General features: G+C 66.5%; 53 protein-coding genes, 1 pseudogene and 1 riboswitch (1 of these 55 only partly in view). Of the genes and pseudogenes, 23 read left to right on the top strand and 31 right to left on the bottom strand.

Annotated features, from left to right (window positions below; translation table 11 throughout):
* A protein-coding gene (locus AC6CH3_RS02695; RefSeq protein WP_498130991.1) for a PucR family transcriptional regulator crosses the window boundary here: on the top strand, positions 1 to 41 show its 3' portion. Its footprint begins 1,591 nt before the window's first position; the window shows 41 of its 1,632 coding nt (coding positions 1,592-1,632); its start codon lies beyond the left edge, outside the window; it ends in the stop codon at positions 39 to 41.
* Between the two features lie 154 nt (positions 42 to 195).
* On the top strand, positions 196 to 1,107 hold the full coding sequence (locus tag AC6CH3_RS02690) for a glutaminase (protein WP_498130990.1): 912 nt from the start codon (positions 196 to 198) through the stop codon (positions 1,105 to 1,107).
* Between the two features lie 5 nt (positions 1,108 to 1,112).
* Here AC6CH3_RS02690 and AC6CH3_RS02685 read toward each other — a convergent pair whose 3' ends face one another.
* Positions 1,113 to 1,583, bottom strand: a complete 471-nt coding sequence (locus AC6CH3_RS02685; protein ID WP_498130989.1) for a DUF4190 domain-containing protein — start codon at positions 1,581 to 1,583, stop codon at positions 1,113 to 1,115.
* A 181-nt stretch (positions 1,584 to 1,764) separates the two neighbouring features.
* Between AC6CH3_RS02685 and pgm the strand changes: the two genes are divergently transcribed.
* A complete protein-coding gene (gene pgm / locus AC6CH3_RS02680) occupies positions 1,765 to 3,414 on the top strand; it encodes a phosphoglucomutase (alpha-D-glucose-1,6-bisphosphate-dependent) (RefSeq protein WP_498130988.1) in 1,650 nt (549 codons plus the stop codon).
* Positions 3,415 to 3,618: 204 nt separating this feature from the next.
* Here pgm and AC6CH3_RS02675 read toward each other — a convergent pair whose 3' ends face one another.
* Positions 3,619 to 4,224, bottom strand: a complete 606-nt coding sequence (locus AC6CH3_RS02675) for a malonic semialdehyde reductase (protein ID WP_498130987.1) — start codon at positions 4,222 to 4,224, stop codon at positions 3,619 to 3,621.
* 257 nt (positions 4,225 to 4,481) lie between these two features.
* Between AC6CH3_RS02675 and AC6CH3_RS02670 the strand changes: the two genes are divergently transcribed.
* Positions 4,482 to 5,843: a uracil-xanthine permease family protein gene (locus AC6CH3_RS02670; RefSeq protein ID WP_498130986.1), complete on the top strand. Its 1,362-nt coding sequence runs from the start codon at positions 4,482 to 4,484 to the stop codon at positions 5,841 to 5,843.
* Between the two features lie 78 nt (positions 5,844 to 5,921).
* Here the strand turns inward: AC6CH3_RS02670 and AC6CH3_RS02665 are convergent, their stop codons facing one another.
* Together AC6CH3_RS02665 and AC6CH3_RS02660 are read right to left on the bottom strand one after the other, a co-directional pair.
* Positions 5,922 to 6,479 carry a hypothetical protein gene (locus AC6CH3_RS02665; RefSeq protein ID WP_498130985.1) on the bottom strand — a complete coding sequence of 186 codons (558 nt, stop codon included), beginning with the start codon at positions 6,477 to 6,479 and terminating at the stop codon, positions 5,922 to 5,924.
* Between the two features lie 90 nt (positions 6,480 to 6,569).
* Entirely contained in the window at positions 6,570 to 7,469 is a 900-nt protein-coding gene (locus AC6CH3_RS02660; RefSeq protein WP_498130984.1) for an SDR family oxidoreductase, read from the bottom strand.
* 176 nt (positions 7,470 to 7,645) lie between these two features.
* Between AC6CH3_RS02660 and AC6CH3_RS02655 the strand changes: the two genes are divergently transcribed.
* Complete coding sequence (locus tag AC6CH3_RS02655) at positions 7,646 to 8,143, top strand: DUF6328 family protein (protein ID WP_498130983.1); 498 nt, start codon at positions 7,646 to 7,648, stop codon at positions 8,141 to 8,143.
* Between the two features lie 65 nt (positions 8,144 to 8,208).
* Here the strand turns inward: AC6CH3_RS02655 and AC6CH3_RS02650 are convergent, their stop codons facing one another.
* Positions 8,209 to 9,333, bottom strand: coding sequence for a glycerate kinase (locus AC6CH3_RS02650; protein WP_498130982.1), 1,125 nt, complete (start codon positions 9,331 to 9,333; stop codon positions 8,209 to 8,211).
* 124 nt (positions 9,334 to 9,457) lie between these two features.
* On the opposite strand from AC6CH3_RS02650, the gene AC6CH3_RS02645 reads away from it, so the two are divergent.
* On the top strand, positions 9,458 to 10,048 hold the full coding sequence (locus AC6CH3_RS02645; RefSeq protein WP_498130981.1) for a dihydrofolate reductase family protein: 591 nt from the start codon (positions 9,458 to 9,460) through the stop codon (positions 10,046 to 10,048).
* 48 nt (positions 10,049 to 10,096) lie between these two features.
* Here AC6CH3_RS02645 and AC6CH3_RS02640 read toward each other — a convergent pair whose 3' ends face one another.
* Complete coding sequence (locus tag AC6CH3_RS02640; protein ID WP_498130980.1) at positions 10,097 to 11,908, bottom strand: thiamine pyrophosphate-requiring protein; 1,812 nt, start codon at positions 11,906 to 11,908, stop codon at positions 10,097 to 10,099.
* A 38-nt stretch (positions 11,909 to 11,946) separates the two neighbouring features.
* Positions 11,947 to 12,171 (bottom strand): DUF6480 family protein, encoded by a 225-nt coding sequence (locus AC6CH3_RS02635; protein ID WP_498130979.1) that lies wholly within the window; start codon positions 12,169 to 12,171, stop codon positions 11,947 to 11,949.
* Between the two features lie 179 nt (positions 12,172 to 12,350).
* Here AC6CH3_RS02635 and AC6CH3_RS02630 point away from each other — a divergent pair, with 179 nt between their 5' ends.
* A complete protein-coding gene (locus tag AC6CH3_RS02630) occupies positions 12,351 to 12,809 on the top strand; it encodes a hypothetical protein (RefSeq protein ID WP_498130978.1) in 459 nt (152 codons plus the stop codon).
* A 47-nt stretch (positions 12,810 to 12,856) separates the two neighbouring features.
* Here the strand turns inward: AC6CH3_RS02630 and AC6CH3_RS02625 are convergent, their stop codons facing one another.
* Both AC6CH3_RS02625 and AC6CH3_RS02620 read right to left on the bottom strand, forming a co-directional pair.
* Entirely contained in the window at positions 12,857 to 13,663 is an 807-nt protein-coding gene (locus AC6CH3_RS02625) for a glycerophosphodiester phosphodiesterase family protein (protein ID WP_498130977.1), read from the bottom strand.
* Between the two features lie 9 nt (positions 13,664 to 13,672).
* Positions 13,673 to 14,491, bottom strand: coding sequence for an HAD family hydrolase (locus tag AC6CH3_RS02620; RefSeq protein ID WP_498130976.1), 819 nt, complete (start codon positions 14,489 to 14,491; stop codon positions 13,673 to 13,675).
* Between the two features lie 193 nt (positions 14,492 to 14,684).
* Here AC6CH3_RS02620 and AC6CH3_RS02615 point away from each other — a divergent pair, with 193 nt between their 5' ends.
* The 3 genes from AC6CH3_RS02615 to AC6CH3_RS02605 all read left to right on the top strand — a co-directional run bounded on the left by AC6CH3_RS02615 (position 14,685) and on the right by AC6CH3_RS02605 (position 19,032).
* The gene (locus AC6CH3_RS02615) at positions 14,685 to 15,728 is read left to right on the top strand and encodes an NAD(P)-dependent alcohol dehydrogenase (protein ID WP_498130975.1); all 1,044 of its coding nucleotides are present in this window, start codon (positions 14,685 to 14,687) and stop codon (positions 15,726 to 15,728) included.
* A 198-nt stretch (positions 15,729 to 15,926) separates the two neighbouring features.
* Positions 15,927 to 17,000 (top strand): LCP family protein, encoded by a 1,074-nt coding sequence (locus tag AC6CH3_RS02610; protein ID WP_498130974.1) that lies wholly within the window; start codon positions 15,927 to 15,929, stop codon positions 16,998 to 17,000.
* Between the two features lie 445 nt (positions 17,001 to 17,445).
* Entirely contained in the window at positions 17,446 to 19,032 is a 1,587-nt protein-coding gene (locus AC6CH3_RS02605) for an FG-GAP-like repeat-containing protein (protein ID WP_498130973.1), read from the top strand.
* Positions 19,033 to 19,178: 146 nt separating this feature from the next.
* On the opposite strand, the gene AC6CH3_RS02600 is transcribed toward AC6CH3_RS02605, so the two are convergent.
* The 7 genes from AC6CH3_RS02600 to AC6CH3_RS02570 form a co-directional block, all read right to left on the bottom strand.
* The gene (locus AC6CH3_RS02600; protein ID WP_498130972.1) at positions 19,179 to 20,798 is read right to left on the bottom strand and encodes an ABC transporter permease; all 1,620 of its coding nucleotides are present in this window, start codon (positions 20,796 to 20,798) and stop codon (positions 19,179 to 19,181) included.
* Complete coding sequence (locus AC6CH3_RS02595) at positions 20,798 to 21,736, bottom strand: ABC transporter ATP-binding protein (protein WP_498130971.1); 939 nt, start codon at positions 21,734 to 21,736, stop codon at positions 20,798 to 20,800. Before AC6CH3_RS02595 ends, AC6CH3_RS02600 begins: the two co-directional genes overlap by 1 nt.
* A 264-nt stretch (positions 21,737 to 22,000) precedes the next feature.
* On the bottom strand, positions 22,001 to 22,333 hold the full coding sequence (locus AC6CH3_RS02590) for a DUF3040 domain-containing protein (protein WP_498130970.1): 333 nt from the start codon (positions 22,331 to 22,333) through the stop codon (positions 22,001 to 22,003).
* A gap of 478 nt (positions 22,334 to 22,811) precedes the next feature.
* Positions 22,812 to 23,201 (bottom strand): CBS domain-containing protein, encoded by a 390-nt coding sequence (locus AC6CH3_RS02585; RefSeq protein WP_493975421.1) that lies wholly within the window; start codon positions 23,199 to 23,201, stop codon positions 22,812 to 22,814.
* A 31-nt stretch (positions 23,202 to 23,232) separates the two neighbouring features.
* Positions 23,233 to 23,583 carry a P-II family nitrogen regulator gene (locus AC6CH3_RS02580; protein WP_498130969.1) on the bottom strand — a complete coding sequence of 117 codons (351 nt, stop codon included), beginning with the start codon at positions 23,581 to 23,583 and terminating at the stop codon, positions 23,233 to 23,235.
* Positions 23,580 to 25,064, bottom strand: coding sequence for a DUF1538 domain-containing protein (locus AC6CH3_RS02575; RefSeq protein ID WP_498130968.1), 1,485 nt, complete (start codon positions 25,062 to 25,064; stop codon positions 23,580 to 23,582). Before AC6CH3_RS02575 ends, AC6CH3_RS02580 begins: the two co-directional genes overlap by 4 nt.
* 61 nt (positions 25,065 to 25,125) lie before the next feature.
* Positions 25,126 to 25,398: a cation:proton antiporter regulatory subunit gene (locus AC6CH3_RS02570; RefSeq protein ID WP_498130967.1), complete on the bottom strand. Its 273-nt coding sequence runs from the start codon at positions 25,396 to 25,398 to the stop codon at positions 25,126 to 25,128.
* A gap of 236 nt (positions 25,399 to 25,634) precedes the next feature.
* Here AC6CH3_RS02570 and AC6CH3_RS02565 point away from each other — a divergent pair, with 236 nt between their 5' ends.
* From AC6CH3_RS02565 to AC6CH3_RS02545, 5 genes are all read left to right on the top strand, one after another.
* The gene (locus AC6CH3_RS02565) at positions 25,635 to 26,588 is read left to right on the top strand and encodes a HAMP domain-containing sensor histidine kinase (RefSeq protein WP_498130966.1); all 954 of its coding nucleotides are present in this window, start codon (positions 25,635 to 25,637) and stop codon (positions 26,586 to 26,588) included.
* Positions 26,589 to 26,592: 4 nt separating this feature from the next.
* Entirely contained in the window at positions 26,593 to 27,246 is a 654-nt protein-coding gene (locus tag AC6CH3_RS02560) for a response regulator (RefSeq protein ID WP_498130965.1), read from the top strand.
* 81 nt (positions 27,247 to 27,327) lie between these two features.
* Positions 27,328 to 28,836: an MFS transporter gene (locus AC6CH3_RS02555; RefSeq protein ID WP_498130964.1), complete on the top strand. Its 1,509-nt coding sequence runs from the start codon at positions 27,328 to 27,330 to the stop codon at positions 28,834 to 28,836.
* A 332-nt stretch (positions 28,837 to 29,168) separates the two neighbouring features.
* Positions 29,169 to 29,783 (top strand): DUF6919 domain-containing protein, encoded by a 615-nt coding sequence (locus AC6CH3_RS02550; protein ID WP_498130963.1) that lies wholly within the window; start codon positions 29,169 to 29,171, stop codon positions 29,781 to 29,783.
* A gap of 147 nt (positions 29,784 to 29,930) precedes the next feature.
* On the top strand, positions 29,931 to 31,091 hold the full coding sequence (locus tag AC6CH3_RS02545) for an ABC transporter substrate-binding protein (protein ID WP_498130962.1): 1,161 nt from the start codon (positions 29,931 to 29,933) through the stop codon (positions 31,089 to 31,091).
* 69 nt (positions 31,092 to 31,160) lie between these two features.
* Here AC6CH3_RS02545 and AC6CH3_RS02540 read toward each other — a convergent pair whose 3' ends face one another.
* The 5 genes from AC6CH3_RS02540 to AC6CH3_RS02520 form a co-directional block, all read right to left on the bottom strand.
* Positions 31,161 to 31,598: a hypothetical protein gene (locus tag AC6CH3_RS02540; protein WP_498130961.1), complete on the bottom strand. Its 438-nt coding sequence runs from the start codon at positions 31,596 to 31,598 to the stop codon at positions 31,161 to 31,163.
* A gap of 176 nt (positions 31,599 to 31,774) precedes the next feature.
* Entirely contained in the window at positions 31,775 to 32,926 is a 1,152-nt protein-coding gene (locus tag AC6CH3_RS02535; protein ID WP_498130960.1) for an ROK family protein, read from the bottom strand.
* A 151-nt stretch (positions 32,927 to 33,077) separates the two neighbouring features.
* A complete protein-coding gene (locus tag AC6CH3_RS02530) occupies positions 33,078 to 34,004 on the bottom strand; it encodes an ABC transporter substrate-binding protein (protein WP_498130959.1) in 927 nt (308 codons plus the stop codon).
* A 173-nt stretch (positions 34,005 to 34,177) separates the two neighbouring features.
* On the bottom strand, positions 34,178 to 35,539 hold the full coding sequence (locus tag AC6CH3_RS02525; protein ID WP_498130958.1) for an aspartate aminotransferase family protein: 1,362 nt from the start codon (positions 35,537 to 35,539) through the stop codon (positions 34,178 to 34,180).
* Positions 35,540 to 35,569: 30 nt separating this feature from the next.
* The gene (locus AC6CH3_RS02520; RefSeq protein ID WP_498130957.1) at positions 35,570 to 36,685 is read right to left on the bottom strand and encodes a phosphotransferase; all 1,116 of its coding nucleotides are present in this window, start codon (positions 36,683 to 36,685) and stop codon (positions 35,570 to 35,572) included.
* Positions 36,686 to 37,025: 340 nt separating this feature from the next.
* Between AC6CH3_RS02520 and AC6CH3_RS02515 the strand changes: the two are divergent.
* Positions 37,026 to 37,205, top strand: a pseudogene (locus tag AC6CH3_RS02515) (transposase); the annotation flags it as partial.
* Here AC6CH3_RS02515 and AC6CH3_RS02510 read toward each other — a convergent pair.
* Positions 37,202 to 38,086 carry a GNAT family N-acetyltransferase gene (locus AC6CH3_RS02510; RefSeq protein WP_498130956.1) on the bottom strand — a complete coding sequence of 295 codons (885 nt, stop codon included), beginning with the start codon at positions 38,084 to 38,086 and terminating at the stop codon, positions 37,202 to 37,204. The pseudogene AC6CH3_RS02515 and the gene AC6CH3_RS02510 overlap by 4 nt on opposite strands.
* A gap of 285 nt (positions 38,087 to 38,371) precedes the next feature.
* Between AC6CH3_RS02510 and AC6CH3_RS02505 the strand changes: the two genes are divergently transcribed.
* The gene (locus tag AC6CH3_RS02505; protein WP_498131138.1) at positions 38,372 to 39,736 is read left to right on the top strand and encodes an HNH endonuclease; all 1,365 of its coding nucleotides are present in this window, start codon (positions 38,372 to 38,374) and stop codon (positions 39,734 to 39,736) included.
* Between the two features lie 91 nt (positions 39,737 to 39,827).
* On the opposite strand, the gene AC6CH3_RS02500 is transcribed toward AC6CH3_RS02505, so the two are convergent.
* Entirely contained in the window at positions 39,828 to 40,541 is a 714-nt protein-coding gene (locus tag AC6CH3_RS02500; protein WP_498130955.1) for a GntR family transcriptional regulator, read from the bottom strand.
* A gap of 47 nt (positions 40,542 to 40,588) precedes the next feature.
* Here AC6CH3_RS02500 and AC6CH3_RS02495 point away from each other — a divergent pair, with 47 nt between their 5' ends.
* The 4 genes from AC6CH3_RS02495 (at position 40,589) to nagA (ending at position 45,480) form a co-directional block, all read left to right on the top strand.
* Positions 40,589 to 42,073 (top strand): sugar porter family MFS transporter, encoded by a 1,485-nt coding sequence (locus AC6CH3_RS02495; RefSeq protein ID WP_498130954.1) that lies wholly within the window; start codon positions 40,589 to 40,591, stop codon positions 42,071 to 42,073.
* A gap of 29 nt (positions 42,074 to 42,102) precedes the next feature.
* The gene (locus AC6CH3_RS02490; protein WP_498130953.1) at positions 42,103 to 43,146 is read left to right on the top strand and encodes an N-acetylglucosamine kinase; all 1,044 of its coding nucleotides are present in this window, start codon (positions 42,103 to 42,105) and stop codon (positions 43,144 to 43,146) included.
* Positions 43,147 to 43,216: 70 nt separating this feature from the next.
* Complete coding sequence (locus tag AC6CH3_RS02485) at positions 43,217 to 44,317, top strand: SIS domain-containing protein (protein ID WP_498130952.1); 1,101 nt, start codon at positions 43,217 to 43,219, stop codon at positions 44,315 to 44,317.
* On the top strand, positions 44,314 to 45,480 hold the full coding sequence (gene nagA / locus AC6CH3_RS02480) for an N-acetylglucosamine-6-phosphate deacetylase (protein WP_498130951.1): 1,167 nt from the start codon (positions 44,314 to 44,316) through the stop codon (positions 45,478 to 45,480). The genes AC6CH3_RS02485 and nagA overlap by 4 nt, the downstream gene beginning before the upstream one ends.
* A 22-nt stretch (positions 45,481 to 45,502) precedes the next feature.
* Here nagA and AC6CH3_RS02475 read toward each other — a convergent pair whose 3' ends face one another.
* The 6 genes from AC6CH3_RS02475 to AC6CH3_RS02450 form a co-directional block, all read right to left on the bottom strand.
* Positions 45,503 to 46,033, bottom strand: a complete 531-nt coding sequence (locus AC6CH3_RS02475; RefSeq protein ID WP_498130950.1) for a YbhB/YbcL family Raf kinase inhibitor-like protein — start codon at positions 46,031 to 46,033, stop codon at positions 45,503 to 45,505.
* Between the two features lie 9 nt (positions 46,034 to 46,042).
* Entirely contained in the window at positions 46,043 to 47,020 is a 978-nt protein-coding gene (locus AC6CH3_RS02470) for a carbohydrate kinase family protein (protein WP_498130949.1), read from the bottom strand.
* Positions 47,021 to 47,135: 115 nt separating this feature from the next.
* Entirely contained in the window at positions 47,136 to 48,317 is a 1,182-nt protein-coding gene (locus AC6CH3_RS02465; RefSeq protein ID WP_498130948.1) for a fatty acid desaturase family protein, read from the bottom strand.
* A 13-nt stretch (positions 48,318 to 48,330) separates the two neighbouring features.
* Entirely contained in the window at positions 48,331 to 49,419 is a 1,089-nt protein-coding gene (locus tag AC6CH3_RS02460; protein WP_498131137.1) for a ferredoxin reductase, read from the bottom strand.
* 354 nt (positions 49,420 to 49,773) lie between these two features.
* A complete protein-coding gene (locus AC6CH3_RS02455; protein WP_498130947.1) occupies positions 49,774 to 50,112 on the bottom strand; it encodes a YciI family protein in 339 nt (112 codons plus the stop codon).
* 82 nt (positions 50,113 to 50,194) lie between these two features.
* A complete protein-coding gene (locus AC6CH3_RS02450; protein ID WP_498131136.1) occupies positions 50,195 to 51,025 on the bottom strand; it encodes an alpha/beta hydrolase in 831 nt (276 codons plus the stop codon).
* A 222-nt stretch (positions 51,026 to 51,247) separates the two neighbouring features.
* On the opposite strand from AC6CH3_RS02450, the gene AC6CH3_RS02445 reads away from it, so the two are divergent.
* A complete protein-coding gene (locus AC6CH3_RS02445; protein WP_498130946.1) occupies positions 51,248 to 52,354 on the top strand; it encodes a GTP pyrophosphokinase in 1,107 nt (368 codons plus the stop codon).
* A gap of 152 nt (positions 52,355 to 52,506) precedes the next feature.
* Positions 52,507 to 52,690: riboswitch (cyclic di-AMP (ydaO/yuaA leader) on the top strand.
* Between the two features lie 7 nt (positions 52,691 to 52,697).
* The gene (locus AC6CH3_RS02440; RefSeq protein ID WP_498130945.1) at positions 52,698 to 53,489 is read left to right on the top strand and encodes an NlpC/P60 family protein; all 792 of its coding nucleotides are present in this window, start codon (positions 52,698 to 52,700) and stop codon (positions 53,487 to 53,489) included.
* Between the two features lie 89 nt (positions 53,490 to 53,578).
* On the opposite strand, the gene AC6CH3_RS02435 is transcribed toward AC6CH3_RS02440, so the two are convergent.
* Together AC6CH3_RS02435 and AC6CH3_RS02430 are read right to left on the bottom strand one after the other, a co-directional pair.
* On the bottom strand, positions 53,579 to 54,718 hold the full coding sequence (locus AC6CH3_RS02435; protein ID WP_498130944.1) for a GGDEF domain-containing protein: 1,140 nt from the start codon (positions 54,716 to 54,718) through the stop codon (positions 53,579 to 53,581).
* 147 nt (positions 54,719 to 54,865) lie between these two features.
* A complete protein-coding gene (locus AC6CH3_RS02430) occupies positions 54,866 to 55,255 on the bottom strand; it encodes a hypothetical protein (RefSeq protein ID WP_498130943.1) in 390 nt (129 codons plus the stop codon).
* Positions 55,256 to 55,384 lie beyond the last annotated feature (129 nt).

Here is a 55,384-nt window from a genome sequence, read left to right as displayed (position 1 = left end):
GGACGGAAACCCAGCAGCGGCAGCAGCCCCATACCCCATAACCGCCTGAAACACCTGCAACTGCCCGAAACACAAGCATCTGGCCAAGCGCCTCCATCCAGCCAAGCACCAGCACATTCATTCGCCGACGGGCGGCACCATCGCCGTGCCCTGAAGCAGAACGTGCCCTGAAACAGAAGAAGAGAACCCTCCGCCATGGACATCCAAAACCTCCTTGACGACATCGCCGGCTCGGTCACACCCCACATTGGCCAGGGTGAAGTGGCCGGCTATATCCCCGAACTCGGAGCGGTGAGCGCCGGCCAGTTCGGAATTTCGGTGGCCACCGGTGACGGCGAGGTGTTTTCGTCAGGTGACTCGGACGTGGCGTTCTCGATCCAAAGCATCTCGAAGGTTTTTGCCCTCGCGCTGGTGCTCGCCGGCGACGGCGACAGGATCTGGAAGCGGGTCTTCCGGGAGCCGTCCGGCAATCCGTTCAACTCGCTGGTCCAGTTGGAGCATGAAGACGGAATACCGCGCAATCCGTTCATCAACGCCGGAGCACTGGTGGTCACCGACAGGCTCCTGAGCATCGCCGACAACCCCCAAACGGCTGTCCGCGATCTGCTCCGGACCGAAAGCGGCAACGGTTCCATCGGCATCGACGCGGTAGTGGCCGACTCCGAGGCCAGGAACAACAACAGGAACGCCTCGCTGGCGCACTTTCTGGCCAGTTGTGGCAACCTGGACAATCCGGTGGAAGACGTCCTCGACGCGTACGTCAGCCAGTGTTCCCTCGCCATGAGCTGCGCCGATCTGGCCGTGGCCAGCAGCTTCCTTGCACGGAACGGACTGGCCGCCGATGGCAGCGCGTTGCTCTCCCCGGCCCAGACCAAGCGCATCAATGCCGTGATGCTCACCTGCGGCACTTACGACGCAGCAGGCGAATTCGCCTACCGGGTGGGACTTCCGGGCAAGAGCGGGGTGGGCGGTGGAATCATCGCGGTGGTGCCCAACAACTGCACCATCTGTGTCTGGAGCCCTGGACTTGGCCGCTCAGGGAACTCCGTGGCAGGAGTCGCCGCCCTGGACGAGTTCACCACCCGCACCGGCTGGTCCATCTTCTAGCGCCCTCAGGCGTTGGTGTAGGAACTGGTGGCCGCCACGCTGAACAGCAGCGCCAGCCCAATGATGGCCAGCACCGTAAGGGCAAGGCCGATGTACCCCATCACCAGGCCGGCAATGGCGAGCCCGCGGCCGGAGGGTTCACGCTGCAGTGCCATGTGCCCCAGGATGACGGCTGCAACCTGCGGCAGGACGATAAAGCCGAATCCCACGAACACGGCGATGCCGCAGCAGAGGCTGGCGATGCTCAGCGTCTTCGGCTCCGCCGGCATCCCGTAGTACGGCTGGCCATAAGGACCTGCGTACTGCTGGCCGTATTGCGGGTAGTACTGCTGTCCATATTCCTGGCCCTGCCGGCCATAGGGCGTGTACTGCGGCGGTGGGGGGATGTCCGAACCCTGCGGTGGAATGTACGACGGCGGCTGGTAACCGCCCGGTGTTGGATCGCCGTCCGTTCCGTTTTGGCGCGGTTCTGTCATGGGAATCCCCTTTGCAATGTCCTAAACAAAACATTACAGCCGACCAACGGCTTCTAAACCCCGGGAGTTTATTTATCCTGCAACCGCCTGATCGGCATTGTTTTCGACATTTCAGCGTCATAGGGGCCGGATTTCGGACGTGCCGTGTTCCGCCCCCGCCGTCGTCTGGCATGCTGGTGCCATGGCTAGCCGCGCGGGCACAGTTGCCCAACCCCAAGACCTTGTTGACCTGACCGCTCTTCTGGATGCGTACTATGACGTCAAACCCGACCTGACCGATCCCGGACAGCGTGTGGCGTTCGGAACGTCCGGGCACCGCGGGTCCAGCCTGAAGGCGTCCTTCAATGAGGCGCATATCGTGGCCATCACGCAGGCGATCGTGGAATGCCGGGCAGGGCAAGGCATCACCGGCCCGCTGTTCCTGGCCAAAGACACGCACGGACTCAGTGAGCCGGCACAGAACTCCGCCCTCGAGGTCCTGGCCGCCAACGGCGTGAAAGTCCTCATCGACGCCCGCCACGGCTACACCCCCACCCCCGCCCTCAGCCACGCCATCCTGACCTATAACCGCAACGCCCCGGCCGGCGCCCCGCAGGCTGACGGCATCGTGGTCACACCCAGCCACAACCCTCCCGCCGACGGCGGCTTCAAGTACAACCCGCCGCACGGCGGACCCGCAGACACGGACGCCACCGGCTGGATCGCCAACCGCGCCAACGAACTCTTGGAAAACGGCCTCCGCGGCGTGAAGCGGATCCCGGTGGCGGAAGCCCTCGAGGCGGAGACCACGGGGAAATTCGACTACCTCAGCAGCTACGTGGACGATCTCCCCTCCGTGCTGGACCTGAATGCCATCCGCGAGGCGGGCGTCCGCATCGGCGCCGATCCCATGGGCGGCGCCTCCGTGGATTACTGGGGTGAAATAGGCGAGCGCCACCACCTGAACCTCACCGTGGTCAACCCGACCGTGGATCCGCAGTGGGCGTTCATGACCCTGGACTGGGACGAGAAGATCCGCATGGACTGCTCCTCGCCGTCCGCCATGGCGTCGCTCATCAACCGGATGTCCGATGGCGCCAGCTACGACGTCGCGACCGGAAACGACGCCGACGCTGACCGCCACGGCATTGTCACCCCGGACGGCGGGCTGATGAACCCGAACCACTACCTCGCTGTCGCGATCGATTATCTGTACCGGCACCGCACCGGCTGGAACCCGGAATCTGTTATCGGCAAAACCCTGGTTTCCTCTTCCATCATCGACCGCGTCGCCGGAAGCCTCGGCCGCAAGCTCGTGGAGGTGCCGGTCGGCTTCAAGTGGTTCGTTCCCGGGCTCCTGTCCGGCGAAGGCGCGTTCGGCGGCGAGGAATCAGCCGGCGCCTCGTTCAACAAGATGGACGGCAGCGTCTGGACCACCGACAAGGATGGCATCCTGCTGGCGCTGCTCGCCTCGGAGATCACCGCGGTCACCGGCAAGTCGCCGTCGCAGCTGTACAAGGGGCTCACGGACCAGTTCGGCGATCCGGTATATGCCCGGATCGACGCCGCCGCCACGCGCGAGCAGAAGGCGGCGCTTGGCAAGCTGTCGTCGTCGGACGTCACCGCCACCGAATTGGCCGGCGAGACGATCACCGCGAAGCTGACCGAGGCACCGGGCAACGGGGCGGCCATCGGCGGACTGAAGGTAGTTACGGAGAACGCCTGGTTCGCCGCCCGCCCCTCCGGCACCGAGGACGTCTACAAGATCTACGCCGAATCCTTCAGGGGCGCGGACCACCTGAAGCAGGTCCAGGCAGAAGCCAAGGCGCTGGTGGACGGAGTGATTTCCTAGGAGCTAACCGGGCGTAACAGGTCTAAACTTGGACTGGGCCCGGATGCATGCCTTGCAGCTTCAGCTGCAGAAATACTGCCCCGATTGCCTCCGGAATGTCCCCCATGTTGCCGGAGGCAATCGCGCGTCCGGGGCCGGATCCGTCCAGGCTAATCAGACTCCGCCACTCAGACTCCTGGCTGGTCAAACGCTGCCCGATCAAACCTAGACGGTGCGGACGACGTCCTCGTAGGCGAACTTGGGCTTGGCCTCGCCCCACGCGTCGGGTCCGGGCTGGCCGACGTTGACCACCAGGAAGCTCTTCTGGTCTCCGGACGGGAAAAACTCCTTGTCGATGGCCCCAAAGTCCGCACCGGTCATGGGGCCTGCGGCGAGCCCGAGGGAGCGCACGGCAAGGATGAAATAGCCCGCCTGCAGGTGCGCGTTGTTGTTGCCCGTCGAGGCGGCCAGGTCCGCGGAGGCGTCGTACATGGCTTTGGGTGCGTTGTAGCCGGGCAGGAAGTTATCCCACTGCTCCTGCCATGAGGTGTCGTAGCTGAGGATGGCAACGAGTGGGGCCGAGGCCGTCTTGGCGCGATTCCCGCTGGAGAGAGCGTCCACGAGCTTGGCGCGGGCGTCAGCCGAGCGCACGTATGTGACCCGCAGCGGCTGGGAGTTGAAGGCGGTGGGGCCGAACTTGGTCAGTTCATAGATGGCGCGGGCCTGCTGCTCGGTGACTTCTCCCGTGAAGGCATGGGCCGTACGGGCCTCGGCGAAGATCGCATCCACGGCGGCGGAATCGATCACGGCTTCTTCATGGGCAATGGTCATTCGTTTCCCTCTCGATTGGCCGCCGCCCCGTCCGGGCCGTGGCGGTACTGCTTTCCATGGTTGCAACCGGCGACGGAACCATGCTCTTCCCGTGACGGCCCGTTACAGGGCGTGAGCTTTGGCACACTGCTCCGTTCCCCTGGAGCGACGGCCCCGGCTCAACCGCGCAAGCCCTCTCGCCCGGAGCACCAGCGCGGTATTGTTGCACCGGAAGATCCAGCCCCTCCCTCGGGCAACCCCTCTGAAAGGCCCCGGTAATGAGCATGCTCGGAACCAAATGGAAGCTGCACGGCAACGGCAAAGCTGTCCGCCCCGGCGAAGTGGTTGCCCCCGGAGAACGGCTCACCTGGCCCATTACCATCGGCGTGGGCATGCAGCACGTCGTGGCCATGTTCGGCGCGACGTTCCTGGTGCCCATCATCACGGGGATGCCGCCGGCCACCACGCTGTTCTTCTCCGGCATCGGCACGCTCCTGTTCCTCGTGATCACCCAGGGCCGGGTGCCCAGCTACCTTGGCTCCAGTTTCGCGTTCATCGCGCCCATCATGGCCTCCCAGCAGCAGTTCGGCGTCCCCGGCGCCCTCGGCGGGGTCGTGATGGCCGGCGCCGGGCTGGCACTCATCGGCGCGATCGTGCAGAAGTTCGGCGCGGGCTGGATCAACAGGCTCATGCCGCCCATCGTCACCGGCGCAGTCGTGGCGCTGATCGGCCTCAACCTCGCGCCCGCGGCCAAGAACAATTTCGACGCCGCCCCCGTCACGGCGCTCATCACCCTCGTCACCATCATCCTGGTGAGCGTTCTGTTCCGCGGGATCATCGGCCGCCTCAGCATTCTCGTGGGCGTACTGGTCGGCTACCTCGCCGCCATGGTCCGGGGCGAGGTGAATTACGCCAAGATGGACGCCGCGGCCTGGGTCGGCCTGCCCCATTTCCAGACGCCCGAATTCCATCTGGGAGTGGTGGGCCTCTTCGTTCCCGTCGTACTGGTGCTGGTGGCGGAAAACATTGGCCATGTGAAGTCCGTATCCGCGATGACCGGCCAGAACCTGGACGGCGTTTCGGGCCGGGCCCTCGTTGCTGACGGCGCCGCCACGGTGCTGGCCGGCTTCGGCGGCGGATCGGGCACCACCACCTATGCGGAAAACATCGGCGTCATGGCCGCCACGAAGGTTTATTCCACGGCCGCGTACTGGGTGGCCGGCATCTTCGCCATCCTCCTGAGCTTCTCACCCAAGTTCGGTGAACTGATCGCCACGGTGCCGCCGGGAGTATTGGGCGGCGCCGCCACCATGCTGTATGGCATGATCGGCGTCCTCGGTGTGAAGATCTGGGTCCAGAACAGGGTCAACTTCTCCAACCCCGTGAACCTGACCACCGCCGCCGTCGCACTGATTATCGGCATTGCCGATTACACGTGGACTGTCGGGGACCTGAAGTTCACCGGCATTGCGTTGGGCTCCGCGGCTGCCCTGGCCATTTATCACGGCATGAAGGGCATCGCCAGGGCCCGGGGCACCGCGGCCGAGCCGGAAACCGAAGGACCGGCAGCACTGGGTCTTCCTCCGGCAGCCAAGGCAGCCATTAAGGCCGCGGCCAAGCGCTCACCTAAGAAGCGGTAGGCGCCGGAGGGCTCGGCCCCGCGGAGTTGATGGTCCGCGCGCAGTTGATGGGCCCAGCCCGCCGGCTGAGGAGCGGGATTATCCGGCGTCGAAGGTTTCGTCCTCGTCATTAGGGGACTTCTCCTGCGGCAAATCGTTGCCGCTTCCGTCGGGCAGGCCGGAGGCCTCCTGGGCGGGCTCCGAGGAGAACCGGTCCGAATCCTGCTCATCGGCAGTGCCCTCGCCGATTTCAGCGTCAGTGGACGGCACCGCCGTATCGGCACCCTCCTCGGCGCCACCCTCGGCAGCCGGCGCAGCAGCAGCGTCGCGGGGAATCGGGGACTCCCCCGGCGCCGGGTCGAAGCCTGCCCTGCTGATGTCGCCCTCGGCGTGCAGCTGGTCGTCAGTTCCGCCGAACCGGCCGGCACCGGGTTCGCCCGCGCTGTCCTGGTCCTCTTCAGCAAAGTGGCTGAGGTTCGGCGTGCCGGTATCGAACTTTTCGCCTTCCGGGCTGTCCTGGTTCAGGCCCGCTTCGTCGAAGTCCTCCTCTTCGCGGGGCTGGGCGAACTGCTTTCCGCCCATTTCCTGCTCCACGGTTGGGGTGCCATAACCTCCGGCTTCCTCTTCAGGGGCTGCGTGCTGGTTGTCCTGGCTCATGTGGTCCTCCTGATTGCTGGAAATTACTTGGCTGGAAATTACTGTTGGCTGGAAATCACCGGAAAGCTGGCGTACCGCATTGCCCCCTGCTCACAACCCCTTGCCGCCGGTCACGGGAAGCACCGCCCCGGAGATGTACGAGCCGGCGTCGGACGCCAACAGGACATAGGCCGCGGCGAGCTCGGCGGGCTGGCCTGCGCGCTGCAGCGGCGTGTCCTGGCCGAACTTGGGCAGCTTGTCCGGCCACTCCGTGGCAGGAATGAGCGGAGTCCAGATGGGGCCGGGCGCCACGGCGTTGACCCGGATGCCCTTGGGTCCCAGTTCCTGTGCCAGCGCCTTGGTGAAACCCACCTGCGCCGCCTTGGTCATGGCGTAGTCGATCAGTCCCGGTGACGGGTTGAATGCCTGGATGGAGGCCGTGGTGATGATGGACGCACCTGCCGTCAGGTGCGGCACGGCAGCGCGCGCCGTCCACAGCAGGGAGTAGAGGTTGGTCTGGAAGACGCGGTCGAACTCCTCGGTGGGCAGGGACTCGAAGCTGTCCCGGTTTTTCTGGTACGCGGCGTTGAGCACCACCACGTCGAGCCGCCCGAACTCCGCCACGGTGTCGTTCACGATCTTCGTGCTGAACGCTTCGCTCCGCCCGTCGCCCGCAAGGAGGAGAGCCCGCCGGCCCGTCTTGCGGATCCAGTCGGCCGTATCCCGGGCGTCCTCTTCCTCCTCCGGAAGATATGAGATGGCGACATCCGCTCCCTCTCGGGCGAAAGCAATCGCCACCGCCTTGCCGATGCCCGAGTCGCCGCCGGTGATAAGTGCGGCCTTGCCCAGAAGCTTGTCGCTGCCCTCGTAGCTCAGCTCGCCATGGTCGGGTTGCGGATCCATCGGGGCCGTGAGACCTGGCTGCTTCTGTTCCTGCTGGGGAAAAGGGCCCGCGTGGTAGGTGCCACGGGGATCCCTGGGCTGGTCAGGCTGCTTTTCTGAGTCACTCATAATCCACCTTTCCAAGGCTTTTCCGTGTCCGGCCCTTCGAACCTAACGCAGTCTCGAGGACCAAGTCCACAGCCTGACAAAAGATGGTCAGTAAACTTAGCAGTTGTTGAATTTCGGGATTTCAGAGCCTAGGTTTGGAGCACACACCAGCCGTCAGGCCAGATGGAGGAGGATGCATGACAGATCCGGATGCCTCCGCTGGCAGCGGCAGGAACGAGACCCGTGAGGAACAACTCGACCGGAACTGGATGGAGCTGATCCAGGAACTGCGCGTCCTGCAGACCGGCGTGCAGATCCTGGCGGGCTTCCTGCTGACGTTGCCGTTCCAGGACCGTTTCGAGACCCTCGATGACTTTCAGCGGAACCTGTACCTGGTGAACGTGGCGCTGGCCGCCCTGACCACCGCCTTCATCCTGCTCCCGGTGAGCGTGCACCGCCGGCTCTTCCGTAAGCGGCTCAAGGAAACCCTTGTGACCAGCGGGGATAACATCACCAAGATCGCCCTGAGTGGCGTGGGGGCGCTCAGCGTAGGGACGGCCGCCCTCGTTTTTGACGTCACGGCCGGACGCGCTGCCGGGCTCACCGCGGGAGCCACCCTGCTGCTCGTGCTCGTCGTCCTCCTGGTCTATGTACCCTTGCACCTGCAACGGAAGGCCCGGAACTCGAGCGGCTGAATGCGGTCCCCGGCTTTCTGACCCCGAACCAGAAAGCCCGGACCAGAAGAACAATCCAGAAAGGGTCAGGCCCCTTCCAGCACTTGGGTAGTGGCCCAGGCCAGGTACTTGCCCGCATTCGCAATGGCTTCTTCTGGACTGGGCGCAACGTCCAGCAACTGCGCAGCGGCAACCACGCCATGACCGGCCAGGTCCTCGGGCGTGACGAGGATCCGCCCGGCCACGACAATCACCGGAATGCCGAGCTCCCGGGCGGCGTCCGCGAGCGCAATTGGCGCCTTTCCCGTGAGTGACTGCGAGTCCATGGAACCTTCACCGGTGATGACCAGATCGGCTTCCTTGAGTTGCCCGGCCAGCCCGGTCAGCCCGGCCACGAGCGCGAAGCCACCTTCCAGCGTCGCCTGGGTAAATGCCAGGAACGACGCCGGGAAGCCGCCCGCCGCTCCGGCGCCGGGGACGTTGACGTCCCGGCCCGTCGCCTCCCGCAGGACGGACGCCCAGTTGCGCAGGCCGGCGTCGAGCTTCTCCACGGCGTCCTCGTCGGCGCCCTTCTGGGGGCCGAAAACATGGGCGGCGCCGGTGTTGCCGAAAAGTGGATTCCGGACGTCGACGGCGATCCGGAAGTTTACGGCGGCCAGCCGGGGATCCAGTGCGGAGGCGTCCACTGCCACGACGTCCGCCAGCGCTCCGCCGCCGAGCGGCACCACGTTCCCGGCAGCGTCCAGGGGTTTGAGGCCCAGTGCACGCAGGGCGCCGCTGCCGCCGTCGGTCATGGCCGAACCTCCGACGCCCAGGACGATCTCCGTGGCGCCGGCGTCCAGGGCCGCGGCAATAAGCTGGCCACAGCCGTAGCTGTGCGCACGCAGGGCGTTTTCCGGCGTCGGCTCCATGTGGGCCAGGCCGGACGCCTGGGCAGTCTCGATGACAGCCGCGGCCCGGCCGGCAGCGTCTTTCCGGAATGCCCAGGCGGCGCCGATCGGCGCCAGGATGGGTCCAACGACGGCGTTGAGCCGCTCCTCATAGCCGGCGGCAACCGCGGCTTCGAGGGTCCCTTCGCCGCCGTCGGCGACAGGGAACTGCGTGGCGACGGCATCGGGATAGACGCGGAGGGCGCCTTCGGCGATGGCGGCGGCGGCTTCAACAGCGGTGAGGGAACCCTTGAACTTGTCCGGGGCGATGAGGATGCGCATGGCTCCATCCTGCCAGCATCCCGGGGAGCACGCCTGCGGATTCCGTCATTCGGGCATCCGGCAACGGCCACGCGGCAGGACGGCCCCCCTGACCCGAACCGCCGAGGGGTGGCATCATGGGCGCATGAGCCGAGTCACGTGTGATCTGACCATCTCCCTCGACGGATTCGTCGCCGGCCCGAACCAAACCCCGGAGGACCCCCTGGGCGAGGGCGGAGAGCTCCTGCACAGGTGGATGTTCGAAGAACCCGAGTCCAACGCAGCCGAGATCGAAGGCATCCTCGAGGCCGGCGCCTACATCATGGGTCGGAACATGTTCGCAGGGCCCGGGGCGTGGGATGAGGACTGGCGGGGATGGTGGGGTGAGGAACCGCCGTATCACGCACCCGTGTTCGTTCTCACCCATCATCCCCGCAGCCCCTTGGAGATGCTGGGCGGAACCACCTTCAACTTCGTGACCGATGGGATCGAATCGGCGCTGGCACAGGCGAGGAAGGCCGCCGGCGACAAGGACGTGGCCATCGCCGGCGGAGCGCAGACCGCCCGCCAATACCTCTCGGCGGGACTGATCGACGAGCTGCGGCTCCACACGGCGCCCATGATCCTGGGAGCGGGCGAGCGGCTGCTGGACGGCGTCGGGAACCTGCAGCTTGAGCCGACGGAAGTGAGCGGTACCCGCCTCGTCACCCACGTGCGCTACCGGGTCATCCGCTGAAAAGCTGACAATCGTTGGACGTCACTGGTCGGCCGTCACTGGACGGGTTCAGCCGCGCCGTTCCTCCTGTCCGGCGTACGTGTTCAGCAGCTCTCCGGCACCGGCGCCTGAGAGGCCCTCGGCCGCGAGGGCGGAGCGCATGCCGTCCAGCTTCTCCGCGCCCGCGGGGAAGGGCGGAAGAAGCGGGACGTCAGGATCCGTCAGGACCTCGATTACCACCGGCCGGTCGGCGGCGAACGCGCGCTCCCAGGCGCCGCCCAACTGCTCCGGGGCATCCACGCGAATGCCTGTCAGGCCCAGCAGTTCTGCGTAGCCTGCATACGGAAAGTCCGGGATCTCCTGGCTGTCCGCAAACCGCGGCTCGGATTCCGTTTCCCGCTGTTCCCAGGTGACCTCTGCAAGCTCGCGGTTGTTGAAGACGCACACCACAAAGCGCGGATCGGCCCACTGCCTCCAGCGGTGCGCCACGGTCACGAGCTCGGCCACGCCCGCCATCTGCATGGCACCATCGCCGGCGAGCGCCACCACCGGCTGGTCCGGCCGGGCCAGCTTCGCCGCAATCCCGTAGGGAATGGAGCAGCCCATGCTGGCGAGCGTCCCGGACAGGTGCGCCGGCACGCCCGGCGGGAGGATCAGCTGGCGGGCGTACCAGTAGACGCAACTGCCGACGTCGACACTCACCTGGGCGTTCCCCGGGAGCCTCCCGTTGAGCTCGCGGACCACGAGTTCCGGGTTCACCGGCGTGGCCGGCACACGCGAACGCTCCTCCGACAGCGCACGCCAGCTGCGGACCTGGTCCTCCACGTCCGACCGCCACTGCTTGCGGGCATCCTCCCGCCCTGCGCCGGCCTGGCCCCCTCCCAGCCGTCCCGTGAGCTCCCGCAGGGTTTCCGCCGCGTCCCCCACGAGGCCCACCTCCACCGGGTAGCGGTTCCCCACCTTCCGCCCGTCGATGTCGATCTGCACGGCCCGGGCGGTGCCGGGCTTCGGGTAAAACTCGGTCCAGGGGTCGTTGGAGCCGACGATCAGCAGGGTGTCACAGTTGCCCAGGAGATGCGCGCTGGCCGTGGAGCCGAGGTGCCCCATGGTGCCTGCTGCAAAGGGGAGCGTTTCATCAACGAAGGGCTTGCCGAGGAGGCTGCTGGTGATTCCCGCGCCCAGCTTTTCCGCGATGGCCACCACTTCGTCCTGGGCATGCTTCGCTCCCTGGCCCACCAGGAGGGCCACCCTGCTGCCGGCGTTCAGCACGTCGGCAGCCCGTGCCAGGTCCTCACCGTGGGGAAGCACCCGCGCAGGCTGCCATTCCGGCGCCGTCACGATGATGCCGTGCTCCTGCTCCAGCTCGGGCGCCGGCGCTTTCTGGATGTCATGCGGGACGATGACCACGCACGGGGTCCGCGTCTCCAGCGCTGTCCGGACGGCGCGGTCCAGCACCATGGGGAGCTGCTCCGGTGCGCTGACCATCTGGGCGAACTGCGCGGCCACATCCTTAAAGAGGGTCAGGAGATCGATTTCCTGCATGTACGCCGACCCCAGCACGCTGCGGCTCTGCTGGCCAATGATGGCCACCACCGGGACGCCGTCCAGCTTCGCGTCGTAGAGGCCGTTCAGGAGATGCACTGCACCGGGGCCCTGGGTGGACGTCACCACCCCCACGCCGCCGGTGTACTTGGCATGCCCCACGGCCATGAACGCCGCCGTCTCCTCATGCCGGGCCTGGACGAACTGCACGCTGTCCCCGGCCCGGCGAAGGGCACCCATGAATCCGTTGATGCCGTCTCCGCTGTAGCCGAAGACCCTGTTCACTCCCCACGCTTTGAGGCGTTCCACCATTACATCGGCTACCAGCCGGTCTGCCATTGAACTCTCCCCTGCTTGCGGTCTATGGGCACCGGGCGCTATTCCTCGTGGCCCTGGTCGCCGCTCATCTGGTCCTCGGCCGGCGGCGTCTCGCCCGGGGGCACACCGCCGCCGGGCTCGAGGCCGGTGATGTTGCCGTTCAGCGGGTCGGGGTTGGGTGAGCTGGCGGAGTCTTCGCGTTCGGTTTCGCGGGGTTGTTCGCGGTCGGCGGCTCCGGGCCGGTCAGGGTTGGCGGGGTCGTTTTCGGGGTGGTAGCTGCTCATGTTTCTGCGATCCTCCGTGGTTTGGGTCGTCTGTGAATGACAACGGACTTCGACGTTCTGAGCCTGGCCCTCCGGATACCCGGTGACACTGGACTAATTGTAAGCATGCTGATAATGCTGGAACAGTCAGATGCCGCGAACTCCGGCCCGAGCCGGGAGACGACTGAAGGAGCAAGCTGATGGGAATCGGCGACAGTATTGGAAAAGCAGCGGAGAACGCCATGGAGGATCTGGCGGGAACGTCCAAGCCAACGGACGATGCGCACGTGCCGGAACCGGGTGCCAGGGACGATGACATCCAGGTCCATTCCTCCATCAGCGAAGGCTCCAACGCCATGGACGACGACGGCGATGCGTCACCGGGTGCCGGATCAGGCCGGACGACTTACACGCCCCAAGGGCCCGGTGCGGAGGCGAGCGGAGGAACCGGCACCGCTGGTACCACTGGAACCGCGGCCGGCGAAACCGGCGCAGGAAGCGGCGATTCGGATTCAGGAGGCATCGGCGCGGCGGAGGGCTCTGACGCGCCCCGGGACGTCGCCGGCTCCGCCGGGCTGCCTGACCCCGATCCGGACGAGCTCCGGGCCGACCCCTCCGAGGGCGACCAGGATCCGTCCACCGGGCTGGGCCGCAGCTAGCCGGGCAGGCCGGTCAGGCCAGCCCGGCCGGGGCCCAGGTAAGCCGGTCAGGACCAGGCGCCGCGGCTCTCCAGGACCTCCCTGAGCAAGTCGGCGCGGTCGGAAACGATGCCGTCCACGCCAAGGTCCAGGAGCCGGCGCATCTCGGCCGGCTCGTTGATGGTCCACACGTGCACGTAGAGTCCCAGTGAGTGCGCCCGGCGGACGAAGCCGTGCGTCACCACGGGAATGGCGCGGTACCGGACCGGCACCTGCAGGGCGTCCACATCGCGCAGCACGCGGCGCAGTACCGCCTGCGCCAATGAGCGCAGGCCGGGGACGGCCAGCAGGGGCGACAGCGCCACGAAGGCGGCGTTCGCCGCAGTTCCGGCGGACGACGCGGTGCGGCGGGACAGCAGACGCAGGACCGCCCGCCGTCGTCGGTCAGAAAAACTCGCGATGAGGACGCGGTCGTGGACAGCGTGCCGCTCGACGGCTTCCGCGAGGCTCCGGACGGAATGCCAGTCCTTGACGTCCAGATTGAAGCGGGTCTCGGGGAACGCCGCCACGAGTTCGTCGAAGGAGGGCACCGTTTCCCGCCCGCCGATGCGGGCCTTGGCCACCTCATCAGCGGTCAGCTCGGCGATCCGTCCAACGCGGTCCGTGATCCGGTCAAGGGCGGCGTCGTGGAAGAGGAGGACTACGCCGTCGGCGGTGGTGTGCACGTCCGTTTCGAGATAGCGGTAGCCGTGTGCGACGGCGGCGCTGAACGCTGCCATGGAGTTCTCCAGCCCATCGAGCGAAAAGCCGCGGTGGGCCATCGCCACGGGCTTGCCGGCACCCCCGGCCGGGGGCGAGAAGAAGGGCAGCGTCACGGCCGTCCCTTACGGCAGGCTGACGCCGAGCTCGGCGAGCTTTTCCTCGAGAACCTGGGCCACGCCGTCGTCGTCAAAATGCGGTGCCTGCTGGCCGGCGGCGCGGATGGCTTCCGGATGGCCGCTGGCCATCGCGTACCCGTGCCCGGCCCAGCGGAGCATTTCGATGTCGTTGGGCATGTCGCCGAAAGCCACCACGTCCGCGGCGCCGATCCCCAGCGAGGCGGCATACTCGGCCAGCGTGACGGCCTTGTTGATGCCGGGCACAGACAGCTCCAGCATGGCGACGGTGGGCGCCGAATGCGTCACGTTGGCGAGATCCCCGACGGCGGGAGCCACCGCGGCAAGGAAGTCATCCGCGGTGCCTTCGCGGACGATGGCAAGGAACTTGACGACGGCGTCATCCTCCCCGAGCGTCTCGGCGAGCGGTGCCGGGGTGTACTCGGACAGCAGCTCGCTCGTGTCGTTCTCGATGAAGCCCGGCTCAAGGTGGAAGCCGGTGAGGGTTTCGGCGGCAAAAAGGGCGGTGGGACGCAGTTTCTTGATAATCCGCCGGACCTCGAACACGTCCGGGAGGGCCATGGTCCGGGCGGAAACCAGCTGGCCGGCCTCGAGATCCCACACGACGGCGCCGTTCGAACAGATGACGGTGCCCGTGTGGCCCAGCTGCTCCTCGAGGGGGTGCAGCCAGCGCGGCGGGCGGCCGGTCACAAAGACAAGTTCGACGCCGGCCTCCCGGCAGGCGTGGAACGCGCGGACGGTGCGGTTACTGATTTTCCCGTCGTGCCCAAGGATCGTTCCGTCTATGTCACTCGCTACCAACCGCATGGTGCAAGTCTACGTGGGCGGGAAATGCCGGATGCCGCGAGGGTGGCTCTGCCAGTACCTGTATCAGCAGAGACTCCCTCAGCTGCAAAAACTCCTGTTGTATGGATGATGCCCCCTCCTCCCGCGACAGATTGCCTGGAGGCCACCCATGAAGCAGGGCGCCCCTACCGAACCATCCTTAATCAGGAGATCCATGCTTACCGCCAACGCTTACGCCGCCCCGTCCGCGACCGGGGACCTCGTCCCCACCACCATCGAACGCCGCGACGTCGGCCCGCACGACGTCCTCATCGAAATCCGCTACGCCGGCATCTGCCACTCGGACATCCACACGGTCCGGGGCGACTGGGGACCGCAGCAGTATCCGCTGGCGCCCGGCCACGAAATCGCCGGCGTCGTCACGGAAATCGGCTCCGAGGTCACCCGGCACAAGATCGGCGACCGTGTGGGCGTGGGCTGCATGGTCAACTCCTGCCGCGACTGCGAGAACTGCCGCAAGGGCGAAGAACAGTACTGCCTCAACGGAATGACCGGCACTTACGGTGCGGTGGACCGCGACGGCACCATCACCCAGGGCGGCTACTCCAGCCACGTGGTGGTCACCGAGGAGTTCGTCGTGCGGATCCCGGACGGCCTCGGGCTCGACGCCGCCGCTCCCCTGCTCTGCGCCGGCATCACCACCTACTCCCCGCTGCGGCACTGGGGTGCCAGGCCCGGCAAGAAGGTCGCCGTCGTCGGACTCGGCGGGCTCGGACACATGGCCGTCAAGCTCGCCTCAGCCATGGGCGCCGACGTCACGGTCCTTTCCCAGTCGCTGAAGAAGCAGGAGGACGGCCTGCGCCTCGGAGCCGGCAGTTACTACGCCACCAGCGACCCCGCAACGTTTGAGACGCTCGCCGGGACCTTCGACCTGATCATCAACACGGTCAGCGCACCGATCGACATCAGCTCCTACCTGCAGCTGCTGGCCCTCGACGGAGCACTGGTAAACGTCGGTGCACCGGCCGAACCGCTTCCGGTGAACGTGTTCTCGCTGATCCTGGGCCGCCGGTCCTTCGCGGGTTCGGCGATCGGCGGCATCCGCGAGACCCAGGAAATGCTTGACTTCTGCGACGAACACCAGCTCGGCGCCGAGATCGAAGTCATTCCGGCGGAGAAGATCAACGAGGCCTACGAACGCGTCCTCGCCTCCGACGTCCGCTACCGCTTCGTCATCGACGCCACGACGCTGGGGTAGCAGCGGCCCGGTGGTTGCACCGGATGGGATCGCGCCGGATTCGGGGCATCGGTTTTGGGGGCACCGTCGTCGGCGGCGCGGGTCCCGTCCGGCGCCGCCGGAACCGGTCCGGAGCCGCCGGTTCCGGTTCCAAGGAAGCCCGACGTCGCCCGGCGAGTTCCATTTTCATTCAGGGCTTTTCAGGCACATAGTTATCCCATGAGTGATACGCAGCGACGCGTGCAACCGAGATTGCTGGCTTTCCTCGTGACGCTGGGCCTTCTGGTTCCGCTGCTCGGGGGGCTCTACTTTTGGTCCCAGGGAAGCGCCAACAGCCCCGAGACGGCCCCCGGTCCGCCTCCCGTGACGTCGGGGACGCCCACGCCAACGGCAACAACCAAGGCACCTGCACCGAAGCCAAAAGCCAAGCCGAAACCTCCGGCACCCCCTGTTGACCGCCTCAAAGGACGGCCCGTCAACATCCTGCTTATGGGCAGCGATACGCGGGAGGACAACGCGAAGGCGACAGCGGGCAGGGTGGCCACGGACCAGCGGGCGGACGCCCTTTTCCTGATCCACATCACGGCCGACCGCAAGAACGTTTACGGCATCTCCGTCATGCGCGACCTTTGGGCAGAGATCCCCGGCTACGGCTATTCCAAGATCAACGACGGCCTGGCCTTCGGCGGAGTGCCCCTCATGCGGCAGACTGCCGGGGCCCTGTTCGGGCAGCGCATCGACCACTCGATCCTGATCGACTTCGGCAGGTTCAAGGGACTGGTCGACGCTCTCGGCGGAGTCAAGGTTAACGTCACCACGCCCTTCACCTCGACGCACGACGGGCGCCACACGTTCAGGCAAGGCGTGCAGAACCTCAACGGAGCCCAGGCCCTGGAGTTCGTCCGGGAGCGCTACGCCTTCAGCGACGGCGACTACCAGCGCGTGCGCAACCAGCAGACCTTCCTCAAGGCGCTGATGGCCGAACTCATCAGCCCCAAGACCCTGACCAACCCGGTGACGCTCCGCAAGATGGTCGGATACCTCTCGTCGCTCGTTCCCGTCAGCACCGGCCTTGACCAGCCGGCCTTGGCGGGACTCGCCTACAGCCTGCGGAATGTCCGGCTGCAGGATGCCGTGTTTTTCTCCCTCCCCACCGCCGGCGTTGGCACGTCCCCCGACGGGCGCTCCATCGTGCTCCAGGACAGCGTGGCGCTGGCGCAGCTCCGGAATTACCTGGCACGTGACCGTGTGGGCCAGTACATCAGGGACCGGGCAATGAAGGACGTCCGCTGAGGCGGGCGGGGGCCCACTCCGCGAGGAGCGCTTCCACTCTGACCAAGCCTGCCGCCGCCGCGAGATGGCCCGCGTCGGGACAGGGATGCTGCTGGAGCGCATCCACACCCCGGGCGGACCGGCACGCCGGGTCAACTTTCCATGCGACCTCATCGTCCGGGGAAGCACCCGGGCGGGCGCCGGCTGACCGGTGCCGTCGCTTTTCCGGACACCGTCAGATCTCGAACACGCCCGCGCCGTTTCATTTGGGCCACACTCCCGGGCCGGCCGGAGCTGCGTGCCTCCCGCGGACGTAAGCTTGAGGTGGCAAAGGAGCGGCGGCGATGGACGGCAAGGTTCGTCATTCGGGAGCTAAATTTTTTGGGGCTGAAGTCCCCCGTGCCGTGAAGCAGCACGGGAGCATCGGCAACTGCCACCTGGCCGCCGCCGGGAGCGGGTGGCCGGCGTGACCGCGGCACGGGCGCTGCGCCTCCTGACTGCGGTCCTTCTCTTCCTGGCTTTGATCGTGGGGGCTGCCCCAGGGGCGCCTCCTGCTCAGGCGGTGTCGTTGCGCGGCCACGACATCTCCTGGCCCCAATGCCCGACGGCGGTGGGCGGCTTCGGGCTGCCCCTTCCGCCCGCTTCGTCCCAGTTCGTCATCATCGGCCTGACGAAGGGGCTCCCCTTCACCGAGAACCCTTGCCTGGCCAGCCAGCTGAAGTGGGCGGTCGATAACCGCAAGCCCGCCCAGGCGTACACCATGGCGGCCTTCCCCACCGCCGCGCAGCTCGCCACCTACCGGACGCAGGGACCGTGGTCTTCCGCCACCCGCGCAGGGCAGCTGTCCAACGTGGGCTACGCCGAGGCGCGCTTCGCCGTCGCCAGCCTGGTCAAGACGGGCTTCGCACCACGCGTGGTCTGGATCGACGTCGAACCCCGGCCCGCCCAGCCCTGGCCAACAGCCTCAGCGGTGCAGCAGCGCGAAAACCGGTATGTCATCGAGGGCCTGATGCGGGGACTGCGAGATGCGCGCTACTCCTATGGCCTGTACTCGTTCACCTCCGGCTGGGCAGACATTACCGGTTCGTGGCGGCTGCCCGGCGTGCCGGTCTGGGCCACCGCCGGGATGCTTGACTACCCGAACGAAGCGCTGGACCGCTGCCGCCAGCCCAGTTTCTCCGGCGGGCGCGTCTATATCTCACAGTGGTACGACAACACCCGGGACTACGACCTCACCTGCGATCCCTACGCGTTCACGCCGCTGGCGATTCCGGCGTCGACCCTCTCGGGCGCAACAGCCGACTTCAACGGGGACTGGAACAACGACGTTCTGGCCCGGTACCCGGCACGGGGTGAGCTGTGGATGTATCGCGGCACCGGGCAGGGCGGCAGGCTGCCCGGTGTCCTGATCGGAACCGGCTGGAACGGCTTCGCCCTTGAAACACCCGGGGACTTCAACGGCGACGGCCCGCTGGATGTGCTGGCCAGGGAGACTTCCACGGGCGTCCTGTGGCTGTACCGGGGCAACGGCACCGGCGGCTTCCTGCCGCGCCTGCGTCTCGGTTCCGGCTGGAACATCATGAACTCCATCGTTGGCCCGGGCGACTTCAACGGCGACCAGCGCGTGGACGTCCTGGCCAGGGAAACAGCCACCGGCCACCTGTGGCTGTATCGGGGGAATGGCACCGGCGGCTTTCTGCCGCGCATCCGCGCGGGAACCGGCTGGAACATCTTCAATGCCCTCGTGGGGCCCGGCGACTTCAACGGCGACGGCGCCGCGGACGTTCTTGCGCGGGAAACCGCCACCGGAACGCTGTGGCTCTACCGCGGGAACGGGACCGGAGGCTGGCTCCCCCGCCTGAGGGTGGGCGGCGGCTGGAACGTCATGACCGCCGTCGTAAGCCCTGGCGACTTCAATGGCGACCGCCGGCCCGATCTCCTGGCGCGCGACAGCTCCGGTGTCCTGTGGCTCTACCCGGGCAACGGTGCCGGCGCCCACCTCCCGCGAATTCAAGTGGGTCCCGGCTGGAACGGGCTCTCGCCGCTGTTCTGATGGTGCAAGTGCGTGCCGGTACTCAGCCGGGTCTGTTCCGAGGGTTTGAGCACGATGCTGTTGCCCGCTGCGGGGATGAAGTTTTGCATGGGCCTGCTGTCCAGCTCCCGGATCAACTGCTCAACTCCTTTCCACGCGACAGCGGATTAGGCAGTCAGGTCACGCCGTCGAAGGGAATAGGCGGCCAGGCCTGCCAGGGCGGACGCAATGGCCGCCAGAGCCAGCGCCCCGCCCGGGTCGAAAGGTTCCACGGGCATGGCCGAGGAGTGCCGGAACGGGCTCACGTCCTGCAGCCACACCGGGAGGCCGAACAGCTCCCCGAATTCGCCCAGCACAAGTCCGGTGGCCAGCATTCCCCAACCCAATGAGACACTGAGGCGCGGCGCGGCGGCGAATACCATGGCGGTGGCAGCCAGGAAAACGAGGGCGGCCGGGATGTGGGCCATCGCTGCCGGCACCAGGGACACGGCAGGTCCGTTGGAAGTGCCCGAGAGTCCCAGTCCTATGGCAGCCGTGACCCCTGCCGTTCCGGAGACAACAACCGCTGAGGCTGCGGCGATGAACAGATTCGCGCCGAGCCACCGGGCCCGGGATGCCGGCGCGGCGAGAAGGACTTCTGCCCTTCCCTCGGTCTCTTCTGCGCGCATTCGCAGCACCGCCTGAATGCCTGCAGCCGCCGCGAACACCCCGGCCACGCCGAGCAGGGCCGTGACGAACACGTCAATGAGTCCGGCTTGGCCGCCCGGCACGAGCCGGGACATGAGTTCCTTCAGCGGCGCCACACTGGACACCGTCTCGGAAACCAGAGGGCCGAGAGCGCCCGCCACCGCACCCAGGACCGCGGCCCCGACGCACCATCCGGCCAGGGTGGAACGCTGCAACCGCCAGGCGAGGCCCACGAAGGAGGCGCCCCCGGCTCCGGCCCGCTCCCTGCCGTCGCGCTGGGGGAGAAGGCTGGCGCCCACGTCCCGCCGTCGCCGGATCAGCACGGCAGCGACTGCCAGGACCAGCGCAGCAGCCAGAAGGACCAGCAGCGCGAACAGGTCCGGACTCGTGAACGGCCGTAACCGCTGGCCCCAGCCGATGGGCGACAGCAGCGACGGCCACGCACTGCTCACATGCACCAGGTCCGCCGCCGGAGTCCCCAGCGCGTCCCCAATACCCCGAAGCAGATAAGCCGCCCCGACCAAGCCGGCAGCCGCACCATTCCCGCTCCTGCCCGACGGCAGGACCTGGGCAACGACCGCGGCAACGCCGACAAAGAACACGCCGACAGCACCGACAGCGGCACCGGCCCCCACTGCGCCGGGAACCGGCAGCCCGGCCCCGACGAAACCGGCGGAAACGAACACGGCCAGGAACAGGTTCGCGCCCGCGCCCAGCAGAAGGGTCGCTGCCAGAGATGCTGCCCGCGGGAGCGGGACCGAGCCGAGGAGTTCGGCCCGTCCGAGCTCTTCGTCGGTGCGGGTGTGCCGCACCACCAGGAAAGTGCTCATCAGTCCTGCCAGGACTGCCGTGAACGCGTAGCCCTGAAAGAACACGACCGCCCCCACGCCGGTGCCGTCGGGTAGACCGCGAAGGAAAAGGAACGCCGGGTTGGATGCTGCAAGGGTCAGGATCGCTGCCTGCGAGGGCTCGTCACCGAATTGCGTGACGACCGCGCTGGAGGTCGCAAATCCGAGCAGCGTGATGGCCAGGACCCAGACCGGCAGCGTCACCCGGTCCCTGCGTGCCTGGAACAATGCCAGCTGCCACACGCCTGGCATCACTTCACCCCGCTGCCGATGCCGTTGCCGTCGCGGTTGCGGGTGCTGTCACTGTAGTGGCGCAGGAACAAGGACTCCAGAGATGGCGGGGCGACCGTGAGCCCGCTGATTCCTGGCTCGGCGATGCCGGCCAGGACGGCACCGAGTTCGGCGGCATCGGCGTCGAACTCGGCGGCGGTGCCGTCGATGCTGATCCCGTGCATGCCGGGCAGTGCCGCCAGGCGTTCCGGCTCGGCCAGCCCGGTGACCCGGAAATGCGTGCGTTTCAGGTGCCGGAGTTCGCCCAGGGTCCCGGTCTCGACCGCTGCGCCGGAACGGATGATGGTGATCCGGTCACAGAGCTGTTCGACCTCGCTAAGAATGTGGCTGGAGAGCAGGACAGTCGCCCCGTCCCTGCTGACCCGTTCGATTTGGCGGCGGAACACGGCATCCATCACCGGGTCCAGGCCGGCGCTGGGCTCATCAAGCAGATACAGCCTGGCAGGTCGGGCGAACGCGGCGATCAGGGCGACTTTTTGCCGGTTGCCTTTCGAGTAAGTGCGGGACTTCTTGCGCGGGTCGAACTCGAACTCCTCGATGAGCTCCCGGCGCAGCTTCCCGTCGGCACCGCCACGCAGGCCCGTCAGCAGGTCGATGACTTCCCCGCCAGAAAGGTTCGGCCACAGATTCACATCACCCGGTACGTAGGCGATGTCCCGATGCGTACGGACAGGGTCGGCCCAAGGATCCATTCCGAGGACCCGTGCCGTACCGGCGGTGGGGCGGATCAGCCCCAAAAGAACCCTCAGGGTCGTGGATTTGCCCGCGCCGTTGGGACCGAGAAAACCGTGGATTTCACCGGAGGCGACGCTCAGGTTCAGGCCATCCAGTGCCCGTGTCCTGCCGAAATCCTTAACAAGACCCAAGGTCGCGATGACAGGTTGTGTTGCCGTACCCATGAGCCGTCCGCTCCTCAGGTCATCACGTGACACCCGAGGCGGTCGCCGAGGGCGTTCCGCAGGCATTGCCCACGGGCCGACCAGGCTTCCCGGCTCTCCGATCCACAGCATACAAGCCCCCGGACGGAGCCGGAAGACGCGTTGCGGCTGGGGTGCGGGGCGACACCGCGGTACTGTGCCAGTCGCCACGAACGGCTGAACATCACCTCGCGTCCCCAGAGCTCGCGACGTAGAAAAACGCACTCTGCGAGGATCATTCAGCGGTCAAAATGGCCAGGGTCCCCCGTCGGGCCGGCGTTCTGGCTGCCGGCGTGTCACGTCACCATAGGAGAGACCGCTGAGGAGCCAACTGGCCGCTCCGACCATCAGCAGGAAACCGGCGACTCCGATGACCGGAAGCCGTGTGATGATTCCAGCGATGACCAAGGCGAAGCCGGCCAAGATGGCCAAGATGGCCAGGACACTGTAGATAATGCGGAGGGGTGCCCGATCCCGGGATGTCCCGTCCTGCAGCTGCCGGTCCAGATCCGGGTCTGACGCGGCCAGTTCCTGTTCGAGCTTTTCAAGGCGCCTGCGCTCTTCATCTGACAGGGCCACAGCGGCGGCTTCCTGCCCGCACGGGTACCACCGTGAGCCGGAGGACTGCAACACCCCGGTGCGTCTGGGCGGGATCGGCCCAACGATCCAACCCTCCCTGGAATTCACCGGCGGCGACGCTCAGGTAGAGGCTGCACGGTGCACGCGACCTGCCGAAATCTCCGACATGACCGCATGCTTCAACTACGGGTTTCTCTGCTACATTCATGAGCCGTCCGCTCCTCAGGTCATAAGGCGAACGCCTGAGGCGGACGCCAAGGCGTTCCGCAGGCACTGCCCACGGGCCGACCAGGCTTCCCGGCTCTCCGATCACAGCTTACAAGCACCCGAAGGGCCAAGGAAGACCAGCACATCCTTATCGTCGCGGGTGCGGCAGGGCGAGGCGCATCTGCTGGAACGTCTCTTCCTGGGAAGCGTGACTAAGCAGGTGCTCACAACGTCCGCTGCAAACGTGCTGGTCAGCGCAGCCGGGTGAATGTCACGTTAGTTCCTCCATGAGCCGGGCGAGGATGTCATTCATGGCGAGCAGCCCGACGAGCTGATTGCCTTCCACCACGACGAGCCGGCTTAGGTGATAGCGGCTCATCAGGGCCGCTGCCTGGCGGACGGACAGGTCCTCGTTGACAGTGATCGCAGGGATGGTGGCGGCGTCATAGACGTTCAGGAGGTCCACATCCCCCTCCTGCGCAACGACGGTGTCCAGGAGTTCCCTGTAGCTCAGCATGCCGTAGGCGTCGTGGGCGTGCTGCCGCTCCACCACCAGGCTCTTCACCTGCCGCTCCTTCATCATGGACAGCGCCTCCCGCAGCGTGCTGTACGGGGAGATCGTGACGACCTCGGGGACCATGACATCTTTGACAGTGAGCATCTCTTTCCTCCTTGTAAAGATATGGACCAGCTCAGGCACCCTCACGGCGCAGGTGCTCCTCGAACCTGACCACCTGCCGCATGTCGATCCCGGTCAGGTGCTCGATCGGGATCGCGAAGGCCAGGCCGCGGGATTCGGTTCCTTGAACCAGGATCGAGTGCAGTTCCTTCAGGATCGGCGCGGTCAGGTGTGTCCCCACGATCATCAGCAGCACGGACTGGGTCCCTTCGAAGGTGAGCCCGAAAAACGTTTTCCTGGCCTCGCCCCCGATGCCCTTGCCCGGCAAAATGGTCACACCCGTGGCACCGGCCCGCTGGGCGTGTTCAATCACCCTGTCCTCAAGCTCATCCGGGGCGATCACGATGACTGCTGTGAATTTCATGCCGGTTCCCTCCTCAGAAGGGGAAGTTTCTCCATCACCATGGCATACACCATGACGGAAATGACAGGGAAGATGGAGGCATACGCGATCAGGCCAAACCCGTCGATCAGCACGTCCCGTCCTTCCACGGCGCCCGCCAGGCCGATCCCCAGAGCGGTTACCAGCGGCACGGTGACCTCCGACGTCGTCACCCCGCCGAGGTCGAAGGCCAGCGCGATGATGTACTTCGGGGCGAAGAACACCAGCACGATAGCAACGGCGTAGGCGGTCATGATGAAGTAGTGGAACGGCCCTCCCACCAGAATGCGGTAGACGCCGAATCCGATCCCGAGGCCTACACCAACGGCGACAATAACTCTGACGGCGGATGCGCTGATCTTGCCCGGAGATGCGTCCTGCGCCTGGTCTCCGATGGCCACCAGGGCAGGTTCGGCCATGGTGACGGCAAAGCCGATGAGCAGCGCGAACAGCAGGATCAGGGCCGGGACTCCCTGCTCGATCAACTGCTCCGCCATCAGGGTCCCGAGCGGGAACAGCCCGAGCTTGAGTCCCACCACGAAGGCATACAGTCCCACGAGGACCATGATGAAGCCGATGACAACCCGCAGGGGGTGGGGCAGCCTGCGCCGCAGAGCGACCCATTGGAAGAAGAGGACCACGCCCACAATGGGCAGGACCTCTCGGAGCATTGAGGCGAGGCCAAGGATCATGCCCACCACCCAATCCGTTGAGTCCTCCCCGGCGCCGGTGACGGGCGGCGCCGCCCCGGCATCGCCGAAGGTGTAGACCCAGATGCCGTACAGCTGGACTCCGATCAGGGGCACCATCACGCACAGCGCGACCAGGCCAAACCCGTCGGCGAGCAGGCTGCGTCCCCTGATGGAATTAGCCAGGCCGAGACCGATCGCCGCGATAAGCGGGACACTGACGATGTTCGTGGTGACCCCGCCCGAATCGTAGGCAAGACCAATGATCTCCGGCGGGGCGACATACGTGAGTCCCAGCGCCATCGCGTACCCCGCGATCAGCAGCTTGTACACCGCCCAGCCCCGCAGGACACGCAGGATGCCCAGGACCAGGACCAGCCCCACCGACACAGCGATGACGAAGCGCAGCACCAGCGCATTGATCCGACCATCGCTGACCAACTGGGCCTGCTCCGCGACAGCGATCACCGCCGGCTCCGCGACGGAGGCAGCGAAGCCAATGGCAAACCCAAAGGGCAGCAACAACGCCAGGGCCCCGCTCCGAACGAACTGGTTAGCCAGGTTCTTGCCGACAGGGAAAATACTCAGATCCAGGCCATACAGGAACAGGGCAATGCCTACAGCCACGATCAGGAGCCCCGCCACCAGCTCCAGTGGGTCATCGGGCATGGAGCGGAACACCAGCAGTTGGAACAGAACAACGACGATAACGATGGGCAGAAGGTTTCTGAGCGCCTTTAGGAATTCGCGGGCGAATCGGCTGAGGTGCTCCATCGGGTCCTCTCCCGGAGTGATCCTGTGAGTACCGGGCTTTTCAGCGGCGGGCACACGATCCTCATCGCCCGCTCCCCGCGAGCTGGGCGACCCGGCGTTCGAGTTCGGCTATGCGATCGGTGATCGGCTGGGTATGCAGGAGCTCGGCGACCTGATCGGCCTCGTCCTCCTCGAGCACGATCCTTGCCACGACCCGATCGGGCTCCGCCGAGTCGTAGACGAAGATTTCGCGTCTGCCGGGACGCTCGACGACAATGCGGAATTGCTGGCCGTCGCGGGTCAGGCAGTCGTGCAGCACGCCGGCGCCGGGCACGGTGGAGTGGGTGGTTTCCATCGGGCCCTCCGTTCCGTCGGTTCTGGGGTATATTCAGTCTCCCCTTACGGGAAAGGAGGTGCCATGGGGCCTGACACCCATTTCCGGAGCGGCGCGCCCCGGGGTTTCGCCGCCCGTGGGGGTGAGCCCTCATGGACAAAGGACGCGGGCCGCGAAAAGCTAGTCGGATGCGGACTCCGCCCGAAACCAGGGCCACCGGCGCAACAAGCGGCTTGCCTCCGAAAGGACCGGCACAGTTGCTGTTCTGGCGCCTGTTCATCATCAACGGATTGCTCTTTGCGATCGGCACGCTCGTGTTGGCCCTCTCGCCGGCGACGGTGTCCTCGCCTGTCCTGCTCACCGAGGTACCGGTCCTGCTCATCGGGTTGGCTCTCATCCTCGCTGCGAACGCCGCCCTGGTGCGGGCCAGTCTGGCGCCGTTGGACGCGTTGACGGCCGTGATGCGCCGCGTGGGCCCGCTGCGGCGCGGTGGCGACCGGGCGCCGGAGGCCGGCAACGGCGACCTCGGGCATCTCATCCGCACCTTCAATGAGATGCTCGACCGGCTGGAGGCGGAGAACAGCGCGAGCAGCGCCCTCGCGCTGGCCGCCCAGGAGGGGGAACGCCAGCGGATCTCGCGGGAACTGCACGACCAGATCGGCCAGAGCCTGACCGTTGCTCTCCTCAGTCTCAAGCGGGTCGTCGACCGATCTCCCGACGATCTCCGAGAGGAGAGCCTGGTCGCCCAGGAAGCGGTCCGTGCGAGCCTGGAGGAGGTCCGCCAGGTGGCCCAGCGCCTGCGCCCGGGCGTGCTCGCGGACCTTGGCCTACGGAGCGCACTGAGTTCGCTGGGCTCGGAGTTCTCCCGTTCGAGCGGGATCCCGGTGACCTGGGAGCTCGATGACGACCTCCCAGAGCTCAGCGGGGAGGTCGAGCTGGTGCTTTACCGCATCGCGCAGGAGGCGCTCACCAATGTCGCCCGGCACGCGCACGCGACACGGGTCGATTTTGCGCTCACCTCGTCGACAGCGGGGCTGACCCTGCGGATTCGCGACGACGGGCAAGGCGGCGGTGACCTCCGCGAGGGCGCCGGTATCCGCGGGATGCGCGAACGCGCCCTGCTCATCGGTGCAGAGCTGACGGTCGCCGCACGGCCGAGCGGGGGGACCGACGTTCGCCTCGTCGTTCCGGGCGCCGGGGCGGGGAGCTGAGCCGATGGGCGAACCCACGCGCATCCTTCTCGCCGACGACCATGCCCTGGTCCGCCGCGGCCTTCGCCTGATCCTCGACGCGGAGCCAGACCTCACCGTCGTGGCCGAGGCCGCCGACGGAACTGAGGCCGTCGCCGCCGCGGCCGCCGGCGGGGTGGATCTCGCAGTTCTCGACATCGCCATGCCCCAGATGACCGGCATCCAGGCGGCACGGGAGATATCGCGGACCGCACCCGATGTGCGGATCCTCATCCTCTCGATGTACGACAACGAGCAGTACTTCTTCGAGGCGCTGCGCGCCGGGGCCTCGGGTTATGTGCTCAAGTCGGTCGCCGACCGCGACCTCATCGAGGCCTGCCGCGCAGCGATGCGCGGTGAGTCGTTCCTCTACCCCGGTGCGGTCACCGCGCTCATCCGTGACTATCTGGAACGCGACCGCCGTGGCGACCGGATGCCGGACAGCATCCTCACACCCCGCGAGGAGCAGATTACCAAGCTCATCGCAGAGGGGAACTCCGCCAGGGAGATCGCCGAGATCCTCAGCATCAGCGTGAAGACCGTCGATCGCCACCGCGCTAACGTACTGCAGAAGCTGGGGCTGCGCGACCGGCTGGACCTCACAAGGTTTGCCATCCGCACGGGGCTCATCGAGCCGTAAGCCGTCCCGAATACATCCGGGCAGGCATCCAATGGTTCCCGACCGTGACCCCGCCCTGCCGTTGTCATTACACTGGGACGCATGACCGAGCAGGAACCGGCCCCGTCCAGCGCCGCTGAAGCTCCCGACGGCGCCGCGAACCTTTCCGGGGACGCGGCCGCCACGTCCGCGCAGGTCGAGGACGGCGAGGCCCCGCGCCTGGCGGATCCCGGCGCCGTCGACACGTCATTGCGCAGTCCGGCCGAGCGGTCCCGCACCTTTGCCGGGATCCTGGTGAACACCGCCCTCGCCAACATCACGACCAGCTATCTGTGGTTCGCCCTGACGTTCTGGGTCTACCTGGAGACGCGCAACGTGATCGCCACGGGGGTGATCGGCGGCGCGTACATGCTGCTGATCGCCCTTTCCAGCATCAGCTTCGGCACCTTCGTGGACCGTTACCGCAAGCTCGCCGTGATGCGCTTTGCCGCAGCGTTCACACTGGTGATGTTCGTGCTCTCCGGGGTCATGTTCCTGCTGACACCAACCCCCAGGCTCCTGGACCTGACGCAGCCGTGGTTCTGGCTCTTTGCCCTGATCATCCTGGTCGGCGCGGTGGTGGAGAACATGCGCAACGTTGCCCTTTCCACCACAGTCACCATCCTCATCGAACCGGACCGGCGGGCCAACGCCAACGGGATGGTGGGTATGGTGCAGGGCCTGGCATTCATCGTCACCTCGGTGCTCTCCGGCCTGTCGGTCGGGCTGCTGGGCATGGGCTGGACGGTCGTCGTCGCCGTGGTGCTCACGGCGCTGGCCTTCCTGCACCTGCTCACGCTGCGCATGCCCGAGGAGGTCCGGGTGGCCGCCACGGACGCGCACGGAGCGTTCGATCTGCGCGGTTCCATTGCCGCCGTGCTGGCCATCGGGGGGCTGTTCGCGCTCATCCTGTTCTCCACTTTCAACAACTTCATCGGCGGCGTGTACATGGCGCTGATGGACCCCTATGGCCTGGAGATGTTCCCCGTGGAGCTGTGGGGGGCCGTCTTCGCTCTCGGCTCCACCGGCTTCATCGTGGGCGGTGCGCTGATCGGCAAGTTCGGACTGGGGGCCAACCCGTTGCGCAGCATGCTTCTCGCAGTGATCGTGATGGGCTTTCTCGGTGCCGTGTTTACGGTGCGGGAATGGGCATGGCTATACGTCGCCGGCATCTGGCTGTACCTGGTCCTGATCCCTGTCGTGGAGGCCGCCGAGCAGACGGTCATCCAGCAGATGGTGCCGCTGCACCGGCAGGGCCGGGTGTTCGGATTCGCCATGGCCTTCGAGTCTGCGGCAGCACCGATCACCGCGTTCCTCATCGCGCCGATCGCCCAGTTCTGGATCATCCCGTATGCGCGGTCCGCCGAAGGCGCCGCGCAGTTGGCCCCGCTGCTGGGCGAGGGCATTTCCCGCGGCATCGCCCTGGTGTTCCTGATCGCCGGGATCATCATGATCGTGGCCGCGCTGCTGGCCTTCCTGACCCCGGTTTACCGCCGGGTTTCGGCCTCGTACGCCCAGGCAGCTGCAGACGGGAAGGAAACCGCGAACGCAGACTCCTCGTCCTCGGGTTGAGTCAGAACTCGCCTCTGGTTGAGTCAGAACCCGCTGGAATCACGCGCCCGGGAAGAATCCGGCCAAAATGCCGAAAGCTGGCTCCAGGCGTGCTGAGACCATGGAGCCAGCCTTTTTCCGGCAAGTGTCCCCAGAGATGAGGCGATTCAAGCCTCCCCCCAACAAGGTTTGAAGAACACTGCCGAGACACAGGCTATTCGCCTGCGGAGAAGCAGGCAACGGGTGCGGGGCCCCAAAACCGAAAGAGACACGGAGTCACGGCGGTTCATGCTGTGTCCGCATCCGTCACGTCGCCTGTCCAGCCGGCGCCTGCTCCGCCTAGGCTCGAAACTATGAATCATCACTTCACGGACGAACGGGACAGCTATGGCCGGCTCTTGGTGGACAGGGAGGTGTGGCGGCAGGCCAGCACGCTTGCGGCCGCCGGGGAGCTGACCGCACGCTGGCTGGAGGGCAAGAGCGAGTACCAGGCGGGAACCCTTGCCCCACGCTTTGACGACGAAACCCTGCCCATCGCAGGCCAACTCGCCAACATCAATCGCAGCGGGCTCTTCACGAAGGAATCCCAGCCGGGACTCGCGGCGGACACCGGCACTGCACAGCGGGAATACGTGACGGGATTCTGCTCCGCCGAATCCGCACGGCGGCTCCTGCAGCTTTCGTCGCGGACGGAGTTCGTTGCCATCGCCCATGCCCCGGGGGAAATGAGCAGTGCGTCAGTTCCCGTGACGCTCGACGGCGACGAGGTGGTCACCGTGCTGGGGACCAGTGAGACGCCCATCGAGTCGGACCAGATCCGGGACTGGGCGGAGGAAAGCAACGAGACCCTTGCCCTGCTCCTTGCTGACTCCTGGTACGTCGAAGTCCTCGATCCGGTGTGGGGACGGAGCCAGCACCTGCTCCCTGCGATCCTCGAGGCGTTGCGGTCGGTCCCGGCCGGTTTTTGACGCAGTGCGGCTTTTTGGTGACCCCTTTGAGACGTCCGATTAACTCCAAAGAACTCCGGTGAACCCCCGCTACGGCGGGCGTTGTTTTGGCCTGGCGGCTCTACGTAACGTCAGTTCAACGCTCCCTCCCATCACCGAAGGAACACCATGTCGAACTCCCAGGACAACCCAGGATCCACCCGCATCACCGCCGGAGGAACCAACAGCCCGAAGCGTCCACGGCGCCTCCAGATCGGAATCGCCGTCGGCGTGCTCGCCCTCCTCGGCGCCGGCGCCGCCGTGGCGAACACGGCAGCCAGCAACACCGCCACGGCAACCGACACTGCCGCTGCCACCAGTCTGGCCGCAGAACTGAAGCTGGGCTACTTCGGCAACATCACGCATGCCCCGGCCCTGGTGGGCGTCAACGAAGGCTTCATAGCGAAGAACCTGGGCAGCACCAAGCTGTCCACGCAGGTCTTCAACGCCGGCCCCGCCGCGGTGGAGGCACTGAATGCCGGGGCCATCGACGCGACGTACATCGGCCCGAACCCGGCCATCAACTCGTTCGTCAAGAGCAAGGGCGAGTCCATCAGCATTATCGCGGGCGCTGCCTCGGGCGGTGCACAGCTTGTGGTGAAGCCGGAAATCAAGTCTGCAGCCGACCTGAAAGGCAAGACCCTGGCTTCCCCGCAGCTGGGCGGTACGCAGGATGTGGCGCTGCGCGCCTGGCTCGCCAAGCAGGGCTTCAAGACCAACCCCGACGGCGGCGGGGACGTCGCCATCAACCCGACCGAAAACGCCCAGACGCTGAAGCTGTTCCAGAACGGAAAGCTCGACGGCGCCTGGCTGCCGGAGCCGTGGGCGTCCCGTCTGGTGCTCCAGGCCGGGGCCAAGGTCCTGGTCGATGAGAAGGACCTGTGGGACGGATCCCAGACCGGCAAGCCGGGCGAGTTCCCCACCACCATCCTGATTGTGAACAAGAAGTTCGCCGCAGAGCACCCGCAAACGGTGGAAGCCCTGCTCAAGGGCCACGTCCAGGCCGTGCAGTGGCTCAACGACACCCCGGACGCCGAAAAGGCCACGAAGCTGAACGCCGCCCTGAAGGAAACGACGGGCAAAGCGCTGCAGCAGGACGTCATCGACCGGTCGCTGCAGAACATTGTGTTCACGGTGGACCCGCTGGCCGGAGCCTTCAAGAAGCTCCAGCAGGACGGCGTGGACGCCGGAACCACCAAGCAGGCCGACCTCAACGGCATCTTCGACCTCTCCACCCTGAACGGTGTTAGGGGACAGAAGACGTCCGCCGCCGGGCTCGGCAAGGAGTGACGGAAGCGAAAGCATAAAAGGAGATCCGGCGGGAACGTTCCCGCCGGATCTCCTCTTTTAATCCTGCGCTTACAGCGCTCCCTGAAGTTCGTCGAGGGGGTAGAAGGTGACGGGGTCCTTGAGGAGGTAGTGGAACACCACGCCCCCGGGCGCCTCCTCCGAGCCGATGAACTCCGCGAGCGTCCACGGTCCGTCGGCCACGGCACAGGCCCAGGCGTGGGCTTCTTCCCAATGGACGCCTGCCAACGAACGCCCGGCACCAGGACGGAGAGCGACGGTGACACCCACCGAAGCCGTTCCGGCGGCGGGCTGCCACTCCGTAAAACCCACGATGTCCACGGTGACGCCGGGCGAGGCCAGGGAGGGCCGGCTGGCCATGGCCGTCGCAGCGCCTTCCAGGCCTCCGGTTCCGATGTCCTGCCAAACCAAGGCGGACACCTGGTCCCTGAACACCCTCAGTTCTCTGCTGCACTGCGTGCGGATGCGCTGAGCCAAAGCCGTGATCATCAGGGTCCCCATTCTGTCGGATGCCTGTGCACCAAACCAACCACCCGAACGGTCTGTCCACAATGCTCTTGGACACGCCCGGACTCGGGACGCAATATGGCTTAATGCACCGCAGCACGGCGTAAAGATCCGGGCCGCTGAACACCTCACACGCCAAGAGGACCGGATGTCAGCTGCTACAGGCTGTGGTCCTCGCGACGGGCCTCGAGCATCGATTCCCGGAGCCGGGACTGGGCCAGGGCCAGTCCGGCATACGCCGCTCCCCGGGCCACCGACAGTCCGATCACCTGCGGCACGACCCTGATCTCCGGGACGCTGGGAAGGCTTTGCGCCAGCCGTCTGCGCGCCTCGGGAAGGACTTCGTCCACCAGCGGACTCAAACGACCCACAAAGTACACGGACTCCGGGTCCAGCGTAACTGCAACGGCACCGACAGCGCTGACGACCGCCGTCGTAAACGCCTCCACCACTTCCGCGCGGGACGCCGCTTCCTGCGGCTGGGACCAGAGCGCTTCGATGCCCTCCAGGTCCAGTCCCCGGCCCCCGGCGAATTGGAGGAGGCCCTTTATGCTCAACAGCCCATCGAGGGTCTCGTTGCCGACACCGGAGAAGAGAACACCACCAAGGTCACCGAAAGCAGGGGTCCGCCCCTGGGCGATTTCATGATCAGTACAACTGGCGAAGCTCAGCACCGTACTAAGCATGAACAAAGCGGCATTCCCTATGCTCGCATCATCCTTCAGGATCCCCCGCAGGGACGCACTGGCATCGCTCTCAAGGACCACGGGAGCCTTCAACCGATCTTCAAGAGAATTCTGGAGAAGAGAACCGGTGAGCGTCTTCCTTGATTCCGGTGTCCCGGACCATTTAGCGCCATTCCGGACACGGCCGGGCAGCGCGGCGACGATTTGACGCAATGGCCCCTCTGCCGATTCACTGGTCTCCGCAATCAGGTCCACCAGCCACTCGGCAGTCGTTCCAACATCGCCGCCCTCAAGGCTGGGAACAATCACGTGCCTAACCTCGCGACCCCTCAGGTCCGTAACCAGGACGCACGTGGTTCGCGCCCCGAGGGCGATACCGACAACGTGCCCCGCCGTCCCGGGTACATCCAGGTACGTGGAGCGCCGACCGCGGCGCGGAACCGCATTGACCCCCTGCTCGACAACGAAACCGTCAAAACGAAGCTCATCCACCTTCCGGGACACCGTCGCCTGGCTCAAACGCGTCAGTTCAATCAGCCTGTTGCGCGTCAAAGGCGCCTCCGAAAGGACGGCATCAAGGACTGAAGCCTTGTTGTAGTCACGTACCGTGGGGTTGCTACTCATGGCACAACCTTAACGAGCTAGGGACCGAAACCGGGACATGGCCGAATGTCCCGGTTTCGTCGATATGGGGGTTATTGGTTTCCGGCGGCTTGAAAGCTGGTTTCGATTGTCACGATCTCAATGGGCGGGAGCATGGGCGCACCCATTGGTACTAGCGGATTGTGGCTTCGGTGATGGCTGATTCGCCCAGGCCCCAGTACTCCAGGGACTCCTTGTATTCCGGGGATTCCAGAACGGACTGGATGGCCTTCTGCAGGGCCGGTGTCAATGGTGAGCCCTTCTTGACCCCCATGGCGACGTTGGTGTTCGTGCGGGTATCCATCCGCGGCTCCAGGACGGTGAAGTGGTTGGGCTGCTGCTCTGCGGCCCAGGCCAGGCCACTGGCGTCATAGAAAACGCCGTCGATCCGCTTGGAGTCCAGCTGCGTCAGGGCCTCCTGGACGTTGGGCAGCGTCACGCCGTTGATGGCCGGCTTGCCCTTTTCCTCACAGGTCCACTTCGAGACGTTCGGCAGGTGCTTGAGCTGCTGGGTGGAGCCCTTGGTCACGCCGATGTTCTTGCCACAGAGCGCGTCGTTGGCCAGATTGTTGGGGTTGCCGTGGGGCACCGCAATGGCCGAGCCGCCCTTAATGTAGTTGATCATGTCCAGGACCTTCAGCCGCTCTTCGGTGGCGGACATGGTGGTGGCGGTGAAGTCGTAGCGGCCGCCGTCGATACCGGGAATGATCGTGTCGAACGCCGTATTCTCGAACTTCAGCTTCAGGCCGAGCTTCTTGGCCACCAGACGGGCGAGGTCCGGGTTCACGCCAATCGGGGTTGAGTTGTCCTCGGCCAGGAACGTCATCGGCGGGGAACTCAAATCCATCGCCACGGTCAGTTCACCCTTGGCCTTGTAGGACTCCGGCAGCAGCGCCACCGCGGCCGCATCCGGCTGGACACCCTCGGAGACGTCACGGGTGTTCTGCGTCTTGGGAATGTCCGCTCCCTGGGTGCCGGTGGCAGCGCCGCCACAGGCAGTGAGGGCCAGCAGGAGCGTAAGTCCGGCCGCCGCAGTCTGGACTTTGTTTTTGGTCTTCATGGTGATTCCCTTCGATGGTTTCAGCTGAAGTGATCCGCTGAATGAGTGAGGCTGTTTAGTACGACTCCCCGGGCCAAAGGGGCATTCTGCGCCTTGGGGAGTGCCTTCACGGTGGAAGGCACTCCCCAAGCAGTTGGTGTCAGCATCTACGCCGACCGGTTTGATGTTAGGTCTTAGCGAAGTGCCTTGAAGGCCCGGCCCATTCCTTCGAGCAGGCGATCGGCATCAGTGGTGGAGAAGGGCATCGGGGGGCGGAGCTTCAGGACATTGCCCTGGGCGCCGCAGGCCGAGATGAGAATCCGGTCCTCCCGGAGGGCGTTCACAATGCCGGCGGCGGCCTCCCCATTAGGTGCGAGTGTGGATCGGTCAGTGACGAGGTCGACACCGATGAAGAAGCCGCTTCCGCGGACTTCTGCGACCTGGTCCAGGCCCTGGCTGAGGTCCTTCAGCCCGGTGATGATCTTTTCGCCGACCTTCCGGGCGTTTTCTATGAGTGATTCGTCGCGGATCACGTCCAGGACGGCCTGGGCAGCGGCGATGGCTACGGAGTTCCCGCCGAAGGTGTTGAAGTAGCGGATGTTCTTGCCGAACTCCACCAGCAGTTCGGGCTTGAAGATGGCTGCCGCGACGGGGATGCCGTTGCCCATGGGCTTGCCGATGGTGACGATGTCCGGGACGATTCCGTGGCGCTGGAAGCCCCACCATTCCTCGCCGGTGCGGCCGAATCCGGGCTGGACTTCATCTGCGATGTACAGGCCGCCGGCGGCGTGAACCTCTTCGATGATCGGGCGCAGGAAGCCTGTCGGGCCGGCGAAGACACCGTCGGAGGAGAAGATGCTGTCGGCGATGAAGGCCGCCACTCCGATGCCGTGCCGGTGCAGGTCGGCGATGGCGGCACGGACCTGGTTCCGCAGGTGATCCTGCAGGGACCCCTGATCGGATGAGTACCGCAGGGCGTCGGGGGCGTCGATGACCCGCACGTTCGCACCCAGGGGCACACCCGCGCCCAGGGACGGCGAGAAGGACGCTACTTCGGTTGTCAGGCCGTGGTACGCGCCGGAGGTGACGATGATGCCCTGGTTTCCGGTGGCGTATTTTGCCACGCGCATGGCGAGGTCATTGGCTTCGGACCCGGTGCAGGTGAACATGACATGGCCAAGCTCTGCGGGGAACGTGGAAAGGAGCTGCTCGGAGTAGTCGAGGATGGATTCCTGGACGTACCGGGTGTTGGTGTTCAGCGTCTGCATCTGCTCGTGGACGGCCGCGATGACCCGCGGGTGGGCGTGGCCGACCGAGGGGACGTTGTTGTAAACGTCGAGGTAGTCATTTCCCTCGCGGTCAAACAACGTGACGCCCTTGCCGCGAACGATTTCCAGGGGGGTGTCGTAGAAGAGCCGGTATCCGGGTCCGAGGCTCTGGTCCCGGCGCCGGATGCTCTTCTGCATCTGATCCGGGAGCTCGCTAAGGCGGTTGGGATCAAAGCCATTGATCATGGCCCGGGACGGCTTGCGGATGGTTTGGGGAGTGGTGCTCATGATGTCTCCTTGATGGCTAGTGCGTCAGGTTCAGGGTGTGGAAGGCAGTTTTGGTGCTGGGGCGGCGGCGGTGGCGGCGAGCCGGTCCCAGTCCGGCTTGGAGTGGGAGAGCAGATAATCGCGCCTTTGGGGCAATTGGTTTGCCCGCCACCCCGTGATCAGGGCCCGCAGGAGCAGGCGGGCCTGGGCTGAGATGATCAGGGCCTCCAACTCCTGAACGGGCAGCGGACGGATAGTCAAATAGCCATCCATGACGTGCAGTGCGTGCTCCCAGGGGCTGGACGGATCTGCTCCCAGGAGGTTGGCCATGGTGACGCTGAGGTCGAAGATCACCGGTGTCCGCACGGCGTCTCCGAAGTCGATAATCCCGGTCACGTAGTCCGGGCTGTCCGGGTCGACGAGGATGTTGAACGGACTGAAATCGCCGTGGACTACCTGAGAGGTCAGGGTGTCCAGCAGCGGAACCACTGTCTCGTCGAACCGGTCGAAAATGTCTTCGGCCAGGGAGCGTTTGTGCTGCTCCTCGACATAGTCAAGCAGCGGCCGCATCCGGTGGAAGTGCTTCAGGTCCCACAGGAGCAAGCGGTCGGCGCGGGCATGATCGAAGTCCTGCAAAGCAACACCCAGACGGGCAAGGCTTGAGCCCACCAACTGAAGCTGGCCAGCGGACGCCCCGTGGTGGGCCAGCAACTCGCCTGGCATGAAGCGCATCACGCGAAGCACCCGGTCAAAGGGTCCTTCCGGTGACGGAATATGGACTTCGGTACTCCCCGTAAGGCTCTTTACTACACGCTGCACCGGAAGTTCGGGGGCGGTCAGTTCCAGATGCTCCATGCATGCCGTCTGCAGGTGGACTATCACCGGATCCTCATCGGCTGTGGACAGCTTGACAAGATACATGTCATTTCCGTCCTGCAGACGAAAAGTCTCGTCCTTCTCAGTGGGAATGCGTTTCAGGTTGCCGTTCAGGCCGTAGGACTGTTCAAGGAGCTCCAAGACAGCTGAGTCGGCGAGCTGAGACTGTTCCACAAGGAGTCCGCTCTCTGATGCGACGGTGTCGATGAAAGCAGAGTCGCTATTGACGCCCCCCGTGATGGTCCGCGCCAGGCCGGTATGAAGTGCGGTGGGGTCAAGAGATGGACTCATGTCACCCTTTCAAGGGTCGAAGGAAAAATCAGGAGCTCCGGCTGGTGTTATGAGAGGCCTCGGTCGTTGTCAGCCATCTGCATCCGTTCGACCGAGCTGAGAGTTTTTTATTCACTATGAATCTAAATCCTTAAACGCCCATTGTCAACAGTTTTCTGACGGGCAGGGCGGCGATCAGCGGAGTGACACTGCCCAACGCGCAGGAGGCCCTGATGCAGCGGACTCCAAGCGGGTCGACGGCGTCTTCTACGACGCGGGGAGAATAAGCGGTGTTGCATCGGGGCCCCCAAATGTCAGCGCTATTGGTGGATCTCCAAATAGATTTCCACCGAATTCAGGGCCGCCCACCTTCGACGAAGATGCGTACAAGGATCGCAACGTCGTCGAGCGCTCCTTCGGGCTGGTCAAGCAATGGCGCGGTATCGCGACCCGCTACGACAAGCTCGCCATCACCTTCCGTGCCGGGGCCGCCCTCCACGCCGCCCTCACCTGGGCGACTCTATTGGGAGACATACCCTAGTCGCCGCGTGACATGTCCACTACGGGCGTGGCAGGGACGAACCCAGCCGCGAGGTAAGTTGCCAGAGCGCCGCTATTGGCTCCTTCGGCGGCCACCACGACACTGGAGGAACCCATCTCCCGCAGCACCGCCGCTCCCGCGCGCGTGATCTCCACCCCGTAACCGCGCCCACGGTGGTCCCGACGCACGCCCATAGGCTCGATGAGGCCGGGACGCCCCGGTCCGGCAGACCATACCGTTGTCACCGCGACCGCCTTCCCGTTCTCATCGAAGGCGACGAGGTTACGCGATGCCTCTGCGAAGGGCCCGGAGGTCATCGTCAGCCATCGGTTGACGAACGTCTGCCTCACGCCATCATCGAGCGGAGTGCCCCGGAACGCGGACCAGTGCACGCCGACCCATTCTCCGGCCCGGTCCTCGTCGATCGTCTCGATAAGGGTACCGGTCGGCTGGACAGGTGCGGAGAGATCGAAGCGCAATGGAATCCACGGTTCGTCCTCTTGCCAGCCTTGTCGTCCCAGCGTTCGCGTCAGAGCATCAGCGCCTCGCGCCTCCACCGTCGCCTGTCCGGGGGCGAACACGCCGCCTTCGGGGTCTTCGACCGAGTCTGCGATCCGCGTTGCAAGGCCGGTGTCGTCCCGTCGCGTCGGGTCGACCGCCAGACGAAGGAGCTGCGGGCCATCGAGAAGGCCGATGGCGGATGGTGTCGCATCGTCCGCCCAGATCCGTATCGACGATGCCGTCTCCTCGGCGCCGCGCAGCGAATACCAGCCGAGGTCACCAGGATGCAGGTGGACGGGGCCTCCATCCACCTGCCATCGTGCAAGCGTCTCTCCGACCTGTGCGAGCCGTGAGACGTCGGGCGTCGTCACTTCGAGCACAGCTGTCCCTCCCCTCTCCGATCGGATTCTACGGGGCGCGCCCGACTGAGCGAGCTCAAGCGGGACGCTGGTCATGTTGTATCCAATGCAGGTTGCGCTCCGGCACAAGACCTCCATGCTCCTTCAGTTGGATGAAATGAGTGGATTCCCTATTTTGTCTGACCCCTCTGGAACACTGTGTGTATGGACGGCATTGGGGAATCCGATCTGATACTGGCAGCGGCGCCACCCGGCGCCGGCCTTGCCGGCGCCGTCGCTCCGGATGCCGCCGCCCCCAATGCCGAGATGTCCTGTGTCACTGTGGAGGACCTACTCGCCGCGGCGGGGTCGCTGCAGCTGGCCGCCGACGGTGCCGGGCTGATCGACCAGTTGCGCGGGCTGGAGGAGCTGAAGTCTGCGGTCGCCGGTTTGCAGGCGAGGATCGCTGTGGCCTTCGATGCCGCCCAGCGCCGCGCCCAGGCCGAGGCCGGGGTCCCGGTGGCGGAGCAGGGCCAGGACGTCGCCGCGCAGATCGCGCTCGCCCGGCACGAATCCCCGGCCCGCGGCTCCCGGCTGCTGGGCCTGGCGAAGGCCTTGCTGACCGAGATGCCCCACACCCTGGCCGCCTTGGACACCGGGCAGTTGAATGAATGGCGCGCCACCCTGCTGGTGAAAGAAACGGCCTGCCTGTCCGCGGCTGACCGGTGCGCCGTCGACGACGAGCTCGCCGCCGACACCGGAACCTTCGACGGTTCAGGCGATAGGGCGATCGTGGCCGCGGCTAAGGCTGCTGCGTACCGGCGGGATCCCCGCTCGGTCACCCAGCGGGCGAGCCACGCAGCCGCCGAGCGGCGCGTCAGCCTGCGACCGGCCCCGGACACCATGACCTACCTGACCGCGCTGCTGCCCGTCGCCCAGGGCGTCGCCGTGTACGCCGCGCTCAGCCGCCAGGCCGATACGCTGCGCTCGGACGGCGACTCCCGTTCCCGTGGCCAGATCATGGCCGACGCCCTCGTCGAATGGACCACCGGCGCCCCGGGTGGGATCAGCGGGGTCGAGATCCAGCTCGTCATGACCGACCGCACCCTCTTCCGGGCCGACAGCGAACCGGCCCGCCTCACCGGCTACGGCACCGTCCCGGCAGGCTGGGCCCGCACCCTGATCCAGACCAGAGAGGCTACCGGCGGTCAGGAACCCAACGATGGCGGGAGCACCGCGGGCCAGGAACCCGACCCGGGCGGGGCCACCAGCCGCCAGGCACTCAAGGCGTGGCTCCGCCGGCTCTACACCGCCCCCGGGACCGGTGAGCTGGTAGCGATGGACTCCCGGGCACGGCTCTTCCCGGCAGGGCTGCGCCGCTTCATCCAGACCCGCGATGACACCTGCCGCACCCCGTACTGCGACGCCCCGATCCGCCACCACGACCACATCATCCCCTGGCACACCGGCGGGAGGACCACCCTGGCCAACGGCGCCGGTCTGTGCGAAGCCTGCAACCACACCAAAGAAAAACCCGGATGGAAAGCCATCCCACGGCCCGGCCCACGGCACACCTTCAAACTCCAGACACCCACCGGCCACACCTACCACTCCACTGCACCCCCACTCCCCGGAACCAGCCCGGCTGAACGGCTACTCAGCCAACCGGAATGGCTCCCCCGAGCCTCCTGAAACCGTCAAGTGACCCGTCCCCGGCGGCCTGTCACAGGACTACGTGCCTGCACACAGCCCATGTCTGGCGGCACCCAGAGGAAGACGCGGCCTAGACGTGCATCCTGGCCACGAAGCGGAACCTGTCGCCCCGGAAGACTGAGCGGGTCCACTCAACAGGCTTTCCGTCGAGGGCGAAGCCCTGCCGGTGGACCAGCAGCATAGGGGCGCCCATTTCGACGTCGAGCAACCGGACTTCATCAGGGCCTGCAAGTTTGGTCTCCACGGCGTCCTCCACTTCGCTGATGCGGATGCCGTAGTCCTCGCCTAGGGCCGCATACAGGGACCCGCGGACCTCCACGTTGTGCGCCAGGTCCGGCAGGTCGCCGGCCAGGAAGGCTGTCTCGTGGGCCAGCGGCTCGCCGTTGACCAGCCTTATCCGTTCAACGCGGTGGACCTCCGTCCCGGGTGCCAGCCCGAGCCGCCGTGCAATCGCCGGATCGGCGGGTACCGGACCGATGTCCAGGATCCTGGCAGATGCCGTCATGCCCTGGCTCGCGGCATCATCCGAGAACGACGTGAGTTGCCGGACGTGTGTGACCTTCGGCGGAGCGACGAACGTGCCCCTCCCCTGGGTCCGGTCCAGGCGCCCCTCGGACACCAGTTCCCCGATGGCCTGCCGGACCGTGGTGCGGGACGTGGCGTACTGCTCCGCGAGCGCCCGCTCGGTGGGGATGAGGGTACCGGGGGCCGCGTCCTCAATGAGGGCAAGGATCTGCTCCTTGAGTACGTAGTACTTCGGCGGCGCGGCGGGACGGGTCTCCATGATTGCGATATTACCTATTGACAGGAAAATTGGTCTACGCCAAAATAGTGGAAATTGGTTTATACCAATTCTGGCAAACGCCGGAATCCGAAGCCACTTCCCCACCACAGGCAGACAAGGACCCAAAGATGTCGTTCCTGCAAGACCTACGCCAGACGCCCCGTCTGGGCCTGCTCGTCGGCGGCACCGCCGCCACCATCGGCATAATCTACGGCTACGATCTTTCGAATATCGCCGGCGCCCTGCTCTTCATCACCAAGGAGTTCCAGCTCTCCACCGGTGAGCAGGAACTGGTGACCACCGCCGTCGTCGTCGGTGAAGTCCTCGGCGCCGTGCTGGGCGGCTGGCTCGCCAACCTCCTCGGCCGCAAGGTCTGCATGGTGGGCGTCGCCGGCGCCTACGCAGCCTTCGCGGCGCTGAGCGCCCTGGCGGCGGACGTCCCGATGCTGCTCATCGCCCGCCTGCTGCTGGGCCTCACCATCGGCATTTCGGTGGTGGTGGTGCCCGTCTTCGTGGCCGAATCCGCGCCTCCAAAGGTCCGCGGCGCCCTGCTCGTCGCCTACCAGGTGGCCACCGTCATCGGCATCATCGCCGGCTACCTGGCGGCGTACGCATTGTCGGCCACCGAGAACTGGCGCCTGATGCTGGGCCTGGCCGCCATCCCCGCCGTGCTGGTCCTCGCCGTCACGCTCCGGCTCCCCGACACCGCCCGCTGGTACATGATGCGCGGCCGCACCGAGGACGCCCGCCGCACCCTGGCGTCGATTGAACCCCACGCCGATGTGGACGCCGAACTGGCCGACATGAAGCGGGCCATCAGCGAGGAGCGCGGCGGAGCCCTGCGCGAAATGCTCCGCTCCCCGTATTTGAAGGCAACCGTCTTCGTGGTGGGCCTCGGGTTCTTCATCCAGATCACCGGCATCAACGCCGTGGTCTACTACAGCCCGCGGATCTTCGAGGCGATGGGCTTCACCGGCAACGCGGCACTGCTCCTGCTGCCCGCCCTGGTGCAGGCCGCCGCCCTGGTCGCCGTCTTCGTGTCGCTCTCCCTCGTGGACAAGGTGGGACGCCGGCCCATCCTCCTGGGCGGCATCGGCATGATGATCGTCGCCAACATCATCCTCGTTGCCGTCTTCATGGTGGGCCGCGACTTCGGCGGAGCACTGACCGTCATCGGGTTCCTGGGGGTCCTGCTGTTCACCGTCGGCTTCACCTTCGGCTTCGGCGCACTGGTCTGGGTGTACGCCGGTGAGTCCTTCCCCGCACGGCTGCGCTCCCTGGGCGCCAGCGCCATGCTGACCTCCGACCTCGTGGCCAACGTCATCGTCGCAGCGTTCTTCCTGACCATGCTGCAGCGGCTCGGCGGGGCGGGCACGTTCGCGGTCTTCGGCCTCCTCGCCGTCGCCGGCTTCATCTTCGTGCACCGCCTGGCACCGGAAACCAAGGGACGGAACCTCGAAGAAATCCGCCATTACTGGGAAAACGGCGCCCGCTGGCCCGAACAGACCGGCAGCATGCCGGCGGCCAAGTAATGCCGCCGGTTCCGGGCCGTGCCACTGGCATGGGCCGAGTACTCGGCCTCGACATCGGCGGGTCCAAGACCCACGCCATCCTGGCTGCCCACGCGGTGAGTCGAACCCCCGACGACGGCGCGCAGCAGGCTTCCGAGTGCATCGTATGCAGTGCGAACATCGCCTCAGTCGGCGAAGAGGCGGCGGCCGCCGCGCTGGACGGCCTCGCCGCGCAGCTGGGAAACCGCGACGCCGGCCACGGCATTCAGGCTGTTTGCGCGGGGGCGGCCGGGGCAGACACCCCGGAGAGTCGGGAACGCCTCGCCGGCCTGCTGTCACGGACTTTCCCAGGGGCCCGGATCCAGGTGGTCCACGACACGCGCATCATCCTCGCCGCCGGCGGCCTGGAGGCCGGCACCGTGGTCATCTCGGGCACCGGCTCCGCAGCGTGGGCGCTGAGTGAGGACGGCCGTGAAGCCAGGGCAGGCGGCTGGGGCTACCTGCTGGGCGACGAAGGCAGCGGGTACGCCATCGCCCGCAGCGCCGTGCGCAACGCCCTTGCCGAGTACGATCGCGGCCGGCCCGCCGGGCCGTTATCGACAGACCTTCTGGAACGGGTGGGCGTCTCCGGGCCGCCGGCGCTGCTGGACCTGTTCTACCGCACCCCGGAACGGCGGTACTGGGCGAGCCTTGCCGGAACGGTGTTCGCCTCCGCAGCCCGGGGAGACGCCGTCAGCCTCGCGATCGCCGAGGACGCCGCGCAGCAGCTGGCATCGCTGGCCACGGCGGTCAACGATCGGCTGGGCCTCCTGCCCGGAGGCACCGATCCGGGCGCCGACGATCCGGGCGCCGACGTTTCGGGCGCTGACGCTCCTCCCGTCCTGCTGGCGGGCGGGATGCTCGTCAACCAGCCTGCCCTGGCGAAACGCGTCAGCGGGCTGCTGGCAGGACGCGGGCTGGCGGACGTCCGGGTGCTGGAGAGGGCCCCTGCCTGGGGTGCGGTGAAACTGGCATCCGACGCTGCCAACTCCGCCCAGCCTGCTGCGGACCACCGCCGCGGCCCGTCCTCTTCCCCGCCTAACCCAGTTACCTGAACCAGTTGCCTGACCCAGGTTCCGGCCTCATTCCATCCGATCCACCAAGCACGCGTCCGCAAGGAGACACATGACCACCCCGCTGAACACCCCCACCCCGGCAAGCACCACCACCGGCACCGGCACTGCCACTGCGCTCCAGGTGCCGGGATCGCTGATGGCCGCCGAAATCCTCGAGCAGCCCGAGGCACTCGCCCGGCAGCTGGACCAGGGACAGGCCGGCATCCGGCGTCTGGCCGCTACCCTTCGCGAAGCGGACATCCGTTTCGTCCTGCTCGCAGCACGCGGGACCAGCGACCATGCCGCCCTGTATGCGAAGTACCTCATCGAGACGGTGCTGGGGCTGCCCGCCGGGTTGGCGTCGCCGTCGAGCCTTACCGTCTACGGAGCGGAGCCCAAGATGAAGGGGGTCCTCTGGCTGGCGGTCAGCCAGTCGGGCGGATCCCCGGACCTGGTGGACTCCACTGCGGCCGCGGCCCGGGCCGGCGCCGTTACCGTTGCGGTGACCAACGCGCCGTCGTCGCCGCTGGCCGGGGCCGCCCAGCACCATGTAGACATCCTGGCGGGACCGGAACGCGCCGTGGCCGCCACGAAGAGCTACACGTCCCAGCTGCTCGCGCTGTGGCTGCTCATCGACGCCTGGGCCGGCGGTGACGGGACCGACGCGTCAGACCTGCCGCGTCACGCGGAGGATGTCCTGGCCCGGCCGGAGATACTGGAGGTTGCGAACCGCTACCGCTTCGTGAACCACATCATCACCACCGGGCGCGGTTTCTCCTACCCCACGGCACGAGAGGCTGCTTTGAAACTGATGGAGACGTCCTACCTGGCCGCCCATGCCTTCTCGGGAGCCGACCTCCTGCACGGCCCCTTCGCCATGATTGACGAGGACCGGCCCGTCATCGCCGTCGCGTCGCGGGGCGCCGGCGGCCGGGCCCTGGAGCCCGTGCTGGAGCGGCTGGCGGAACGCGGGGCGGACGTGTGCCTGGTGGGCGATCCTGCCGCAGCCCGGCCGCTGAACCACACGGTGCCCCTGCCGCACGTCCATGAGCAGCTCGCGCCGGTCCTTGAAATCATGCCCCTGCAGCGGCTGGCCCACGCCATGGCCGCGGCCCGCCACCGCGACCCCGACGCGCCCCGGGGCCTGCGCAAGATCACGGAAACCTGGTGAGTACGACGCTCATTTCCGCCGCCCGCGTCATCACGCCCGGCGCTGTCCATGAGCCCGGCTGGGTGGAGACCAGCTCCTCCCAGGTCAGCGCCGTGGGCGCCGGGACCCCTCCGCGGGTGCCGGACGTCAGCTTTCCCGAGGGGACCCTGTGCCCGGGGTTCATCGACGCCCATGTTCACGGGGGCGGCGGCTTCAGCTTCAACGATGCCGACACGGCCGGGGCTGCCGCAAAAATCGCCGGCGTGCATCTTGAGCACGGCACCACCACGCTCATGGCCAGCCTGGTAACAGCGCCCTTGGCAGAGCTTGAGGCTGCGGTAGCGGCTTTGGCCGGGCTGGTCGAAGCGGGGACGCTGGCAGGGATCCACCTGGAAGGACCCTGGCTCAGCCCGTTTCACCGCGGCGCCCACGCCAGGGACCTGCTGCGGGCTCCGGAACCTGCCGCCATCGACCGGCTGATGCTGGCAGGCCGCGGAGCCGTAAAAATGGTCACGATCGCCCCGGAGCTCGAGGGAGGGCTCGCGGCCATCCGGCAGATCACCCGCTACGGCGCCGTGGCCGCCATCGGCCATACCGGTGCCGGCTATGACCTGGCCCGTGAGGCAATAGCCGCGGGCGCCACGGCCGGGACGCACGTGTTCAACGCCATGCGCCCCCTGCACCACCGGGAACCCGGACCCGCCCTGGCGCTGCTGGAGGACCCGGACGTCTTCGCCGAGGTGATTGCCGACGGCGTGCACCTCCACCCGTCGCTGGTGCGCTTCATCGCGGGGAGCCCTGCGCGGGCCGTCTTCGTGACCGATGCGATGGCGGCGGCGTGCGCCGCCGAGGGGACGTATCAGCTCGGCGGCCTGGAAGTCCGGGTCGCCGGCGGCGAGGCGCGGCTGGCCAGCAACGGCGCCATCGCCGGCAGCGTCCTGACCCTGGACGCTGCCGTGCGGCATGCGGTCAGGCAGGCAGGCATTCCGCTGGCCGACGCCGTCCGCGCGGCCACGCAGAATCCTGCGGACATGCTGGGGCTGGCGGACGTCGGGCGCCTCGAGCCCGGCCGGCGCGCGGATCTGGTGGTGCTCGGTGAGGATCTGATGGTTGCAGCGACGATGAAATCCGGAGAATGGCTGGCTGAGCCGGTAAGCGCCGGCCCAACCGTCAGCGGCTGGTGAGGGGCACGCTGGAGAGCGGTTTTCAGCGTTCGTAGATTCCGGTCAGCGTGGCCGTGCCGAGGAGGTGCTTCGCGAGCTCGGAGCCCAGGCTGGCCGGACGGGCACCCGCACGGGTGTCCAGCTCCTCGACATCCAGCGCGTAGACCGTCACGACGTAGCGGTGCCGGCCGTGACCCGGCGGAGGCGCGGCCCCCACGTAGCCCCGGAAGCCGGCGTCGTTCTTCAGCTGCACAGCGCTTGCCGGGAGCTCCGCGCCGGACTCCGCTCCTGCGCCCTCGGCCAGCGAGGTGACGTCCGCGGGGACGTTAATTACGGCCCAGTGCCAGAACCCTCCGGCGCCCGGGGCATCGGGATCGAAAACCGTGACGGCGAAGCTTCGGGTCCCCGCCGGGGCGCCGCTCCAGCTCAGTTGCGGGGAAGCGTCGTCACCGCCGGCATGGAGCTTGCCGCTGCGCTGCGGGGGCTGCAGGGTCTCGCCGTCCCGGAAGGACCGGCTGGTGAGTTCGAACGACGGAACGTCCGGCAGGTCTGCAAACGGACCGGAGGGTGTCATGGCTGCCTTTCAGATAGTGGGGACTTCTGCTTCCTTTGCTGCTTCTTCTGCCGCTTCTTCGACGCGGTTGAGTTCGGCCCTGGCGGGCGGGTTGGCACCGGCCCGGGACACCGTGACGGCGGCCGCGCGGGTGGCGTGGGCGAGGAGCGCGGCGAGGCCCTCGGCGGGCAGCGCGCGCAGGGCCCGGCGGTTCTGGGCGCCGTCAAGGCCGCGGTCCACGACGCCGGAAAGCAGCGCCGCCATGAAGGAATCCCCGGCCCCGACCGTGTCCGCCACCTCCACTTTCGGCGCGGCGAACTCGGCCTCTCCGGCAGCCGTGATGCCCCAGGGACCCTCGGCGCCGCGCGTGACCACCACCATGGCCGGCCCTTGCGAACCTCCCAGCGACAGCCAGCGGCGGGCCGAATCGAGGACATCGACGCCCGGATACAGCCATGCAAGGTCCTCGTCGGAGGCCTTGACGATGTCCGAAAGGGTCACGAACTTCTCCGCCTGTTTGCGGGCATAGTCCACGTCGGTGATGATGCTGGGCCGGCAGTTCGGGTCAAAGCTGATGGTCGCCGACGGGTGGGAATGTTCGACGGCGGCCAGCACGTCGGCGGCGCCGGGCGCCAGCATCGTGGCGATGGAACCGGTATGCAGCAGCGTGGTGCCCTGCATCATGAACGGCAGGCGGTCAACGAGGCCGGGAAGAACCCAGGCGAGGTCGAACGTGTAGGTGGCGGCGCCGTCGTCGTCCACCAGGGCGGTGGCCACGCTGGTGGGCAGCCCGTCAGGGGCCTGCGGCAGCATGACCGAGCTGGCCCTCAGGTGGGCCGCCACTGAGTCTCCATAGGCGTCGCGCCCGTAGCGGCCGATGAACTGGACGGGATGGCCCAGCCGGGCCAGCCCCACAGCGACATTGAGCGGGCTGCCGCCCACATGGGCTTCGATTCCGGAGGAGCGCTGGACCACGTCAACGAGGCCCTCGCCGATAACTGTGAGCATGGTCATACTCTGCCAGAGAACGGCGCCGGACGCTCCCGCCTTGCGGAGAACTGGCTGGAGAACAGTTGGAGCAGCGTGCGCTCAGGCACGCTGCTCCATGGCAGTTCGGAGGCGGCTAGGACTTCGTCTTGCCCGGCAATGCGAGCTTGAAGACCTTGGCCCAGGAGGAGCCCACCTGCTTGAGCAGCGGCCCTGTGGTGTACGGGAGACCGTAGCGCTTGCAGATCTCCTGGACCTTCGGCGCCACTTCGGCGTACCGGTTGGAGGGAAGGTCGGGGAAGAGGTGGTGCTCGATCTGGTGAGACAGGTTTCCGGTCATGATGTGCATGAACTTGGAGCCGGAGATGTTGGCCGAGCCAATCATCTGGCGGACGTACCAGTCACCGCGGGTCTCGCCTTCGACCATCTCCTCGGTGAAGGTGTCCGCCCCTTCCGGGAAGTGGCCGCAGAAGATGACGGCATGGGCCCAGACGTTGCGCACGGCGTTGGCGGTCAGGGTTCCGTAGAGCGCCTGCTTGCCGGAGCCGGTGAGCATGGCCACGGCAGGAGTGGCGGCGTAGTCCTTGGTGAACTGCGTGACCACCTTCTTACCCAGCGCCTTGAGGTCCTTCTGCAGGGCTTCCTTGGACTTCTTCCCCTCCTTGTACTCCGCCAGTTCGAGGTCGTAGATGGCGATTCCCCATTCAAAAATTGGTGCCAGGATCGCGTTGTACAGCGGGTTGCCGAGGTTGTGCGGCTTCCAGGGCTGTTCCTCGTCCATGCGGAGGAGGTTGTATCCGACGTCATTGTCCTTGCCCACCACGTTGGTCCAGCGGTGGTGGAGGTCGTTGTGGGTGTGCTGCCACGCCCGGGCCGGGGTAACGAAGTCCCATTCCCAGGTGGTGGAGTGGATGTCCGGGTCACGCATCCAGTCCCACTGGCCGTGCAGGATGTTGTGGCCGATCTCCATGTTTTCGAGGATCTTGGCGGCGCTCAGCAGGGCGGTTCCGGTGACCCAGGCGGCCTTGTTGCGGCCCATCAGGAGCGCAGCGCGGCCGGAGATCTCCAGTCCGCGCTGGATCTTGATGACGCGCCGGATATAGGCAGCGTCGGAGGCGCCGCGCTTGGCGAGGATCTCGTCCTTGATGGCATCCAGCTCGCGGCCGAGTTCGGCCACCTGCTCGTCGGTCAGGTGCGCGGCGGCCGGCGGGCGAACCAGTGGGCTTCCCGATTTGGCCAGGGCACCCGGACGGGGTTTAGCCGCCGGTCCGCTGATCGACGTCGATTCCACGGCTGTGCGGTCAGATATTGCTGTCATGTTGTGTTGCTCCTCAGATGTCGAGGTTAACGGGCCCGGCGGCTGCCGAGACACACGTCTGGATTAGTTGGCCCGGCTCGCCGTGGACCTCACCGGTGCGCAGGTCACGGACATGACCGGCGCGCAGCGGCGTCAGGCAGCTATGGCAGATGCCCATGCGGCACCCGCTGGGCATCAGGACGCCGGCGTCCTCGCCCACATCGAGCAGCGGGGTGTTTCCGTCCGCCTCGACCTCGCGGTCCGAGGCCTCAAAGGTGACCAGTCCGCCGTCGTGCCCTTCCCCGCCCACTAGGCTGGTGTTGAAGCGCTCGATGATCAGGTTGATGGGGTCGGCCGCGAAGGGGCCCGCCTTCTTGTGGGCAGCGGCCTCTGTGGTCCACAGCGCCTCGGCCTCGTCCAGGAAGCCCTCCGGGCCGCAGGCGTACGCGGCGCGCTGCCGCCAGTCCGGGCAGAGCTCATTCAGCAGGGCGGCCGAGCTGAAGTCCAGGCGGCCGCGTTCGCCGGTGTACCAGTGGGTGACCCGGAAGTTGGGAAACTGGTCCGCGAGCTCGGACAGTTCCTCGTGGAAAATGCTGTCCTGCGGCGTACGGGCGGAGTGGATCAGCACGACGTCGGCATCGGGGCGGTGCGGCACCAGCGTGCGGATCATCGACATGACGGGGGTGATGCCGCTCCCCGCAGTGAGCATGAGCAGCGGCCGCGGATGCTCCGGCAGGACAAAGTCGCCCTGGGGCGGAGCCAGGAACAGCACGTCGCCGGGCTTGGTGTTCCGGACGAGGACACCGGAGACAGCACCCATGTCGCTGACGGTGATGGCAGGGTCCTGCCCTGCCGGCGCGCTCAGCGAATACGACCGCCAATGCCGCACGCCATCGAGTTCCACCCCGATCCGCGCCCACTGCCCGGCCTTGTGGGCCTTCCAGCCGCGGCCGGGATGGAAGTGGATGGTGGCGGAGTCCGCCGTTTCAGGCACCACTTTTGTGACCACGCCGCGAAGCTGACGGGCCGAAAAAACGGGGTTAAAAAGCGCGAGAATGTCCTCCGGCGCCAACGGGGTGGTCAAGACCGTCGCGGCGCGCGCCAATTTGCGGAGCCGAATCATGTTGTCCACCACCTGTTGGATTCACCCATATGTATCTCCTAGTGAAACCGGTGATCGTAATATACAAAACTACCCCAACCCCCGGCTACTAGCGTCCCGCATGCCGATGGCCGGAGCAACCGGAGCGGTGTGGCAGTGGGGTCAGACAAAGGTTTTCCTCCATGGTGGGCGCCTGAGCGTGCGTTATTGACTATAAATGGTAAGTGTACTTACCTCCCGAAGATTACGGGGGCGTAGCAGCACATTGGTCAGGGAGGGTGCGCCGCTGCGCGGCCGTGCCGGCAGCGGATTTACGATCGACCCCCATGACTTTGCAACGAACGGACGTCGATGGAGTTCCCATATTCCAGGTGGCTAGCTCGCCGGGTCGTACCCGAACTCGCGGAGCTCCTGCGGGCAACGGCAGGCCACCGCGATCTTCCTCGCCCACTCGACCGCGTCCTGGCGCGTCGGCAGCTCCAGCACGGTGAACCCACCCTTGAGTTCGGAGTCCGGATAGATCCCGGCGCTCACCGACCCGTCGGCGGAGACCAGCACGGGAGCGACTTGCTCCTCGATCCCACCGCCGAATACGTAGACGCCGGCAGCCTTCGCCTCCTCGATCACAGCGTGGGATTCGGCGACGACGATCGGGAACTCCTCGTCGGTGAGTACCATGGCTTCGCTCGGGAAGGAGATGAGGTATTTCGTCATGTCCCGATGGTGCCCCACGGGCGGGCCGGACAGCAACGGTTGTGGACGCTTGAAGGCATCCATTCGCGCCATTGCTCGCCCCCTAGGAACCCAGCAACTCCTGCACGAGGTCGCGGCATTTCCGGTAGGACGAGGCCTTCGGGTCAATCAGCGCGAAGTGGTCGCCCGGAACCTTGACCACTTGGACCGGCGCCCCGGCGGCCCGGGCTGCTGCGGCGTACGCTTCCGACTGGCTCATGGGAACGGTGCGGTCCTCGAGTCCGTGCACCGCATAGACCGGCACGTCCAGCGGAACCGCGCTCATGGGGTCTGCATACTTGTGGCGCTTGGGGTATTTCCCGGATGAACCGCCCATGAGGTTGCTGACCGCCCCGTTGCTGAGGTCAAGCCAGTCCGCCTGGGCGAGGTTGAGCAGCCCGGACTGGCTGACCACGCCTGTCAGGTGCACCGCCTCGCCGTTGAGGTTCCTCTCCACCTGCCGGTCAGCATCCGGAGTTCCCAGCCCGGCCAGCCGGTCCCGCCCGGCCGCCCAGACGGCGAGGTGGCCGCCGGCCGAGTGGCCCAGCGCCACCACCTTGGCAAGGTCAAGCCCGTGCTCTTCAGCGACTCCGCGGAGCCTGTCGATCCCGGCCAGCACGTCCTCGAAGGTGTGCGGCCAGCCGCCGCCGTTGCCTGCCCGCCGGTATTCCAGGTTCCAGGCCGCCATTCCGTGGGCTGCGAGGTCCTTCGCCAGCGGTTCGCCCAACTCGGCCCCGTACTGCGAGCGCCAGTATCCGCCGTGGATGACCACCACGACGCCTCGGGTCGCCGGCCGCTTGCCGTTCCGTGATGAGGATGCTGGCGGCGGTTCCGGCAAGAAGAGTTCGCCCCATTGGCTGGGGTGGTCGCCGTACTGGTACTTCTGCCGCTTCACTGCATCCTCCTTGAGTACGGGTGGGCAGGAGGCAACAAGTGCCCCCGGCGTCACCACTGCCGTCGCCCACAGCAGTCCAGAGGACGGCAGGGCCCGACGGCGCACATCAGCCATGCCCCGAGCCTACAGGGACGCGGCTCCCCCCGGGCGGAAGGGAGTGGCTGAGGTGGCGCTGCCGGTGTCACACCGGCGACTGTCGCACGCCCTTGATAGTTTGGAACCATGGCAAGCAACTGGGATCGCCTGGACGTCAGTCAGCGCGACTCCGTGCAGGAAAGCGTGGAACTGTATGAGCGCGTCCGGCCTGCCCTGAAGCTTGTCACCCGGGACGTCCTGCAGATGCTGCGGACCATGCTCAAGGACACCGAGGTCACGCCATTGTTCGTGACCGGCCGTACCAAGACCGTGGACTCCTTCCGGGAGAAAATCTCCCGCACCGAGGAGCCCCTGGAACCCGGCGGCCCGCGCGTCCTGAAGTTCCCCGACCCGTTCCGCACCCTTAATGACATGGTGGGTGTCCGCGTCATCACCAAGCTCCCTGCGGAAAATGCGGTGGTGGCCAACCTCATCAAGCGGCAGCGGCAGCTGTTTGACTGCCGCGGAGACCGCGAGAAGGACATCGGCTCCATCGAGTCCGGGACGTACGGCTACTCCAGCCGGCACCTGATTCTGCGGACCATCCAGAATGAGGCCGTCAAGGAGTACCAGAAGGTCTTCAACTCCGAAGCGCAGCCCAACGGCAGCTACTTCTTCGAATGCCAGATCCGCACGGTGTTCGCGCATGCATGGAGCGAGATCGAACACGACATCCGCTTCAAGGCGGAGGATCCGCGGGCCTGGACCCCGCATTTCGACCGCCAGTTCACCGCCACGGCCGCCATGCTGGAGACGGTGGAGAGCGCCTTCGCGGACCTGCACGAGCGCTACGAGGAGGTCCGCGGCTACTGGGACATGGACGGTGACGGCGCCGCCCCGCTCACACCCAACCGCATCCGCGACGTCTGGCGGACGCTGCTGCCGCACGTGGACCGCAAGGTGGATGACGACTGGGGATGGGCCGCCGAACTCATGGCAGCCCACGGCCTGAACCAGACCGTCCAGCTTGCCGGGCTTCTCAGTGCCAACAGGATCACCGAGGTCCGCAAGGCCCTGGACCACCGCTACTCCCCCGGCCCGGACCGGCTGCTGGATGACCTCCTCCTGTGGCAGTACGGGACCAAGCACATCGACCTCACCGCCGAGGAGCCCGACGCCGTTCCGCACCCGCGGCGCGACAGCCTCCTGCGGCGGCTGAAACAGATCGAGCGGTACCGCCAGACCAAGAAGTAGGCATCGGCAGGGTGAGGTTCCGCCCGGTCAGCATGAACAGCACGCTTCGGACGGAGCGACACGCCTCCGTTACCTTAATGTGACTTTTGGAAAAGGCTCCCGTACCGTGGAAGACGTGCCTTCCTCACCGAGGAAGGCACTCCCGCGCTGATTGCCTAACTCTGCCGCTGCCCGGGATCCGTTCACAGACCATGCACGGCAGAGACGGGGAAACCAATTTTGGCCCGCACGAAAGGGCCTTGGGGTGAAGCCGCGCAGTTCCTGAACTCGTCAGGGCGCGCGGCCGGGTGTCTCCCATCCGAATCCGACAGCTCACCTCGCAGGCATCGGGAGAGGCTCCTTCATGTCGTCACGCTTTACCCGTGCCCGCCGCGCAGCGGCCGGCCGTTCGAATCCGTTCGTATCCGCATCGCGTGCTGTCACGGCCAATGCCGGAGGACTGGGACGCCAGGCCGCCGTAATCCTCGCGGCATCGGGACTCGCCTTCACCGGCAGCATGGCAGCGAACGCTGCCAACGCGCCGGCCCAGAAGGACGCCGCCCCCGCGTCAGCGCCCACGGCCGCCAGCCAGGTCCAGGCACCCCTGAGCGCCAGCTCCAGCGTCAAGATCGCCTTCGAGCGGCCCGCGGTGAAGTCCACCCCTGCCCCCGTGGTGCAGGCGCCCGTCGTCGAAAAGCCGGCGGCACCGCGCGCCGCTGCCGCTCCAGCGGCTGCCGCAGCCCCCGTTGCCGCGCCTGCCCCGAAGGTACCTGCCCCGAAAATCTCCGTCCAGTCCGCAGCGGCTCCCGCGAAGGCTCCCGCTGCCGCCGCCGGGGGCGTGAATGCCTCCATGGTGTCGGCCGCATACGCCCAGCTGGGCATCACCCAGGACTGCACCGCGATGGTCGAAAAGGCACTCGGCGCCTCCGGCATCCGAGTGGGCGACCTTGCTCCGATGCAGTTCATGAACCACGGCAAAGTCGTGTCCACCCCCCAGCCCGGTGACATGGTGGTCCAGTCCGGCCACGTGGGAATCTTCGTGGGCAACGGCAAGGTGCTCAGCGGCGGGATGAACGGCGTCAACGAGACCGTGGTTCACCCGCTGTCCTGGCTGACCGCCACCGGCCCCGTCACCTTCGTGCGCGCCGGAGCCTGACAACGCCGAAGCCTGATTACGCCGGAGCCTGATTACGCCGGAGCCGGTGCTCCGCTGCCTTGGGGGCAGCGGGGCACCGGCTTCTTCTGCTAGCCGAGAACTGCCCGGTTCCGTCCGAGGGATTTGGCCTCATAGAGCGCGGCGTCAGCGGCTGCAATTGGTCCGTCCAGGCTGAGCACACCCGCGTCCACCGCAGCGATGCCGTAGCTGACCGTGGGCATTTTCGGCACGTCGGGAACCGACCCCTTGGCGAGCCGCCGGCTGATTTCTTTGACGATGATCTCCGCGGAGTAGGGGCTCGCGCCCGGGGCAAACACGATGAACTCCTCGCCGCCGTACCTCCCCACGAGGTCCGTGGAGCGGACCGTTGCACGGCAGGCGTCGGCGAAGGCCTGAAGCGCCAGATCGCCGGCGGCGTGGCCATGGGTGTCATTGATGGCCTTGAAATGATCCAGGTCCGCGAGGATCAGCGCTCCCCCGCTCTTGTTGCCCCGGCCGCGGCGGAGCTGTTCGGACGCCATATCCAAGAATGCCGATCTGTTGAGCAGGCCCGTGAGCCCGTCCTGGCTGGCGACGGTTGTCAGCGCCCGCGTGTGCTGCTCCGTGCTGAGACCGGCCATGCTGAACGAGACCACCGCCAGGAGCACCATCGTAACCAGGGTGGTCACGGCGGAACCGAAGTACGTCACGAACGTCGGGCTGTCGGGGCCTGCAGCGATAAAGACGATCAGCCGGCCCAGGTAGAACACTGAAACACCGCCTGCGGCGATCGCCATCGGAATGCGGACCCGAGTGTACCCCGGCTCCAAACGCCACAGCTCGCGTGAGGCGAGGGCAATCATCAGCGACATCGACGCGAGAAAAACGGCGCCCCCGGACCAGACGTTCTCGCCGGGATTGTCGAGGGCAGAAGCCACGCCCGCCACGACGGGAACGGCGCTGAAAAGCCAGAAGTTGTATTTCGGCGTCCGCAGCGAACGGGCACCGGCCCAGGCGCTCCCGGCCCCGGCAACCAGCAGGACATTTCCCAGCGTATTGGCCCACCACTGGTGCGGCGTGCCGTTGAGGAGAAAACACGCGGAACCGCAGAGAAACAGGAGCAGGGCGGCGCACCACCAGGCACTGTACGGGGAGCGAGTGCTGCGGAAGGCGGAGAAGTAAAAGAGGAGACCGAGCGCCAACGCCATCACAGCGAACGCAATCCGCAGTGTTGCCGTGTCCAGCACCATTCCCCAACTCCCCCCAATCCCCACCCGTTGTGCTGACCAGTATCCCACCGGCCCACGTCTCGCCAGTCCGGGCGCGTACGAATATGTCCGCACTTCATGGCAACCATCGAGCCCCATCTCGTAGCACTCGGGCCGGCGCGGTGTTCGTCAACCCAAATCCAGACGGGCGAAGCCCGCATGAAGGTCACGGACAATGACCGTGCCGCTGCCCAGGAGCTTGGCCTTGGCCTTGAATTGATCCACGAGCGCCTCGCTGGGACGGCCAAAGAGTTCGATCGACCGCATATGGATTAGCGGTGCGATGGGCGGGAATTTCGGGCCCGCCACCTGCATGTGGAACTCCAGTGATGCCGCATCCGGATGGAAGTGCAAGACGCACATCGTGGACCCGTCCTCTGAGAAGTAGACGGAATAGTTGATGATCCGGGGCTCGTTCAATTCGACGAACTCGGCCAATTCCGCCATGGCCGCCTTGAGCTCAGCGAGCTTGCCTGGCCGGACCTCGGACGTGTCCAGGTACGCGATGAAATCACCCATTTCTTCGTCCCTCCGTTGGATTGCTGTGTCCAGGTTCTGATCTTTTCGGGCAGGGATTGTCGGGTCAATGGGCCGGAGTCTCCGTACCGTAGGAAACGAAGGAGGTGGCCGTACAGGAATGGAACCGGG

The organism is Arthrobacter sp. GQ119 (assembly GCF_059759125.1).
This window is presented reverse-complemented; position numbering and strand designations above follow the sequence as displayed.

What these genes read in the sequence shown, in the direction of transcription:
- AC6CH3_RS02690 (WP_498130990.1), top strand. Translation starts at nt 196, where the DNA reads ATGGACATCCAAAACCTCCTTGACGACATCGCCGGCTCGGTCACACCC.
- AC6CH3_RS02685 (WP_498130989.1), bottom strand. Translation starts at nt 1,583, where the DNA reads ATGACAGAACCGCGCCAAAACGGAACGGACGGCGATCCAACACCGGGC.
- pgm (WP_498130988.1), top strand. Translation starts at nt 1,765, where the DNA reads ATGGCTAGCCGCGCGGGCACAGTTGCCCAACCCCAAGACCTTGTTGAC.
- AC6CH3_RS02675 (WP_498130987.1), bottom strand. Translation starts at nt 4,224, where the DNA reads ATGACCATTGCCCATGAAGAAGCCGTGATCGATTCCGCCGCCGTGGAT.
- AC6CH3_RS02670 (WP_498130986.1), top strand. Translation starts at nt 4,482, where the DNA reads ATGAGCATGCTCGGAACCAAATGGAAGCTGCACGGCAACGGCAAAGCT.
- AC6CH3_RS02665 (WP_498130985.1), bottom strand. Translation starts at nt 6,479, where the DNA reads ATGAGCCAGGACAACCAGCACGCAGCCCCTGAAGAGGAAGCCGGAGGT.
- AC6CH3_RS02660 (WP_498130984.1), bottom strand. Translation starts at nt 7,469, where the DNA reads ATGAGTGACTCAGAAAAGCAGCCTGACCAGCCCAGGGATCCCCGTGGC.
- AC6CH3_RS02655 (WP_498130983.1), top strand. Translation starts at nt 7,646, where the DNA reads ATGACAGATCCGGATGCCTCCGCTGGCAGCGGCAGGAACGAGACCCGT.
- AC6CH3_RS02650 (WP_498130982.1), bottom strand. Translation starts at nt 9,333, where the DNA reads ATGCGCATCCTCATCGCCCCGGACAAGTTCAAGGGTTCCCTCACCGCT.
- AC6CH3_RS02645 (WP_498130981.1), top strand. Translation starts at nt 9,458, where the DNA reads ATGAGCCGAGTCACGTGTGATCTGACCATCTCCCTCGACGGATTCGTC.
- AC6CH3_RS02640 (WP_498130980.1), bottom strand. Translation starts at nt 11,908, where the DNA reads ATGGCAGACCGGCTGGTAGCCGATGTAATGGTGGAACGCCTCAAAGCG.
- AC6CH3_RS02635 (WP_498130979.1), bottom strand. Translation starts at nt 12,171, where the DNA reads ATGAGCAGCTACCACCCCGAAAACGACCCCGCCAACCCTGACCGGCCC.
- AC6CH3_RS02630 (WP_498130978.1), top strand. Translation starts at nt 12,351, where the DNA reads ATGGGAATCGGCGACAGTATTGGAAAAGCAGCGGAGAACGCCATGGAG.
- AC6CH3_RS02620 (WP_498130976.1), bottom strand. Translation starts at nt 14,491, where the DNA reads ATGCGGTTGGTAGCGAGTGACATAGACGGAACGATCCTTGGGCACGAC.
- AC6CH3_RS02615 (WP_498130975.1), top strand. Translation starts at nt 14,685, where the DNA reads ATGCTTACCGCCAACGCTTACGCCGCCCCGTCCGCGACCGGGGACCTC.
- AC6CH3_RS02610 (WP_498130974.1), top strand. Translation starts at nt 15,927, where the DNA reads ATGAGTGATACGCAGCGACGCGTGCAACCGAGATTGCTGGCTTTCCTC.
- AC6CH3_RS02600 (WP_498130972.1), bottom strand. Translation starts at nt 20,798, where the DNA reads ATGCCAGGCGTGTGGCAGCTGGCATTGTTCCAGGCACGCAGGGACCGG.
- AC6CH3_RS02595 (WP_498130971.1), bottom strand. Translation starts at nt 21,736, where the DNA reads ATGGGTACGGCAACACAACCTGTCATCGCGACCTTGGGTCTTGTTAAG.
- AC6CH3_RS02585 (WP_493975421.1), bottom strand. Translation starts at nt 23,201, where the DNA reads ATGCTCACTGTCAAAGATGTCATGGTCCCCGAGGTCGTCACGATCTCC.
- AC6CH3_RS02580 (WP_498130969.1), bottom strand. Translation starts at nt 23,583, where the DNA reads ATGAAATTCACAGCAGTCATCGTGATCGCCCCGGATGAGCTTGAGGAC.
- AC6CH3_RS02575 (WP_498130968.1), bottom strand. Translation starts at nt 25,064, where the DNA reads ATGGAGCACCTCAGCCGATTCGCCCGCGAATTCCTAAAGGCGCTCAGA.
- AC6CH3_RS02570 (WP_498130967.1), bottom strand. Translation starts at nt 25,398, where the DNA reads ATGGAAACCACCCACTCCACCGTGCCCGGCGCCGGCGTGCTGCACGAC.
- AC6CH3_RS02560 (WP_498130965.1), top strand. Translation starts at nt 26,593, where the DNA reads ATGGGCGAACCCACGCGCATCCTTCTCGCCGACGACCATGCCCTGGTC.
- AC6CH3_RS02555 (WP_498130964.1), top strand. Translation starts at nt 27,328, where the DNA reads ATGACCGAGCAGGAACCGGCCCCGTCCAGCGCCGCTGAAGCTCCCGAC.
- AC6CH3_RS02550 (WP_498130963.1), top strand. Translation starts at nt 29,169, where the DNA reads ATGAATCATCACTTCACGGACGAACGGGACAGCTATGGCCGGCTCTTG.
- AC6CH3_RS02545 (WP_498130962.1), top strand. Translation starts at nt 29,931, where the DNA reads ATGTCGAACTCCCAGGACAACCCAGGATCCACCCGCATCACCGCCGGA.
- AC6CH3_RS02540 (WP_498130961.1), bottom strand. Translation starts at nt 31,598, where the DNA reads ATGATCACGGCTTTGGCTCAGCGCATCCGCACGCAGTGCAGCAGAGAA.
- AC6CH3_RS02535 (WP_498130960.1), bottom strand. Translation starts at nt 32,926, where the DNA reads ATGAGTAGCAACCCCACGGTACGTGACTACAACAAGGCTTCAGTCCTT.
- AC6CH3_RS02530 (WP_498130959.1), bottom strand. Translation starts at nt 34,004, where the DNA reads ATGAAGACCAAAAACAAAGTCCAGACTGCGGCGGCCGGACTTACGCTC.
- AC6CH3_RS02525 (WP_498130958.1), bottom strand. Translation starts at nt 35,539, where the DNA reads ATGAGCACCACTCCCCAAACCATCCGCAAGCCGTCCCGGGCCATGATC.
- AC6CH3_RS02520 (WP_498130957.1), bottom strand. Translation starts at nt 36,685, where the DNA reads ATGAGTCCATCTCTTGACCCCACCGCACTTCATACCGGCCTGGCGCGG.
- AC6CH3_RS02505 (WP_498131138.1), top strand. Translation starts at nt 38,372, where the DNA reads ATGTCCTGTGTCACTGTGGAGGACCTACTCGCCGCGGCGGGGTCGCTG.
- AC6CH3_RS02500 (WP_498130955.1), bottom strand. Translation starts at nt 40,541, where the DNA reads ATGGAGACCCGTCCCGCCGCGCCGCCGAAGTACTACGTACTCAAGGAG.
- AC6CH3_RS02490 (WP_498130953.1), top strand. Translation starts at nt 42,103, where the DNA reads ATGGGCCGAGTACTCGGCCTCGACATCGGCGGGTCCAAGACCCACGCC.
- AC6CH3_RS02485 (WP_498130952.1), top strand. Translation starts at nt 43,217, where the DNA reads ATGACCACCCCGCTGAACACCCCCACCCCGGCAAGCACCACCACCGGC.
- AC6CH3_RS02475 (WP_498130950.1), bottom strand. Translation starts at nt 46,033, where the DNA reads ATGACACCCTCCGGTCCGTTTGCAGACCTGCCGGACGTTCCGTCGTTC.
- AC6CH3_RS02470 (WP_498130949.1), bottom strand. Translation starts at nt 47,020, where the DNA reads ATGCTCACAGTTATCGGCGAGGGCCTCGTTGACGTGGTCCAGCGCTCC.
- AC6CH3_RS02465 (WP_498130948.1), bottom strand. Translation starts at nt 48,317, where the DNA reads ATGACAGCAATATCTGACCGCACAGCCGTGGAATCGACGTCGATCAGC.
- AC6CH3_RS02460 (WP_498131137.1), bottom strand. Translation starts at nt 49,419, where the DNA reads ATGATTCGGCTCCGCAAATTGGCGCGCGCCGCGACGGTCTTGACCACC.
- AC6CH3_RS02455 (WP_498130947.1), bottom strand. Translation starts at nt 50,112, where the DNA reads ATGACGAAATACCTCATCTCCTTCCCGAGCGAAGCCATGGTACTCACC.
- AC6CH3_RS02445 (WP_498130946.1), top strand. Translation starts at nt 51,248, where the DNA reads ATGGCAAGCAACTGGGATCGCCTGGACGTCAGTCAGCGCGACTCCGTG.
- AC6CH3_RS02440 (WP_498130945.1), top strand. Translation starts at nt 52,698, where the DNA reads ATGTCGTCACGCTTTACCCGTGCCCGCCGCGCAGCGGCCGGCCGTTCG.
- AC6CH3_RS02435 (WP_498130944.1), bottom strand. Translation starts at nt 54,718, where the DNA reads ATGGTGCTGGACACGGCAACACTGCGGATTGCGTTCGCTGTGATGGCG.
- AC6CH3_RS02430 (WP_498130943.1), bottom strand. Translation starts at nt 55,255, where the DNA reads ATGGGTGATTTCATCGCGTACCTGGACACGTCCGAGGTCCGGCCAGGC.